Annotated in this window: 38 protein-coding genes; 32 read left to right on the top strand and 6 right to left on the bottom strand. The window is 31.1% G+C overall.

Annotated elements, in window-relative coordinates; genetic code table 11:
- The 29 genes from ITB9_RS14675 to ITB9_RS14540 form a co-directional block, all read left to right on the top strand.
- Window positions 1-2,920 (top strand): gliding motility-associated C-terminal domain-containing protein (locus tag ITB9_RS14675; protein ID WP_054852828.1); only part of this gene is annotated, 2,920 nt, incomplete at its 5' end.
- Window positions 2,921-2,977: 57 nt separating this feature from the next.
- The gene (locus tag ITB9_RS14670) at window positions 2,978-3,922 is read left to right on the top strand and encodes a type IX secretion system membrane protein PorP/SprF (protein ID WP_054852827.1); all 945 of its coding nucleotides are present in this window, start codon (window positions 2,978-2,980) and stop codon (window positions 3,920-3,922) included.
- Window positions 3,923-3,939: 17 nt separating this feature from the next.
- A complete protein-coding gene (locus tag ITB9_RS14665; protein WP_054852826.1) occupies window positions 3,940-5,889 on the top strand; it encodes an OmpA family protein in 1,950 nt (649 codons plus the stop codon).
- A gap of 795 nt (window positions 5,890-6,684) precedes the next feature.
- The gene (locus ITB9_RS14660) at window positions 6,685-7,956 is read left to right on the top strand and encodes an ABC transporter ATP-binding protein (protein ID WP_054852825.1); all 1,272 of its coding nucleotides are present in this window, start codon (window positions 6,685-6,687) and stop codon (window positions 7,954-7,956) included.
- Between the two features lie 32 nt (window positions 7,957-7,988).
- Window positions 7,989-8,894, top strand: a complete 906-nt coding sequence (locus ITB9_RS14655) for a hypothetical protein (RefSeq protein WP_082396281.1) — start codon at window positions 7,989-7,991, stop codon at window positions 8,892-8,894.
- A gap of 70 nt (window positions 8,895-8,964) precedes the next feature.
- Entirely contained in the window at window positions 8,965-9,861 is an 897-nt protein-coding gene (locus ITB9_RS14650) for a glycosyltransferase (RefSeq protein WP_054852824.1), read from the top strand.
- Between the two features lie 7 nt (window positions 9,862-9,868).
- Window positions 9,869-11,071 carry a hypothetical protein gene (locus ITB9_RS14645; protein WP_054852823.1) on the top strand — a complete coding sequence of 401 codons (1,203 nt, stop codon included), beginning with the start codon at window positions 9,869-9,871 and terminating at the stop codon, window positions 11,069-11,071.
- A gap of 10 nt (window positions 11,072-11,081) precedes the next feature.
- Window positions 11,082-11,804 (top strand): hypothetical protein, encoded by a 723-nt coding sequence (locus tag ITB9_RS14640; protein WP_054852822.1) that lies wholly within the window; start codon window positions 11,082-11,084, stop codon window positions 11,802-11,804.
- A 10-nt stretch (window positions 11,805-11,814) separates the two neighbouring features.
- Entirely contained in the window at window positions 11,815-12,798 is a 984-nt protein-coding gene (locus ITB9_RS14635) for a glycosyltransferase family A protein (RefSeq protein WP_054852821.1), read from the top strand.
- 14 nt (window positions 12,799-12,812) lie between these two features.
- Complete coding sequence (locus ITB9_RS14630) at window positions 12,813-13,721, top strand: glycosyltransferase family 2 protein (RefSeq protein WP_054852820.1); 909 nt, start codon at window positions 12,813-12,815, stop codon at window positions 13,719-13,721.
- Between the two features lie 6 nt (window positions 13,722-13,727).
- Window positions 13,728-14,378 carry a class I SAM-dependent methyltransferase gene (locus tag ITB9_RS14625; RefSeq protein ID WP_054852819.1) on the top strand — a complete coding sequence of 217 codons (651 nt, stop codon included), beginning with the start codon at window positions 13,728-13,730 and terminating at the stop codon, window positions 14,376-14,378.
- A 17-nt stretch (window positions 14,379-14,395) separates the two neighbouring features.
- Window positions 14,396-15,061 (top strand): cytidylyltransferase domain-containing protein, encoded by a 666-nt coding sequence (locus tag ITB9_RS14620; RefSeq protein ID WP_054852818.1) that lies wholly within the window; start codon window positions 14,396-14,398, stop codon window positions 15,059-15,061.
- The gene (locus tag ITB9_RS14615) at window positions 15,054-16,097 is read left to right on the top strand and encodes an N-acetylneuraminate synthase family protein (protein ID WP_054852817.1); all 1,044 of its coding nucleotides are present in this window, start codon (window positions 15,054-15,056) and stop codon (window positions 16,095-16,097) included. Before ITB9_RS14620 ends, ITB9_RS14615 begins: the two co-directional genes overlap by 8 nt.
- Window positions 16,090-17,217: a UDP-N-acetylglucosamine 2-epimerase gene (gene neuC, locus ITB9_RS14610; protein ID WP_054852816.1), complete on the top strand. Its 1,128-nt coding sequence runs from the start codon at window positions 16,090-16,092 to the stop codon at window positions 17,215-17,217. The genes ITB9_RS14615 and neuC overlap by 8 nt, the downstream gene beginning before the upstream one ends.
- A complete protein-coding gene (locus ITB9_RS14605) occupies window positions 17,217-18,602 on the top strand; it encodes a hypothetical protein (protein ID WP_054852815.1) in 1,386 nt (461 codons plus the stop codon). The genes neuC and ITB9_RS14605 overlap by 1 nt, the downstream gene beginning before the upstream one ends.
- On the top strand, window positions 18,593-19,675 hold the full coding sequence (locus ITB9_RS14600) for a glycosyltransferase family 4 protein (RefSeq protein ID WP_054852814.1): 1,083 nt from the start codon (window positions 18,593-18,595) through the stop codon (window positions 19,673-19,675). Before ITB9_RS14605 ends, ITB9_RS14600 begins: the two co-directional genes overlap by 10 nt.
- 33 nt (window positions 19,676-19,708) lie before the next feature.
- Entirely contained in the window at window positions 19,709-20,866 is a 1,158-nt protein-coding gene (locus ITB9_RS14595; RefSeq protein WP_054852813.1) for a hypothetical protein, read from the top strand.
- Window positions 20,867-20,876: 10 nt separating this feature from the next.
- On the top strand, window positions 20,877-21,857 hold the full coding sequence (locus ITB9_RS14590; protein ID WP_054852812.1) for a glycosyltransferase family 2 protein: 981 nt from the start codon (window positions 20,877-20,879) through the stop codon (window positions 21,855-21,857).
- A gap of 3 nt (window positions 21,858-21,860) precedes the next feature.
- Window positions 21,861-22,268 (top strand): GtrA family protein, encoded by a 408-nt coding sequence (locus ITB9_RS15900; protein ID WP_148638479.1) that lies wholly within the window; start codon window positions 21,861-21,863, stop codon window positions 22,266-22,268.
- 19 nt (window positions 22,269-22,287) lie between these two features.
- Window positions 22,288-22,773, top strand: coding sequence for a DapH/DapD/GlmU-related protein (locus ITB9_RS14585; RefSeq protein WP_082396275.1), 486 nt, complete (start codon window positions 22,288-22,290; stop codon window positions 22,771-22,773).
- 1 nt (window position 22,774) lies between these two features.
- Window positions 22,775-23,923, top strand: coding sequence for a glycosyltransferase family 4 protein (locus ITB9_RS14580; protein WP_054852810.1), 1,149 nt, complete (start codon window positions 22,775-22,777; stop codon window positions 23,921-23,923).
- A gap of 6 nt (window positions 23,924-23,929) precedes the next feature.
- Window positions 23,930-25,462 (top strand): glycosyltransferase family 2 protein, encoded by a 1,533-nt coding sequence (locus ITB9_RS14575; protein ID WP_054852809.1) that lies wholly within the window; start codon window positions 23,930-23,932, stop codon window positions 25,460-25,462.
- 3 nt (window positions 25,463-25,465) lie between these two features.
- Window positions 25,466-26,461 (top strand): glycosyltransferase family 2 protein, encoded by a 996-nt coding sequence (locus tag ITB9_RS14570; RefSeq protein WP_054852808.1) that lies wholly within the window; start codon window positions 25,466-25,468, stop codon window positions 26,459-26,461.
- Window positions 26,462-26,471: 10 nt separating this feature from the next.
- Complete coding sequence (locus tag ITB9_RS14565) at window positions 26,472-27,023, top strand: serine O-acetyltransferase (protein WP_054852807.1); 552 nt, start codon at window positions 26,472-26,474, stop codon at window positions 27,021-27,023.
- Window positions 27,023-28,135, top strand: a complete 1,113-nt coding sequence (locus ITB9_RS14560) for a glycosyltransferase family 4 protein (RefSeq protein ID WP_054852806.1) — start codon at window positions 27,023-27,025, stop codon at window positions 28,133-28,135. The genes ITB9_RS14565 and ITB9_RS14560 overlap by 1 nt, the downstream gene beginning before the upstream one ends.
- Window positions 28,136-29,209, top strand: coding sequence for a glycosyltransferase (locus ITB9_RS14555; protein ID WP_054852805.1), 1,074 nt, complete (start codon window positions 28,136-28,138; stop codon window positions 29,207-29,209).
- Between the two features lie 5 nt (window positions 29,210-29,214).
- Window positions 29,215-30,570: an O-antigen ligase gene (locus tag ITB9_RS14550; RefSeq protein WP_054852804.1), complete on the top strand. Its 1,356-nt coding sequence runs from the start codon at window positions 29,215-29,217 to the stop codon at window positions 30,568-30,570.
- Window positions 30,524-31,534: a glycosyltransferase family 4 protein gene (locus ITB9_RS14545; RefSeq protein ID WP_054852803.1), complete on the top strand. Its 1,011-nt coding sequence runs from the start codon at window positions 30,524-30,526 to the stop codon at window positions 31,532-31,534. The genes ITB9_RS14550 and ITB9_RS14545 overlap by 47 nt, the downstream gene beginning before the upstream one ends.
- A 72-nt stretch (window positions 31,535-31,606) precedes the next feature.
- On the top strand, window positions 31,607-33,001 hold the full coding sequence (locus ITB9_RS14540; RefSeq protein ID WP_054852802.1) for a sugar transferase: 1,395 nt from the start codon (window positions 31,607-31,609) through the stop codon (window positions 32,999-33,001).
- Window positions 33,002-33,008: 7 nt separating this feature from the next.
- On the opposite strand, the gene ITB9_RS14535 is transcribed toward ITB9_RS14540, so the two are convergent.
- Together ITB9_RS14535 and ITB9_RS14530 are read right to left on the bottom strand one after the other, a co-directional pair.
- Complete coding sequence (locus tag ITB9_RS14535) at window positions 33,009-34,187, bottom strand: DUF4105 domain-containing protein (protein ID WP_054852801.1); 1,179 nt, start codon at window positions 34,185-34,187, stop codon at window positions 33,009-33,011.
- 14 nt (window positions 34,188-34,201) lie between these two features.
- Complete coding sequence (locus ITB9_RS14530; RefSeq protein WP_148638481.1) at window positions 34,202-35,188, bottom strand: PorV/PorQ family protein; 987 nt, start codon at window positions 35,186-35,188, stop codon at window positions 34,202-34,204.
- A 211-nt stretch (window positions 35,189-35,399) separates the two neighbouring features.
- Between ITB9_RS14530 and ITB9_RS14525 the strand changes: the two genes are divergently transcribed.
- Complete coding sequence (locus tag ITB9_RS14525; RefSeq protein ID WP_371440204.1) at window positions 35,400-36,143, top strand: phosphatidylcholine/phosphatidylserine synthase; 744 nt, start codon at window positions 35,400-35,402, stop codon at window positions 36,141-36,143.
- An 8-nt stretch (window positions 36,144-36,151) separates the two neighbouring features.
- Window positions 36,152-36,982: a TerC family protein gene (locus tag ITB9_RS14520; RefSeq protein ID WP_054852798.1), complete on the top strand. Its 831-nt coding sequence runs from the start codon at window positions 36,152-36,154 to the stop codon at window positions 36,980-36,982.
- A gap of 76 nt (window positions 36,983-37,058) precedes the next feature.
- Here the strand turns inward: ITB9_RS14520 and lptB are convergent, their stop codons facing one another.
- The 4 genes from lptB to ITB9_RS14500 all read right to left on the bottom strand — a co-directional run bounded on the left by lptB (window position 37,059) and on the right by ITB9_RS14500 (window position 40,022).
- Complete coding sequence (gene lptB, locus ITB9_RS14515; protein WP_028289946.1) at window positions 37,059-37,799, bottom strand: LPS export ABC transporter ATP-binding protein; 741 nt, start codon at window positions 37,797-37,799, stop codon at window positions 37,059-37,061.
- Between the two features lie 87 nt (window positions 37,800-37,886).
- Window positions 37,887-38,240 (bottom strand): carboxymuconolactone decarboxylase family protein, encoded by a 354-nt coding sequence (locus ITB9_RS14510; RefSeq protein ID WP_028289945.1) that lies wholly within the window; start codon window positions 38,238-38,240, stop codon window positions 37,887-37,889.
- Window positions 38,224-39,057 (bottom strand): twin-arginine translocase subunit TatC, encoded by an 834-nt coding sequence (gene tatC / locus ITB9_RS14505; protein ID WP_028289944.1) that lies wholly within the window; start codon window positions 39,055-39,057, stop codon window positions 38,224-38,226. Before tatC ends, ITB9_RS14510 begins: the two co-directional genes overlap by 17 nt.
- Window positions 39,057-40,022: an SIS domain-containing protein gene (locus ITB9_RS14500; RefSeq protein ID WP_054852797.1), complete on the bottom strand. Its 966-nt coding sequence runs from the start codon at window positions 40,020-40,022 to the stop codon at window positions 39,057-39,059. The genes tatC and ITB9_RS14500 overlap by 1 nt, the downstream gene beginning before the upstream one ends.
- Before the next feature lie 199 nt (window positions 40,023-40,221).
- Here ITB9_RS14500 and ITB9_RS14495 point away from each other — a divergent pair, with 199 nt between their 5' ends.
- Entirely contained in the window at window positions 40,222-42,414 is a 2,193-nt protein-coding gene (locus ITB9_RS14495; protein ID WP_054852796.1) for an ATP-dependent DNA helicase RecQ, read from the top strand.
- Window positions 42,415-42,451 lie beyond the last annotated feature (37 nt).

Below are 42,451 nucleotides of genomic sequence, written 5' to 3'. Positions count from 1 at the left end.
GACCGTAGCAGTAACAAGTACAGTAGATTGTGATGGAGACGGAGTAACAGATGCAGATGAAACCGCATCAGGAACAGATCCAAACGATCCATGTGATTATAACGTATCAGACATAAGTGTAGCAGTAACAAGCACAGTAGATTGTGATGGTGACGGAGTCACTGATGCAGATGAGATCGCATCAGGAACCAATCCAAATGATGCTTGTGATTATAATATTGGTAATATAACAGTACCAGTAACAAGCACAGTAGATTGTGATGGTGATGGTGTTACAGATGCAGATGAGATAAACGGACCAGATGGTGATCCAACCACACCAGATGCAACTGATCCAAATGATCCATGTGATTATGATGTTTCTAGTATAACCGTTGCAGTTACTAGTACAGTAGACTGTGATGGAGATGGTGTAACAGATGCAGATGAAATAGCAGATGGAACAGATCCAAATGATCCTTGTGATTTTAATATAGGAAGTATTACAGTAACTCCATCTGGTGATTACATAAGATCTGATTGTGATGGAGATGGTGTGTCTAATGGAGATGAAATAGCAACAGGAACCGATCCACAAGATCCATGTGACTATGATAGTTCAATTCAAGATATAGCTATAGTAAGTACTTCATGGTTAGGAGCAGATTGTGATGGAGATGGTGTTTCAAATGGTACAGAACTTAATGATGGTACAGATTCATTAGATTCTTGCGATTATCTAGTTAATAGTCAGGATTTAAGTATTGTTACTTCTCAATGGAATGATTTAGATTGCGATGGTGATGGTGTTATTAATGGTGATGAAATATTAGATAATACCGATCCAAATGATGCTTGTGATTATGATGTAGCAAATGTAACTGTAGCAGTAACCAGTACAGTAGATTGTGACGGTGATGGTGTAACGGACGCAGATGAAATCGCAAACGGAACCAATCCAAACGACCCATGTGATTATAACGTATCAGATGTTACAGTAGCAGTAACAAGTACGGTAGATTGTGATGGTGACGGAGTAACAGATGCAGATGAAATAGCATCAGGTACCAATCCAAATGATGCCTGTGATTATAATATTGGTGACATAACAGTGCCAGTAACTAGTACAGTAGATTGTGATGGAGATGGAGTAATTGATGCAGATGAGATCAATGGACCAGATGGTGATCCAACGACACCAGATGCAACAGATCCAAATGATCCATGTGATTATGATGTTTCTAGTGTAACCGTAGCAATAACTAGTACAGTAGACTGTGATGGAGATGGTGTAACAGATGCAGATGAAATAGCAGATGGAACTGATCCAAATGATCCATGTGATTTTAATACAGGAAGTATTACAGTAACTCCTTCAGGAGACTACTTAAGTTCTGATTGTGATGGAGATGGCGTGTCTAATGGAGATGAAATAGCAACAGGAACCGATCCACAAGATCCATGTGATTATGATGCTTCTGTACAAGATTTAACTATTCTTACAGTGGAATGGTTAGGAGCGGATTGTGATGGAGATGGAGTATCGAATGGTACTGAAATAGGAGATGGAACAGATCCACAAGATCCATGTAATTATTTAGTGAGTAGTCAAGATTTAACAATAGTAACAACTGAATGGAATACATTAGATTGTGATGGTGATGGCGTTACTAATGGAGATGAGATACTAGATGGAACCGATCCAAATGATCCTTGTGATTTTGTAGTTGGAAGTCAAAGCTTAACAACGTCTGGAGACTTTATGGTAGCAGATTGTGATGGCGATGGAGTAACTAATGAAGATGAAATTACAGACGGAACCGATCCAAATGACCCATGTGATTTTTTAACAACTAGTATAAGTGTTTCTGCAAGTGATGAATGGGATGCTTTAGATTGTGATGGCGATGGAGTTATTAATAGTCAAGAGCTTTTAGACGGAACCGATCCACAAGATCCATGTGATTATGATCCATCTAGTCAAGATTTAACAATAGTTACATTTAGTTTTGATGACTTTGATTGTGATGGTGATGGAGTAACTAATGGTGATGAAATTTCAGATGGGACTGATCCTAATGATCCATGTGACTTTATTTTAACAAGTCAGACAACAATGCCTAATGATGCATGGAATACTGCAGATTGTGATGGTGATGGTGTAACTAATGAAGACGAAGTCTTGGATGGTACAGATCCACAAGATTTATGTAGTTTAATAGTTTCAAGTCAAACTATTCCAACTAGCTCAGCATTTGAGAATGCAGATTGTGATGGCGATGGTGTAACTAATGGAAATGAAATTCTTGATAATTCAGACCCTAATGATCCATGTGATTTTATATTAACTAGTCAAACAGTAACACCTTCTGAAGACTGGGATTCTATAGATTGTGATGGTGATGGTGTAGACAACGGAACAGAACTTATGGATAGTACAGATCCAACGGATGCTTGTGATTTTGATTTTGAAAGTCAAGATATATCAATTGTAAGTGAGGATTGGTTAAATTCTGATTGTGATTGTGATGGATTAGGTGATGGCTTTACCAATGGAGAAGAATTAGCTGATAACAATGACAATGGTACTCCAGATTATGCAGAATGTAATAATGGAGATCCAGAGGCTGAAGATGGATTAAACATCTTTGATATCATGACACCAAATGGAGATGGAAATAATGATGTATTTGTTATTAGTGGTATTGAAAATTATCCAAATAATACTTTACAGATTTATAACCGTTGGGGAGTTGAAGTCTATAACGTCGATGGTTATGGGACCAACAACAATTTCTTTAGAGGTGTATCAGAAGGACGAGTTACAGTTCAAAAAGATGAGAAATTACCAGTAGGGACTTATTATTATGTATTGACTTATGTTAACAATCAAGGTAATTCAGTACAAAAAGCAGGACCATTATACATTAATAGAAAATAAATAAAATAATTCCAGTAGTTCATAAATTAGGGCTACTGGTTTAAATTCAAATTACATATGAGAAATTATTTCATACTATTTTTAGGCTTATTTTCACTGGGATTTTATTCTAATGAAAGTCATGCACAACAAGATGCTCAGTATACACAATATATGTACAATACATTAAGTATAAATCCTGCCTACGCAGGCTCAAGAGATGTCTTAAGTTTTATTGGTTTATACAGAACTCAATGGGTTGGATTAGATGGCGCTCCAGACACGTTTACAGCCTCTGTACATTCACCAGTGGGTGAAAAAGTAGGGTTAGGACTTAATATTACCCAAGACGAGATTTTTATAACTAGCGAAACCTATATTGATTTGTCATTTAGTTACACTTTAGACATAGGTAATACCTCTAAATTAGCCTTAGGAGTAAAAGGAGGTGGACACTTTTTAAATATAGATACCAATAAATTAAATACAGGAGCCTTTAATCCAGGAGACTCAGATGCAGAGATTAATGTAGATAATAAATTTTCACCTCAATTTGGATTAGGCGTTTATTATTACTCAGATAAATTTTATTTAGGTTTGAGTGCCCCAAATATATTAGAGACTGAACACTTTGATGAAAATGCTGCAAATAACAATTCTTTTGCAACAGCCAAAGAAAAAGTCAATTTTTACATTATGGCAGGACGCACTTATGATTTAAATCCAGATTTAAAGTTCAAACCTTCAACATTAGTCAAGTTTGTTGATGGAGCACCATTACAGGTAGATTTATCGGCTAATTTTTTAATACAGGAGAAATTAACTTTAGGAGTAGCTTACCGTTGGAGTGCAGCATTAAGTGCTATGGCAGGTTTTCAGGTATCTGATCAGATAATGTTAGGGGTTGCTTATGATAGAGAAACTACTCAATTAAAACAGTTTAATGATGGTTCTTATGAAGTATTCTTAAGGTTTGAATTATTCAAACGAAGCAACCGAATGATTTCACCTAGATTCTTTTAATCAAAAAAAATAAATACATGAAACATATTATAAAGATATACTTAGCTTTTATTTTATTGGTTCCTACCATAACATTTGCTCAAGAACAAAAAGCTGTAAAGGAAGGAGATGAAGACTATGAGAAGTTAGCCTACATAGAGGCTAGAGAATCTTATCTTAAAGCGACTAATGAAGGATTTAAATCTAAAGATTTATTGAAAAAATTAGGAGATTCGTATTATTTTAATGCCGATTATACCAACGCAGCTAAATGGTACGGAGAGCTTTATGAGTCTTCAGATAATTTAGAGTCAGAATATATTTATAGATACGCTTTGTCTTTAAAAAGTGATCAAAAATATGATGCTTCAGATAGAATTATGGAAGCTTTTTATGATTCTAAAGGAGAAGATTATCGTGCTAATTTATTTATTAATGAAAGGAATTATTTAGAAGAGATAGAATTACAATCCGGACGATTTGAATTAATTAACGTAGATTTTAATTCAAAACTAAGTGATTTTGCTCCTTCTTTTTATCAAGGAAGTATTATTTATTCTTCTAACCGAAATAATAGGGGATTAGTAAAACGATTTCATGATTGGAATGAGCAACCCTTTTTAGATTTATATAAACTTAATGCCGGTTTTGAAGACGAAAAGACCACTAGTATTAAATTTAGTTCTAAAGTCAATTCTATTTATCATGAGTCTACTGCTATTTTTACTAAAGACGGTAAGACTATGTACTTTACAAGAAATAATTATACAAATGAAGATTATAAGCAAGATGCAGAAGGAACAAATAGGTTAAAACTATACAGAGCTATAAGAAATGATGAAGACAATACAACATGGCAAGTTGAAGAATTACCATTTAACAGTGATGAGTATTCTGTTGCACATCCAGCATTAAGTCCAGATGAAAAGACATTGTATTTTGCTAGTGATATGCCAGGAACAAATGGACAGTCTGATTTATATAAAGTATCCATAGAAGGTAACGTTTTTGGGAAAACAATAAATTTAGGAGACAAGATTAATACAGAAGGAAGAGAAACGTTTCCTTTTGTAAGCAAAGACAATAAGTTATATTTTGCATCAGATGGGCATGTTGGATTAGGAGGTTTAGATGTTTTTGTTTCAGAAATACAAAACGACACATTTGGAGATGTTTTTAATTTAGGAAAACCTATAAATGGAATAGAAGATGACTTTACTTTTATTATTAATAGTATTACAGGAATAGGCTATTTTGCTTCTAATAGAGACGGTGGAGTAGGAGATGATGATATATATAGTTTTAAAAGTATAAAACCTTTAATAACTAAATGCGAGCAATCTATTAATGGATTTGTATTAAATACAGTAACAGATCAACCAATAGCCAATGCAACAGTATTTTTATTAGATGAAGACAATGTTGTTATCGATGAGAAAACATCTAGAGTAAATGGTAGCTTTAATTTTGCTTTAGAATGTGGTCAAATATATTCTATTAGATCAACAAAGGACACTTTTACAATAGCTGAAAAAGTATTTAATACCCCAAACAGAACAGGAGTTGTTGAGCGTACCTTATTTATGAAACAACAAGATACTTTGCCTGCACCATTAGGAACAGATATAGCACCATTATTAGGAATAAATATTATTTACTTTGATTTAGATAAATCGTTTATACGAAAAGATGCAGAGGTTGAGTTACGTAAAGTTATAGATTTTATGAATGTGTATTCTAATGTTAATATAGACGTAAGATCACATACAGATAGTCGTAATACAAGCCAATATAATATTGATTTATCAGACAGACGTGCAAAGGCTACCGTTGATTACTTAGTTAATGTAGGAGGTATAAGTAGGTCAAGATTAACAAGTGAAGGCTACGGAGAGACTCAGTTACGAAACAGATGTAGTGATGGTGTAAAGTGTAGTGAGTCAGAACACCAATTAAACAGACGTAGTGAATTTATAATTGTCAAATAAATAAGGACAACTATACAAAACAACATAAACCTTTTAATAGTAAGGTAACACTATATAAAAAAAGTGTGTCAGTTTAAAATTTCAGGATTAAGTTATTTATAGCTTAATCCTGTTTTTTTTTGTCATAACTAAAATTAATTTAAAATAAGTTCCCCATTTTTAAACGCAATTTTACATGAAAGGAAAACTTTAAAAGAGAGAAGTCAAACGTTAGTGGTGAAACGTCTATTTTATTTATTTAGATAGTTTTTTGATTGTTGGATCATTTATTATTTGTGTAGGATTTCTTTAGTGTGTTTTTGATGTCTGTTTTTTTGTTTAGGTTGAATTCTTGTTTTGTTGTTGTGTGTTATTTTAGTCTTTTGAAGCACTTTTGTTAGTTTTTAACTAAAGTGGTTAACTCTGGTGCATTACCATGAACTATCTATGGCTTTACTATGGAGTATCTATGGAGTATCCATGAAGTATCTATGAAGTAACTATGGTTTAGGAAGATGAAAATTAGAATTGAGAGGTTGAAAGTAAAAAGAGGATAGTGAAATGGTGAGGATTTAGAAGTGAATGGTTAGAAATGACTGGTTATAGTTGACTCGTAGCGTGATAATTGGTGTTTATTATTTTGCTATCGGTTGTTTTTGGATTGCTATTTATTACTAAAAAAATGCAAACTACTAAGTATTAGAAAAACTTTTTTTTACAAAAGCATCTTAGTTTTGCTATCTGATTGGCTATAATTTTTGTTATTTTACCTCCTTAAAGTATATCGTTTACTATAAACATTGAATAATAAAAATAATGAGTGTTATTTTAAAAGCTGAAAATATCTCCAAACAATACCGTTTAGGTCTTGTTGGTACAGGTACGATTAGCCATGATTTAAATAGATGGTGGAATCGTATTAGAGGTAAAGACGATCCGTATTTAAAAGTCGGAGAGAGTAACGATCGTAGTACAAAGGGAGAGTCGCAATATGTTTGGGCTTTACAGGATATTAATTTTGAAGTCCAACGTGGTGAAGTTTTAGGTATTATTGGTAAAAATGGCGCAGGAAAATCTACACTACTAAAAATACTCTCTAAAGTGACTGGTCCTACCACTGGAGAAATTAAAACTAGAGGACGTATTGCTTCTTTATTAGAAGTAGGAACCGGGTTTCATGGAGAGATGACAGGTAGAGAAAATATCTATTTAAATGGAGCCATTCTTGGTATGACCAAAAAAGAAATAGCTTCTAAAATAGATGAAATTATAGAATTTTCAGGTTGCGAACGTTATATAGATACACCTGTTAAACGTTACAGTTCAGGTATGACGGTAAGATTAGCGTTTGCAGTAGCCGCTTTTTTAGAGCCTGAAATTTTGGTGATAGATGAAGTTTTAGCAGTTGGTGATGCCGAGTTTCAGAAAAAAGCTATTGGTAAAATGCAGGATATCTCAAAAGGAGAAGGACGTACAGTTTTGTTTGTAAGTCATAATATGGCTGCTGTAAAGAGTTTGTGTACTAGAGGTCTTGTTTTGGAGCATGGAAAGGTTGTTTTTGAAGGAGCTTCAGATAAAGCAGTGAGTTTTTATTTAAATAATGAGAGTAAGAAAGCAAATGAAGATTTATTAAAAAGAACAGATAGAAGAGGTACAGGTGAAGTTCATTTTTCAAATGTTGAATTACTTAGCAAAGAAAATACGCCTGTAACAGAAATACTTTCAGGTGATTATGCTAAGTTTAGACTTCATGTGGTTTTCAATCAAGAAGTTAACTGTGGAGAATTAATATTTGGTTTGGTTGTTTTTGACAAGAACGAAATAAAAATAGCAGACTTTTATTCGGATGAGATGGGAGTTTCATTTGATGAAATTGATTCTTATGTAGATTTAGAAATACCAAAATTGATGTTAAGAGGAGGGGATTATACTGTAACTATTGTAGTGCAAACAGCAAAAGTAGTAGTTAAACAAATAGATTTACTGCATAATGTTTTAAATTTTAAAGTTTTTCCGGGTGATTATTGGAATACTAAAACTATAAATAGAGCAACAAACGTAGCAATTATTGATGCTAAGTTTCAATAAATTTAAGTAAATAAAGCACAAAAGTATATTAAATGTCTATCACAAAGAAAGAAATAATTAATGATTATGTTGTTGTATTAGGTTCAGGAATATCGATTAATAATTTAACGCTTGAGACAAAAAAAATAATTGACAAATGCCCTGTTAAAATTGGGATAAATAAATACGCCGCATTTTATGAAAAAGCAGAGATAGCGCCAACACATGTATATTTTTTAGATGATTTCAGTACAAATGCAATTTTGATTTTAAAGTATATTATTAACTTTTTAAAAAACAAACCGTTAAAAGATATCGTATTCATTGTATCTAAAAACTACCAAGGATGCTTTAAAAAAACTAAGATTAAATATTATTTATTTAAAATAAAAGGTATTATCAATTTATCTATTTATAAGATTATAATATTTATTTTAAGAAAAGTTGTTAAAGTTTATAGCGTAGATAAGTTTAATAAACTTAGAGATCTTGTAAAAGTCATTTTAAAGCCAAAAGATATAATTAGATTTAATATCGTAGATAAGACTTTTGATTTTGAGTATATCAGTGTACAGAATTGGATTTCAAAAGGAAACAAATGGTCAACTTCACTTGCAGAACCTCTTTATCATTTTAGAGGAAGTTTAACAACAGTTTTAAATTATATTTCAATAAAGTTTCCTAATAAGAAAATTTTGTTTGTTGGAGTAGATTTGAATTCGCCTGAATATTTTTTTCAAGAAGAACTTAATAAACTCAATATTGATTCTAAAGATTGGACAACTAAATATATAGAAACTGAAAAAAAGCATTTTAGCATTATAAATTATAAAAACACTAAGATTGATGATGAATTTCCTTTCATGATTAAATCATTAAAAGAAACAGGTAATATGATTTATAGTATTTCAGAGAATACATATTTAGTTGAAAAAGGCTTTATTGAAGTAATACAATAAATAGATTGTTTTTTAATATAAAAAAGATGCTATTGGACATTAAAAATAGAATTATAAAACAAGAATATATTTGCTAGCCATCGTTATTCCATATTATAAAGTTAATTTTTTTGAAGCGACATTACAAAGTTTAGCTTCTCAAACTAATAAGCAATTTCATGTTTACATAGGTAATGATGCTAGTGATACTGATCCCTCAAATTTACTAGAGGCCTATAAAAACAGTTTTTTATTTACTTATAAGAAATTTGATAATAATCTAGGTGGTCAAAATTTAGTAAAGCAATGGGAACGTTGTATTGCAATGACAGCAAGTGAAGATTGGATAATGATTTTAGGCGATGATGATATTTTGGGACCTAATTGTGTTGAGGGATTTTACAATAATTTAGAAATTATAAAAAAACATAACGTAAATGTTGTGCGATTTGCAACAATCGTTATTGACGGTAAGGGTTTTAAAATATCTAAAAAGCATGAGCATCCAAAATTTGAGAAGTCAACAGCTTTTTTTGAGCGTAAACATCAAGGAGGAACAAGAAGCTCTTTGAGCGAGTATATATTTAAGAAGACAAACTTTAAGATTAAGTCTTTCCCTTTAGCATGGCATACAGATGATTTGGCTGTTTTAGAATGTTCAAATTATGGTTTAGTTTATACTATAAATACTTCATGTGTTAAATTTAGACATAGTTCAGAAAACATTACTTCAAATACAGACAATTTGAAACAAAAAAACGAAAGTTCTTTTCAATATTACTTTTATTTGTATTCTGATAAAATTAATTTTTTTACTAAAAAGCAGCAAAGAATTGTTGTTTATAAGTTAAACAAAACAGTAGCGACCAATAAAAAAAATGTTTTCAGAATACTACAAGTAAGTTTTTATTATTTAAAGCATTTAAAGTTTAAAAATTTGATAAGTCTTAAAATTATGATAGTTAAGTCTTTATTTAGAAAATTATAGTAATAAAATGAAATTTTTAATTATAGCCCAAGATTTAAGGTATTCAGGTACAAGCGAAGGTATAGTGTCACGTTCTTTTATTGCAAATTTAAGAGCCATTTATCCAAAGGCGATCATTGATGTTTTTTATATAAAAAGTCATGATACGCATGATTGTAATGACCTTTTGGGGATAGATTCTATTACCGAGTATACTATACCACGTAAAATTCCTTTTTTAACAAAATGGATAAATAAAATATATTGGCGACTGTTTAATGAGTCACTTCGGGAACGTTATATACAAAATTTATACAAAAGGAAAATTAAAACTATAGATTATAAGTCTTATAATCATGTGTTTATAAGAAGTTCTGGTTTAGAGTACGAAACTTTATTAGCTTGTAAAGACTTACCAATTTTAAAGCAAGCTATAATAAATTTTCATGATCCTTATCCTACTTTTTGGGATACAGGTTCAAATAAAAACCTTTCTAATTTAGAATTATTTAGGTTAAAGCGCATGAAACAAGTGGTTGATAATGCAAAAGTATGTGTTAGTCCATCAACTTATCTGTCTAGAGATTTAACTGTTCTTTATGGTTCAAATAAGGTTTTTAAAACGCTGCCACATCAATTTAATAAATCAGTTTTTAATTTTGGGAGAGCAAAACAGGTAAGAGAAAAACAAAAACAATGTAGCATAACGTATCATGGCACATTGCAATTAGGTCGCGATATGGATATTGTTTTGGATGCTTATATAGATTGTTTAAATAAAGATGCAAGCATAAAAGCAAATACAGAATTTGTATTAAGATTAAAAAGTAATCAATACGGTAGATTAAAAACGAAATATAAAACTATTTCTAATATAGTTATTCTTGAAGCTAATGATTTTTCAAGTTCTTATGTTGAACAAAATAAGGAATCTGATATTTTAATAATCCTTGAAAATAATAGTAATTATAGTAATATTTTACCTGGTAAAATTCCAGTTGCAGATGCTGCAGGATGCCAAATATTAAATATTTGTCCAAAAGAAAGCGAAACACGACATATAACAATTAATGAAACCTGTATCGCTACTAGTACAAATAAAAGTGAAATTGCTACCCAATTAGAAGCATTAATAAAACTTCAATTAGATCATGCTCCGGCGATTTTGGCATATGGTGATTATTTTAGTGTAGACCAATTTAAATCTAGTATTCAAGATATTTTAAACTAAATTTTAAAAGATGATATTAAAACGATTCATTAATTTAATTAAAGATAATAGAGAAAGGCATAAACGAACCGAAAAACTAACCAATGAAGTTATTTGGGCAAATGTTTTTCATGATAGTATTAGAGGTGTAGATTGCTTAAATAATTTATCTATTAATGTAGGACGATGGGCTGGAAACTATTCTTTTTTTTATATTTTAAAACGTATTTTGTTTGATGTAAAACCACAATCTATATTAGAATTGGGCTTGGGAGAAAGTTCTAAATTTATTTCTACATTAATTAAAAATGATATTATAAATGCATCGCATGTTATTATAGAGCATGATCGTGAATGGATTAATCGTTTTAATACTAACTTTTCTTTATCAAATCAATCTAAGATAATAAACCTTCAAACAGCAAATAAATCAATATTTAACAAAGAATATTTAGGTTATGTTGATATTGAAAATATAACCAATGATTTTAGTTTATATATCATAGATGGACCATTTGGAAGTAAAAACTATTCTCGATTTGATATTGTTAATCTGGCTAAACAATTTAATGAAAAAAAAGAGTTTATAATTATAATTGATGATTATAATAGAAATGGAGAAAAAGAAACAGCCCAAGAGTTGTTAAAAGTTTTAGAAGAAAACAATATTGCAGTAAAATCTAAAAATTACGATGGGATAAAAAGCCAATTAGTAATTGCTACAAAAGCCTTTGAAATGGCTTTAACCTTATAAAGTATTAATTATGAGAAAAGGTGTGAACCCACAAAAAAAACAAGATGTTATTGAAGTAGATTCAATACATAGAATTATTCTTGTTGTATACATACCAAATAATATTTCGTTTTATAAAAATAGTTTTGAAGTTTTTAAATTGTGTTTAGAATCGTTGATAAAAACAATTAACTCTCAAGCGAAAATAACAGTAGTAAACAATGGTTCAAACGAACAAGTAACACAGTATATTTATAAAAAACACCAAGAAAAATATATAGATACACTTATACACCATAATACAAATATTGGTAAAATAGATGCTTTACTTGGAGCAGCAAGAGGCGCGCGAGAAAAATATATAACATTATCAGATGCTGACGTATTATTTAAAACAGGATGGATGGAAGAGGTGACCTCTGTTTTTAATAATTTCAAAAATGTTGGTTCTGTATCTCCCATTTCAGTAAGAAATGCAGAAACTTATGCTACTAGTAGCGGAATGTTAAAAGTATTAACCAAGCAATTAAAATTTGAATATAAAGCAATACCAGAAAATTTTGAAGATTTTAATAGGTATATGAGTAGTATAAATTGGGATTTAGAAACAAAGCCAAATTTGAAATGGCCAGTAGTAGAATCTAATTCAATTAAAGCTAATCTTGGTAGTGGTCATCAAGTTTTAACAATTGATAGGGATTTGTTATTTTCTTACATACCAACAAGTCCATCATATATTTTAATTGGAAGAAATTCTGTAAATGATTTTATAGATGATCCAATTAATAAATCTGGTAAGTTAAGATTGTCTACTTATAATAATTTTGCATATCATATGGGGAATACTGTAGAAAAATGGATGGTACAAGTCCAAGAAGAAAACATGAACAATATAAATAACATAGAAATAAAAGATTACAAGTTAACGTATCCTTTTAAATTAACAAGTCATAAAATTTATACTTTAAAACGATTATTTATAAAAAAACTATTTCTTCTCTTTTTTAAGAGGTAGTTAAATTTACTTAAATGCATCATCAACAATTCGCCATATTAATCACCACAAGAAATAGACTTGAAGATTTAAAGATAACTTTAGGTGAAATTTCCTATTTATTAAATAATGAAAACGTAGCATGTATTATTTGTGATGATGGTTCTACCGATGGCACATTCCAGTATTTAAAAGATAATTATAAGCAAATACAGGTTATACAAAACAAAACAAGTAAAGGTTTAATTTTTAGTAGAAACCGTTTATTGAATTTAACCACAGCAGCTTATGCTATCACTTTAGATGATGATGCCCATATTGTTACTAATAACCCCTTAGAAATTATTGATGATTTTTTTATAAATAATAGTCAATGTGCAGTAATAGCAGGTAGGATTTTTTGGGGGAAAGACTTACCTTGTAATCTTGCAGATGCCTCGAGTAGTACACGCGTAAAAAGTTTTGTAGGTTGCGGTCATGTTTGGCGTATGGATGCGTGGCGAAGTATACCAAATTATCCTGATTGGTTTGTGTTTTATGGTGAGGAGGAGTTTGCAAGCTATCAATTGTTTAAAAATGAATGGGAAGTATGGTATGTTCCAGCTCTATTTATACAGCATCGCGTTGATGTGAAATCCAGAAAAAAGAAAAAAGATTATACTACAAGGTTAAGACGCTCCTTAAGGTCTGGTTGGTATTTGTATTTTATGTTTTATCCCTTACATTTAATACCTAAAAAGTTTTTATATACCTTGTGGATGCAATTAAGATTAAAAGTATTTAAAGGTGATTTTAAAGCTTTGAAAGCAATCCTATTAGCTATTATAGATTTGTTAATACATATACCCAAATATTTTATTGGAAGTAGATTAACTTTAGAAGATATTAATAGGTATAAGAAATTAGAAGAAACCAAAATATATTGGAAATCAATAAAAACCTAAATATAAATGAAAAATAAAATTGAAAGATTTGAAAATAGATCTGTCTTTGGTATTACTAAGTTAAATCAATATTTTTCAAAAGCACCGAATACTGTAATTAGTGATATTGGAGCAGGTTATGGACACATGGAAGAAACTGTAAATTCAATTTCAGGAATATGGCAGCCCTTTGACTATGTGAAAAAAATAGATAAATCAATACATTGGGATCTAAATTTTACTGCACCAAAAGATGTAAAGAAACCCGGTATAGTTATACTTTTAGAAGTTTTAGAACATTTACCAAATCCACTACAATCTTTACAAAATATTAGTGATCACATGGAAAAAGATGGCTACATGATATTATCAACTCCAAATCCACAGAGTAGTAAAAATATAATAAATTTGATTTTAAAAGGAACTCTTTATGCGTTTCAAGAAAAACATATTAAAGAATATCACGTATTTACTCCTTGGGAACATATTGTTAGGGAGTTTTTAAAAACAGCAGGTTTTGAAATTTTAGAGTATGCAATTGTAGATACTAGTTATCAAAACCGGAAAGCAGAAAATTATAAAGATTATTTTAAATTAATTTTGGAAAGAATATTAGAAAAAAGAAATAAAAAAGCAACTGGCATGAGCTATGGTATTGTTGCTAAAAAAATTGTGTAATTTAAAAAGAATAACCTATCAAAACCATCGCCATCATACCAGCACGAGGCAACTCCAAACGCCTACCTGAAAAAAACATAAAACTTTTGGATGGTATACCATTATTGGTGCATAGTATTAAGTATGCTAAACAATTTGATTTTATAGACGCTGTATATGTGTCTACAGATTGTGACACTATAAAGGCAATAGCATTAGCGCATGGAGTTAAGGTTATAGACAGACCAGAACATTTAGCTGGACATTATGAGCCTACAGTAAGCGCATTAAAACATGTTTTAGGTGCTGTAAATACTAAAGTAGATATAGTGGTGTTGTTACAAGCCACTAATCCGTTACGACCAAAATTATTATTACAAGATGCATTTACTGTTTTTAATCAAGTAAAAACAGACAGTTTGTTTACAGTGTCTCAAAATCACCTTAAATTTGGAACTATAAAAAACGAACAGTTTAAACCATATAATTATAAACCAGGACAGCGCAGTCAAGATTTAGAACCTTTATTTTATGAAAACGGGTTACTATATATCACCAAGGCTAGCTGTATTTTAAATGATGAGATTATAACTAAGGATGCTTATCCTTTAGTCATTGATCATCCTTTTGCAAAAGTTGATATCGATACACAAGACGATTTTGATTATGCTGCGTTTATGCTAAACCATTATAATAATGAGTAATCCATATATAGAGATAGCAGGTAGAAAAGTAGGGCAAGATTTTCCGCCTTTAGTCATTGCCGAAATAGGTATTAACCATGAAGGTTCTTTACAAGTAGCAAAAGACATGGTAGATGCTGCGCATCGTGCAGGCGTTGAGGTAGTAAAACACCAAACCCATATTGTAGCCGATGAAATGAGTGGTGCTGCAAAACAAGTTATTCCTGGTAATGCCGACGTGTCAATATATGATATTATGGAGCGTTGCTCATTACATGAAGCAGATGAATTAGCGCTTAAGGATTATGTAGAATCAAAAGGGATGATTTTTATTTCTACACCATTTTCTAGAGTAGCAGCAGAGCGTTTAAAACGTTTTGATATTCCTGCTTATAAAATAGGCTCTGGTGAATGTAATAATTATCCATTACTAGAACACATTGCGCAATTTGGTAAACCTGTTATTTTAAGTACTGGTATGAATACAATTGCCAGTGTAAAAAAAGCAGTCGCTATTTTTGATAAATATGAAGTACCAGTCGCCTTATTACATACCACCAATTTATATCCCACACCAACACATTTAGTACGTTTTGGAGCGATGCTGGAATTACACGAGGCTTTTCCTGATAAGGTCTTTGGCTTGAGTGATCATACTTTAAATAACAATGCGTGTTTAGGTGCAGTAGCATTAGGAGGTTCTATTTTAGAACGTCATTTTACAGATCACATGCAACGTACAGGACCAGATATTGTATGTAGTATGGATGAACAAGCTTGTAAAGCTCTTATTACAAATAGTGCTGAAATGGCTTTGATGCGAGGCGGTACTAAAGCACCTGCAAAAGAAGAGCAGGTGACTATAGATTTTGCTTTTGCAACGGTATGTACTATAAAGCCTATTGCAGAAGGGGAACTCTATACTAAAGATAATATTTGGGTAAAACGACCAGGAACAGGCGCGATTTTAGCCGATAAGTTTGATAGTATTTTAGGTAAAAAAGCAACCAGATCCATAGCAAATGATGAACAATTAACTTGGGCAGATATTGAGTAATATTAAAAAAATAGCATTTTTAACAGGTACACGAGCAGATTTTGGTAAAATAAAACCTTTAATACAAAGCGTAGAGTCTGAAACAGGATTTGAGGCTCATGTGTTTGTAACAGGTATGCATTTGCTTGAAGCTTATGGTTATACGTTAATAGAAGTAGAACGCTGTGGTTTTAAGCATATTTCTACTTTTAATAATCATACGCATGAAGCTACCATGGATTTAACGTTAGCAAAAACAATAACAGGTTTTTCTAATTTTATAGCAGAAACACAACCCGACTTAATAGTTATACATGGTGATAGGGTAGAAGCTTTAGCAGGTGCAATTGTAGGTAGTTTAAATAATGTTTTAGTGGCACATATTGAAGGCGGAGAACTTTCTGGTACCATAGATGAGCTTATACGACATGCTACAAGTAAAATGAGTCATATTCATTTTGTGGCAAATGCACAAGCCAAGCAGTTACTGGAGCAAATGGGAGAATTACCAGATTCTATTTATACTATAGGGTCACCAGATATAGATGTTATGTTTTCAAGTATGCTACCTAATTTAAGTATCGTTAAGGATTACTATAATATCCCTTTTAAAGATTATGCAGTTGCTATGTTTCATCCTGTCACGACAGAACATGAAGATATGGAAGACTATGCTCAACAATATGTAGATGCTTTATTGCAAAGTGATAAAGAATATGTGGTGATATATCCTAATAACGACTTAGGTAGTCAAACCATATTAAAAGCTTATAAACGTTTAGAAAATAATCCGAAGTTTAGAATATTTCCTTCTATAAGATTTGAGTATTTTTTAACCTTGTTAAAGTATGCTGATTTTATAATAGGTAATAGTAGTGCAGGTGTAAGAGAAGCGCCATATTATGGTATTCCAACAATAAATATAGGCACACGTCAAGATAATAGAGCGGTTTTAAATTCAATAATCAATACCAATTACACAAAAGATGCTATTGTTAAGGCTATTTTAAAAGATAAAATAAAACAACCTAAAGCACTTGATGTTTTTGGAAACGGAAAGAGTGCCGACGCTTTTATTCACTCATTAAAATTAGACCGCTTTTGGGAGGTTAACCATCAAAAACAATTTAGAGCTATATAATGAAAACATTAGGATTGGTAATTACAGATGGTGTTGGCTTTAGAAATTTTATATTAAGTGATTTTTTGAAGGAAGCTGAGCAACAATTTGATAACGTTATTATTTTATCATGTTTACCCAAATCTGTATATAAAACGCATACTGACTGTCAAGTTATAGAGTTGGATGTATTTACTGAAGGTTATACAACCTGGTTTTTTAGAAAAGCTAAAGAGATTGCCCATTTAAAATTACATGCTAAGGGTAATTTAGGGATTCAGGATAATTTAAAAACTAACAGGTCAACTTTAAAAACTACTCGTGGTTATGGTACACGCTTTATTTATAAATTAACCACGTTGTTTCATTCAGAGAAAGCGATACAAAAGTTTCAATATTTTCAAAATAAAACTTTTGCAAATCATACTATTACAGCGCAATACAAAACTATTTTAGAGGAAAAAGCCATAGATTTATTGTTTTTTACTCACCAACGACCTCCATACATAGCGCCTTTAGTCTATGCAGCACAGCAATTAAAAATTAAAACAGCAGCTTTTATTTTTAGTTGGGATAATTTGGCGTCTAAAGGCAGGATGGCCTCTAGTTTTGATTATTATTTAGTGTGGAGCACACTCATGAAAAAGGATTTGTTACAATTTTATAGTACAATACAAGACCAGCATGTAAAAGTTGTAGGTACGCCACAATTTGAGCCTTATGTGTTGCCAAGGTACAAAACCAGTAAAGCCGACTTTATAAAAGCCTTTCGTTTGGATGCTTCATTACAAACCATTTGTTTTAGTTGTGGCGATAGTTCTACCAGTAAAAATGACGAATTATATATCACAACTATAGCCGAAGCTATAAAAAACCAACAGATACCAGCAGTTAATTTTATAGTAAGAACCTCTCCAGCAGAAGACCCAAAACGCTTTGATACTTTGGTAAAAGGGTTTCCTTTTATAAAATGGAATTTTCCTAAATGGGAACAAGTTAGAGCTAACCATCAAGAGTCTTGGTCGCAACGTATACCATCTACTGAAGATGTAAAACAACTTAGAGCCTTGTTGGAATATTGCGATTTAAATATTAATATGCTGTCTACTATGAGTTTGGATTTTATGTTATTTGATAAACCCGTAATCAATACTATATTTGGTAATGCTACTAATGGTTTGTATGATGATCAGCGCTTTTTAGGTTATGAGCATATTATGCATGTTGTAGATAGTAAAGCGACAAATATCGTCACTACTACAGCAGAATTAATTCAAGCAGTTAATCAAGGTTTAACTAAAGATAGCAACACTAAAAATCGTAAACAACTTATTGCTCAGCAAATTGGTGTGGACTTAATAAGCACCAGCCAATTGACTGCAAAAACACTAATGCAATGGAGTTAGGCACAAATCATATTGCCATAATCTGTAACTACAAATTACTTGACAGTCGAGTAGGTGGTATGGATTATTTTTTCTGGGCCTTTAATAGATCCTGTCAAGATAATAATATTCGTGTCGATTGGTTTTTTCCAAATACAGCAACACATGGTCAGTATAATGAGTTTCATATTATAGAAAGCAACAGCAGCTCTTTACAAGCTCATTTTATTAAGCATGTTAAAACAACTCAAACTACTTATACTCATGTTATCACACATTTTGTAGAGTTATGCACTTCATTTCATGCTGAGGTCAAGCAATTATTACGTACAAAAGTTATAGCAGTAGACCATAATCCAAGACCTTTAGGAGGTTATACACTTGTAAAACAGCTCAAAAAGCGAATTAAAGGCTATTTATATGCTAAACATATTGATCAATTTATTGGTGTTTCGGATTACACAAGCGATGCTATTATAAAGGATTTTGGTAGTTTTTTAAAACCAAAGATTAAAACCGTTTATAATGGATTAAAAGAAGGTAATTATGAAAAAAAATGCGATTATAATTTTAGATTCAAGTTCTTGACAACTTCTCATCTAAGAGAGGAAAAGGGTATACAAGATATTTTAGTTGCTATTTCTAATATGCCAGAATTTTTATCAGGTAAAATTAAATTAGATATTTATGGAAGCGGACCTTATGAAAAAACTTTAAAGGAAATGGTGAAACTACATTCCCTAGAAAAAAACGTTTTTTTTAAAGGAAGTGTAGAGAATTTAAATGAAATATATAAAAATTACGACTATTTAATTCATCCTTCAAGGGGAGAAACATTTTGTTTTTCAGTTTTAGAAGCAGTTATTTGTAATTTACCAGTTATAACAACTACAAAGAATGGAAATATTTTAGGTTTAATAACAAATGAATACAATGGTTTTATTTATAAAGAAAAGATAGTGAGTGAATTATCGAAAATTTTAACAGAGGTATTACAAGGGGAAAAAGAAATCAAAGATATAAACAACTATGAAATATCTAAAAAATATTCTTTAGATCAAATGGTTTCTAGTTACATCAAGCTTATGGAATAATTGTTTTTTTGATAAAAAAAATAAAGGAGTAGAATGATACATTATAAAAAAATAAAAAAGTTTGTTTTTGAATATAAATGGGTTTTTTTTGTAGTTTTCATAAGTGTACTATCTTCTCTAAGATCTTTATTTTTACCTCTTTTTGCTGATGAAATAACATACAATAAACTTGGAGAGCACCTTTTAGAAGGTAAATACTTTTTAATTGATTACCCTTCGACAGTAACTCCAATTATTCCGTTACTTTTCGCATTCTTTAAGATTAAAAGTTTTCCTGCTTTAGGGTTTGTTATACATAAAATTTTTAATGTTACTTTAGTTTTATATACCTTAAAATATATATATCTATTTTTAAGAAAACAAAATATCAATACAGAAATAGCATTAACAATCACTGCCTTGACTATTGTTAATCCAATAGCTGTTAATAATTTTTCTAGTTTATATCCAGAAGCTGTATTGTTTTTTTGTTTTTGGGGATTTATATATTATTCTAATTTGGAATTTAGTAGTAAAAACTTATTTAAAATGTTATTGTTTTTTATGGTTTTGATACTGACAAGGTATGTTTATGCAGTGTTAGGTATTTTAGTCTTAATTACTTTTTTTAGATATTTAAAAGATAATAGAAAAAAATATTTCAATAAAATATTAAAATATTCTATAATTGTTTTAATTCCAATAGTACTTTGGGTAAAGTATGTTTATAATATAGAACAAAGTGACCTTTCAGAAATAAGTTATTTTGATAGGTTTAAAGTAGAAAACCCATTACTATATAATATTAAATGTGGTTTAGGATTAATAAAGCACCATGAGGTTACTAAAATTAATGGCTTACCTGCATTTGTTTCATTATTTGTACCTATAACTGGCTTGAGAAGTTATGTTATGAGTTTGATTTTAATTTCAGCATTTGTTTTAGGTTATATTTTTAAGAGTAAAACATATGGAATACAAATGTTGTTTGCGGCTATAGTTTTAGTCATGTTAGGATTTATTGTTGCAGGAACAGGCTTTAGTCGATATTGGTTAGTTTTACTTCCAGGTTTCTTTTTAGGGTTCTATTTATTATGGCATAAAATCAACTTAAAAGATAGTTGGTACATTTATGGGGCTCAAATTATATCTGTCCTATATATAATTAATGAAATCAGGTTGGATTTTTTTGTGATAAATAATAATTTGTAAATAGTATGTTATGAAAGAAAAATTATTGATATATATGCCTGCTTTAAATGAGGCAGAGACTATTTACAAAGTAATCAAGTCGATACCAAGGACTTTTAAAGGTATTGAAACTGTAGAGGTGTTGGTTGTAAATGATGGTAGTACAGATAATACAAAAGAAGAAGCATTAAGAGCGGGTGGAACTGTAATTTCTCACCCTTACAATAAGGGTGTTGGAAGAGCCTTTCAAACAGCCATTGATTATTCTCTAAAAAAAAATGTAGATATACTAGTTAGTATTGATGCAGATGGACAATTTAATGTTGAAGAAATTAAGCATATAATAGAACCTATTTTATTAAATAAAGCAGATTTTACGCTTGGTAATAGGTTTACTTTTGGTAAACCTGAAAGAATGCCCAAAATAAAATTTTGGGGAAATAAAAAAATCAGTCAAATAGTTAGTTATGTAGGTCGTTCAAAAATACAAGATGTATCCTGTGGCTTTAGGGCTTATTCATACGAGAGCCTTATGAGTCTTAATTTACAAGGCGAATTTACATATACCCATGAAACTATTTTAGACTTATTGAATAAAGGAAAAAGTGTTGCTCAAATTCCAATTACTGTTAAATATTTTGATGGTAGAGTATCGAGAATAGCAAATAGCATAACTATTTATGCTTTTAAAACATCTGTAATAATTTTTAAATGTTTAAAAGACTATAAGCCTTTCAGGTTTTTTATTACAATAGCAATAGCAATACTTATATTAGCGATGCTTTTAGGTGGTTTTGTTTTATGGCATTGGTTAACGGTTGGTCAAATAACACCATATAAGAGTTTAGGTTTTATAGCTTTATCTCTTTGTGGCATGTCTTTAATGGTTGTTACTTTAGCCTTTGTTGCTGACATGTTAAATAGAATTCGTCAAAATCAAGAAAAAATATTATATCTCACTAAAAAGAATTATTTTGAAAACAAAATAAAAGACACAATAAGTGGACAATAATTTATGAAGTTATTCAGTTATGAAAATTTAATCAGCCCCAAAAATAAAAAACTTGTTTTTAGGTATATTTTAATAAGTATTTTTGGCTATGTTTTTATTTTCGGAGGTTTGTTTGTATTGGTAGATTATTTCCAAATTGATAAAACAATTTCATTTGTTATAATTTATGGTTTAAATTATATTTTTTTGTATTCAATACAACTAAAGTTACTTTTTAAAACCAAGCATAATTCAAAAAAACTAATTAGGTATATTAGTTCTATTTTATTATTCTATTTGTGCGCTAATCTTTTATATAATTTTGGCTTAAAATTAAATTTAAAATACATGTTGTCCTCAATTTTGACAGTGGTTTTGTTAATGCCTCTTCGGTTTTTAGTTTCAAAGCTCATCGTTTTTAGAGATTATTAATAATACATAAGTTTATATTATGACTTTTAAACCCACATGGAATAACATGTTTTCTTTAAGGTTTTTTAGAAAAGCTTTAAGTTTTTTGCTATTGCATATATCCATGCAGTTTTTTATTCCTCCAGCATTTAGACCTTTTTTGTTAAAGCGTTGCGGAGTTAAGTTTAAGAAATCTAAAACCGTTTTTATTGGTACAAATGTTTTATTTGATATTATGAAAAAATCAAATACTCATATAGGTGATAATGTTTACATAACTACTGGAGTTAAAATTATTAATCACTATCCTATTATATCTCAAGATGGTGTTTCAGAGTTTAAGACTGGAGACATCATTATAGGGGATAATGTTTTTATAGGTATGAATAGCTTGATAGTTAAGCCAGTAACAATAGGAGATAATGCTGTAATTGGAGCAGGATCTGTTGTGACTAGAGATATTCCTGAAAATACAATTGTAGCTGGTAATCCAGCTAAAATTATCAATCATGTAGATAAAGTGTAATATGAAAATAGCATTCTTAACACCAGAGTATCCACACGAGCGTATCGGTCATTCAGGAGGTATTGGTACCAGTATCCAACATCTTGCGCAAGCATTGCATACTTTAGGTCATGAAGTAATATTGCTTATTTATGGTCAAAATGAAGATGCTCAGTTTAAAGACCAAGGCCTTCAGTTTTATAAAATTAAAAACCCGAAACTAAAAGGTTTGTCTTGGTTTTTAACTCGAAAAAAAATACAAAAACTAATCAATAGTCTACATAAAGCGGGTAAATTAGATATTGTTGAAGCTCCTGATTGGACAGGAATAGCTTCGTTTATTAATGTTAATTGTCCGATTGTTATTAGAGAAAATGGAAGTGATACTTATTTTTGTCATTTAGACCAAAGACCTGTTAAGGCAATTAATCGTTTTCATGAAAAACAAGCCTTAAAGCAGGTTGATGGTATTATTGCGGTTAGCCAATTTACTGGAGATTTAACTAATACACTATTTAATTTAAACAGACCTTTTACAGTCATACCCAACGCAATAACCTTAGACGCCTTTAAACCGTCTAATTTAAATTTAGATACTACTACTAAAACCATACTGTATTTTGGAACGCTAATAAGAAAAAAGGGATTGTTAGAATTGCCTTATGTTTTTAATATCGTCAATCAAATACATCCAGATGTTACTTTATTATTGGTTGGAAAAGATAGTCCTGATATTAAAACGGAATCTCAATCAACATGGGCATTAATGCAACCTTTGTTTTCAGAAACAGCTTTACGAAAAGTAAATTATATTGGAGCTGTCCCTTATGCAAAAATGAGAGAACAGATTGAGGCAGCTAGTGTATGTGTGTTTCCTACCTTTGCAGAAGCCTTACCAGTATCTTGGCTAGAAGCTATGGCTTTGGAAAAACCTATTGTGGCCTCTAGTGTTGGCTGGGCAAAAGAAGTTATTGATGATGGGGAAAATGGGTTTTTAGTCCATCCAACAGCACATCAAGAGTATGCTGATAATATTATAAAACTTTTTGAAGACCAAAGGTTGAGTGAAACTTTTTCTAAAGCCGCAAGACAGAAAGTAGTACAAAGATTTAGTTCAGAGATTGTAGCACAACAGAGTGTAGCTTTTTACACGCAATTTATAAAGCCCTAATTGTAAATGAATTTTAAAACATTTAAAGCCTCAAACGGAAGTGTTATTTTATATGTTGGTACTCCTGATTTAAATTTGCTAGATACTTTAGCCAAAGGGGAAGGCGATATTTGGCACAGTAGTTTAGATCAAGGTTTTAAAAACTGTTTGCCAGATATAATATACCAGACTGTAGTCTATTTTTGGTATGGTAATGATTTTGATAATTTAGACCATTGTGTGAGTTGGCGATTAAACCCAAACCAATTTGCTATTAGAGAAAGTGTTTGGGGAACTTTAGGTGCTTTTGATGCCGATTATTTAAATCCGATAACAGCAGCCTTGGATTTTGCCTTTAATGGTATGCGTTATCAAGGCGCCATACCTTTACATGTTAAAGGATTGTTTCCTGTAAAAATAGAAGCTGTCAGTCTTACTAAAGAAGATATTTATACTTTCTATTTTAAAAGTTTTAAACGCTCGCAAGCTTTGTACATGTTACTCAGAAAAGGGGTTTGGAAGTTTAGAGAACTTAAAGCTTATAATTATGCAAGACAATTTAAATTAAAACCAAAAACAAAAGTTGTCGCACCAAGACCTTTAGAAGCTATTGAAGGTCAACCCTCAGTAAGTTATATTATACCGACTATGTTGCGCCAAGACTTTACCTTAAATCTATTAAATGATTTAGAGCATCAAACCTATAAACCAACAGAAGTAGTTGTTGTAGACGCAACACCAGAAGATAAAAGAGTGCTTTCGTTATATAAACCAGAGAACTATTCATTTAAAGTTACCTTTAAATGGCAAACATCTAAAGGCAGTTGCCGAGCACGAAATGAAGCTATAGATTTATGTACAGGAGATTATATAGTATTTGGAGATGACGATATACGTATCCCACCAGAATTTATAGAAAATCATATAAAACTATTACAGACTTATAATGCGGAAGCTTGTAACGGGTTAGATATAAGAGCAGACCATCAACAACAGACTTTAGAGGATTTAGATGTTAAATTAAAAGCCTTTGATAATGAACGTTGGAAAGTAGGTGCTGCACAATCGTTTAGTAATGCTAATTCCTGTGTTTCAAAACGCATAGTAGATAAACTTGTAGGTAATGATATAAATTATGATGGTGGCTATGGAGAAGATAGTGATTTTGGAATGGCTATAACCAAACTAGGAGTTACCGTTTTACATAATCCGTTTTCTGCCAATTTACATTTAAAACCACCTATTGGAGGATATCGTTTTTGGGGTACACAAGCTAAAATAAAAGGAAAAACTAGAAAACAACAACCCTGGGAATTAGATACGCCTGTAAAACATATTGTACCTAAACCTAGTCCAACCATAATGTATCAATTGCATAAACATTTTACAGCAAGGCAACGTAAAGAATATAAAATTAAGTACTTTGTGTTTTATTTTACTAAAGCCAAATTAATAGAATGGCCCATTAAAATTATAAAATTACCAAAACGTTTACTACAGTATAAAAAGTCTGTTTTTTATGCTAAGGCATTAATGTCTTTGGGTAAACGTACAAAATAGAATATGCAGTTTTCTCTAATAGTTTGTACCTACATGCGCCCTAAACCGCTTTTGCAATTGCTTGAGTCGGTCAACAAGCAAACCTTATATCCTAATGAAATTATTATTGTTGATGGGTCTGTAAATGATGACACTAAACATGTTTTACAAGACCATATGTTTGATAATTTAAATTATTATAAAGTTAATGAAACAAACCGTGGTTTAACTAAACAGCGTAATTTTGGAGTTAATAAGGTTAGTGAAACATCAGACATTATATGTTTTTTAGATGATGATATTATATTGGAAAAGCACTATTTTGAAATGTTAATTGGTACTTATAAAATACATCCAGAAGCTTTGGCAGTTGGTGGTTATATAACCAATGAAATACGTTGGGATACAGAATCTGCAAGAAATAGTACTTCTTATTTTTATTATGATGGATGGCAACGCTTAGAGCCTTTAAGATTTAAAATACGACAACGATTTGGTTTATTACCAGATGCAAAACCGGGTTGGATGCCTAGCTTTTCTCATGGAAGATCTGTTAGTTTTTTACCTCCATCAGGAAGCATTTATCAAGTCGAACAAATCATGGGAGGTGTGTCGTCTTATAAAAAGGGGGTTTTTAATACCTTGTCTTTTTCAACGTATTTTGAAGGTTATGGTTTGTATGAGGATGCCGATTTTTCGTTACGTATAGCAAAATTTGGGAAGCTTTATATTAATACTAATGCTAAGTTAGCGCATTATCATGCTGCTGCAGGACGACCAAACCAATTTAAGTACGGAAAAATGGTAGTACGCAATGGTTGGTATGTTTGGCGCGTAAAATATAACACGCCTAAATTAGAGGCTACGCTTAAATTTTATGCCACCTCAGTATTATTAATTTTAATACGTGCCACTAATGTCATTACAAGTTCTAATAAAAAAGAAGCATTCACAGAGACTTTAGGTCGTGTTGTTGGTTTGTTTTCGCTTATATTTAACAAACCAAACATTCCATCTTAACAAGAAATATATGTCTTTATTACCATTAATAGTTTCTGATTATAAAAAATACAAGTCGTATGGAGGACACTTCTTGTCAATAATTTTCTTTACACAAGGGTTTTGGGCTATATTTCAATACAGGATTGCACACCGTTGTTATCAATTAAATATTCCAGGAGTAAAACATGTATTGTTAGGTTTTTGTTTGTTGTGGCAAAAAGTAATTGAAGTCTTTACGGGCATTTCTATTCCCGCTTCCGTAACTATTGGGTCATCATTTTATATTGGACATTTTGGAGGTATTATTATAAATGCTAAAGCAACTATTGGTAATAATTGCAATATTTCTCAAGGGGTTACTATTGGTGTCAGTGGACGTGGAGATAACAGAGGTGTCCCAACTATTGGCAATACGGTATATATTGGTGCCAACGCAGTTATTGCAGGCTCAATACAAATAGGAGATGATAGTGTTATAGCAGCAAACTCATTAGTTACTCAAAGTATTCCAAATCATGTTACAGTTATGGGTGTGCCAGCAGTAGTGGTTAATCAAAATTCATCTAACGCTTATATTTAATGAAGTTTTTAGTCATTACAAATGCACCTACTTTAAAAAAAGATTCTGTTTATCAGGCTTATAGTCCGTATGTTCGTGAAATGGATATTTGGTTTAATTCAGTAGATACTGTTAAAATTGTATCACCTACAAAGTATAATAGACCATTATTGACTTCCGCTTTTAAAAAGCAACCCTTAGTCGTTTCTATTCCAACGTTAAATTTTACTACATCGCTAGAGGCATTAAAAAGTTTCTTTTTTTTACCTATTATATTTATAAAATTATTTATCGGAATGTTGTGGGCTGATCACATCCATTTGCGTTGTCCAGGTAATATTGGATTATTAGGCTGTATGCTGCAAGTTTTTTTTCCGAAGAAAATAAAAACAGCTAAATACGCAGGTAATTGGGATCCAAAAGCTAATCAGCCTTTAAGTTATCGTATTCAAAAACGTATTTTATCCAATACCTTTTGGACAAAAAACATGACTGTTTTAGTGTATGGTGCATGGAGCAATCAGACCAAAAATATTAAACCATTTTTTACAGCAAGTTATAGAAATGATGAGCGATGTAAAATAGAAACAAAAGATTACTCAAAAACATTACGGTTTGTATTTGTAGGAAGTTTGGTTAGTGGTAAGCGTCCTTTACTGGCTATTCAAATTATAGAAGCACTACAGCATAAAGGCTATTCTGTGACACTAGATTTATATGGCGATGGTGTATTAAAATCAGAATTACAAGATTATATTGATGCAAATAAATTACAAAATATTATAGTTTTACACGGAAATCAAAGCAGTACTATAGTCAAACAACAATTAAAAGCTGCTCATTTTACGCTATTAGCTTCTCAGTCCGAAGGTTGGCCCAAAGCTATAGCAGAAGCTATGTTTTTTGGAGTCATACCCATTGCTACAGCAATATCTTGTGTCCCTAATATGTTAGATAATGGTAATAGAGGTATTTTAATAACGCCCAACGTAAATGAAGCAGTAGTTGCAATTGAAGCAGCACTATCTAACACTAAAACATTAGAGCAAATGTCTGTAAGTGCTCTAGCTTGGTCACAGTATTATACCTTAGATTTGTTTGAAGATGAAATAAAAACGCTAATACAGAATTAAATGCGAGTTCTTCAATTAATTGATAGTTTAGAAGCAGGAGGCGCAGAGCGTGTTGCAGTTAATTATGCTAATGGTTTATTAGGTAGCGTAGATGGTAGTTACCTGTGTGCTACCAGAGCAGAAGGTTTATTAAAATCTAATGTAAACAAAAGGGTAGGTTATTTGTTTTTAAGAAAGACAAAAACTTTAGATTTTAAAGCAATATGGACTTTACATCGTTTTGTTAAAAAAGAAAAAATTACTTTAATTCATGCGCATTCAACGTCTTATTTTTTAGCCACTTTAATAACTATTTTAAATTCTAAAGTTAAACTAGTATGGCATGATCATTATGGTAAAAGCGAATTTTTAAAACAACGTCCTCAAAGGGTTTTAAAATATTGTTCCAACTATTTTAATCACATATTTAGTGTTAATTTAAAATTAGAACAGTGGGCAAAAACTTGCTTAAACACCAAGTCGGTTAGCTATTTACCTAATTATGCAGTTTTAACAGCTACAAATTTAAAAACGGATTTAAAAGGTGTAGATGGTAAACGTGTCGTCTGCTTAGCTAACCTAAGACCTCAAAAAGATCATTTTAATTTATTACAAGCGTTTCAAATACTTGTAGCTAAATATCCAGATTGGACTTTGCATTTGGTAGGCAAAGATTTTAAGGATGAGTATTCAAAACACATTTCAAAATTTATATTGACAGCAAATTTAGAACAACATATTTTTGTATACGGAAGTTGTAATGACACTTCAGCAATACTTAAATCAAGTACTATAGGTGTTTTATCATCTCAATCAGAAGGTTTACCTTTGGCTTTATTGGAGTATGGATTAGCAGGACTAGCAGTTGTAGCTACTAATGTTGGAGATTGTAGTCAGGTTATTCAATCAGATAAAACAGGATTATTAGTTAATCCAAAAGATGAATTAAGCTTATTTAAAGCTGTAGAGCGGTATATCCAATCTGAAGCGTTAAGAGATGAACATTCTAAACATTTACAGCGATTAATCGCTCATTCATTTTCAGAAAGAAATACTATACAAAAACTAACAAATACCTATTTAGGCCTGTACTAATTTAAATGCAAAATAATTACTTAAAACTTTTAGGCTTACATGTTATCATAGGTGTCTTGGTGTACTTGTTTAGACCATTAGGACAGGTTTATTTTTATGGTGTAGTCAGTTATTTTATTTTAAAAATTATATCAACTAAACCTCAATTAAAAGGTTTTCAAATTGTAAGTGCTTGCGCATATATTGTAGGTGCTGAGGTTGTATTTAGGGTAACAAATAGTGGTCCTTTTTATGAGGCTAGTAAGTATTTAATAATTTTATTTTGTGTTATTGGCTTATTTTATCAAGGGTTTAGTAAAAAAGCGACTTCCTATTTGTTATATCTATTGTTGTTAATACCTAGTATATATGTCTCTTTATACGTATTGGATATTGGTCAAAACATAAGAAAAGCTATCGCTTTTAATTTAAGTGGACCGGTTTGTTTAGGCGTTGCTGCTTTGTTTTGTTACAATCTTAAATTAACCAAAACACAATTAGGTAGTATGCTTAATTATGCTGTTTACCCTTTAGCTAGTACTTTAGTTTATGTTATTGCTTATAATCCTAATGTAGCAGCTGTATCCAATAGTACAGGGTCTAATTTTGCAGCATCAGGAGGTTTCGGACCTAACCAAATGTCGACTGTTTTAGGATTAGGTTTTTTTATAATGACCATTAGGTTTTTTTATTTTAGTAAAACAAAGTTGATTCGTTATTTAGATCTACTGTTTATTCTTCTTTTTGCTTTTAGGGCTATAGTTACTTTTAGTCGTGGTGGTGTATTAACAGCTATAATAATGATTCTAGCTTTTGTTGTAATTTTATATAACCATACAAGTAAGACGCAAAAAAGAAATCTATTGTTTTCTCTAATAGGTTTTTTAGTTATAGGACTAGTAACTTGGTTAATTTCAGCTAGTCAAACCAATGGGTTAATAGAAAAGCGTTATGCTAATCAAAACGCTATGGGTATTGAAAAAAGTGATGTTACTACAGGACGAGGAGAATTGTTTTTAGCAGAATTTGATGAGTTTCTAGAGCATCCATTTTTAGGAGTAGGAGTAGGACGAGTCAAAGATCTTCGATTTCAAAAAACAGGGATTCATGCAGCATCACACAATGAAATGAGTCGTATTATTGCAGAGCATGGATTGTTAGGCATGATTGCTTTTACTATTTTACTATTAGTACCTTTGTTTTTTAGATTACAAAACCGAAGCAATGTCCTCTTTTTTTCCTTTTATTTATTTTGGTTACTCACTATCAATCACTCAGCGATGCGTATTGCAGCACCAGCTTTTATTTATGCATTAAGTTTATTATACATCATAGATGACACACCTAGTTTACATAGGAAACAAATTAACAAAGCACAATAAAACCATAACAACCATTGAGACTTTGGGCAAAGGTCTAGAGGCTTCAGGTTTTAATGTGACTTATGCTTCTAGTTATAAAAACATAGTTTTTAGATTTGTAGATATGTTGTGGACTGTTTTTAATCATCGTAAAACAGCAGACTATGTGCTAATAGACACTTATAGTACTTTAAATTTTTATTACGCATACGCTGTAGGTTTATTATGTCAATTTTTAAATTTAAAATACATTCCAATACTACATGGAGGACATTTACCTAATCGTTTAAAAAGCAGTCCTAAGCTGTGTAAGCAGTTATTTGATAAGGCCTATATAAATATTTCGCCTTCAGAATATCTTAAATCTTCATTTCAATCTTTTGGTTATAAAAATGTAAAGGTTATTCCTAATAGTATTACTCTTGATAATTATCCATTTACCAAGAGACCAATGGATACTATCCGATTACTTTGGGTACGTTCGTTTTCAAAACTATACAATCCTAAATTAGCTGTAGATATTCTGAGCGAATTAAAAAAACAAGGTTATCCTGTTAGTTTGTGTATGGTTGGTCCAGATAACGATGGTAGTTTGTTAACAACCCAAGCCTATGCTAAAACTTTAAATCTTGATGTCACCTTTACAGGGAAATTAAGTAAGGGTGAATGGATTGCATTATCTAAAAATTATAATCTATTTATAAACACCACTAATTTTGATAATACTCCAGTAAGTATCATTGAAGCAATGGCTTTAGGTTTGCCAATTGTGAGTACCAATGTTGGAGGTCTTCCGTTTTTAATTTCTGACCAATTTACTGGTTTATTAGTGCCACCAAATAGTACTGAAGCCTTTGTTGGAGCTATTTTAAAGTTGTATAATAACAAAGCCTTAGCATCAAGCATTGTAAATAACGCAAGACAACAAACAGAGGCTTTTGATTGGAATGCTGTAAAATTACAATGGATTTCTACTTTGCAATAAAAAACTTGTTAAAGCCAATTTACTTACTATATTTGAAGTTATACGACTACAACCTTAAACCAAACTACTAGAATGTCCACTAGGCAAGGCATACATTTTGAAATTTCAGAACGTAAATTACTTTTACGGTTATTTGATTTACTTTTTATAGGTGTGTCTTTGTATGGTGTTAGTACTTTTTTTGACTTTGATTATTTTAATGTCAATGCACAACATTGGGCTTGGTTTGTTGTTTTAGCAATTTATATTAGTGTTTTTGGTACTGTTTTAGAATTGTATGATTTACAAAAATCAAGTCGTTTAGATACCGTTTTAGGGACCATTTTATTGACAACTTCGGTAACTGTTTTATTTTATTTACTAACTCCTTTTTATACGCCTTCATTGCCAGAAAACAGATTACAAATCCTGTATTTTTATCTAGCTATTTTAATTGGCTTATATGTTTGGCGTTGGATGTACATCACTTTTATTTCGTCTCCACGATTTTTTAAAAAAGTATTATTGGTAGGTGAAACCTCTAATATCAAGGCCATTATTAATGCTTTTGCAAATGCAGATCCAAATTATAAAATCATAGGTTTTATTAACTGTGAAATAGCAAAAAAAGAAACTATTACATTTAATGGGTTAACAGAATATCAACCTTCAGAACTGCAAACAATAATTGAAAAAGAAGGGATTTCAGAAGTTGTCATAGCAAGTTATAACTCTGAAAATATTACACCTTCTATTTATACTGATTTAATTTCTTTGCTTGAAAAAGGATTTCCAATAAAGGAATACACACAGGTTTATGAAGATATTACTTATCGTGTACCAGTGCAGTTTGTAGGTAAAGATTTTTATAAATATTTTCCTTTTAGTAGAAACAATAAAAACAAGCTGTACCTTGCTTATAGACGTCTTTTTGATTTAGTAATATCTATTATTGGTTTGGTGTTAGGGACCTGTATATTACCTTTAATTTTACTTGGGAATATTTTAGGTAATCGTGGGTGTTTATTCTATAAACAAGAGCGAATAGGTAAAAATGGGATGCCATTTACGATTTTTAAATTTAGAACAATGGTTAAAGATGCTGAGGCTGCAGGAGCAGTTTGGGCTACCAAAAATGATAGTCGCATTACTGCTTTTGGTAAATTTTTAAGAGTGACACGTTTGGATGAATTTCCTCAGTTTATCAATATTCTTAAAGGCGATATGAGTTTAATTGGTCCACGTCCAGAGCGTCCATATTTTGTTAACGAATTGTCTCAAGTGATTCCGTTTTACGAAACCAGACATATTGTTAAGCCAGGTCTTACTGGTTGGGCTCAAGTTAATGCACGTTATGGGTCTAGTGTGGATGATAGTTTACTTAAACTTCAGTTTGATTTATATTACATCAAACACCGAAGCTTTTTATTGGACACCAATATTATTATTAAAACCCTAAGTACAATGATCTTTTTTAGAGGTCAATAAAAAAATCTTAAACGGATTGGTTTATTTTGTAATACCTTAATAAATATATGTATCTTATTGCTAAAGCTATTATTAAAGGTACCAAAGCAGGCGCAAAGCGTTGCACACCAATGGTCCAATGCATAACCATTAAACATAGCATTAATATCATGAATTTGATGTAAGCGATGTACCATTTTTTTGGAGTAGCTTTTAATATTTGCAGTATGCAAAATAAGCTTATTGGAAATGCCCATAAGACGTTATAGTTATAAGCTGTTGCTGTATGGTCTGTTGCAAACCATAATAAAAATAACAGTACGCCAACACTACCAGTTATTATAAAAATAGTCATGTCCAAGCCTTTAGTTCTTGTATTGTTTTTATAATCTTTATACGTTATAAATAGTATTACACTAGCTACTATTACTAGTATAAACAAAGGACTGATTAAAAAGGCGCTAACTTTATTACCGTTTATACCTTGTTTGGTATAAATAGCGTTGCTATTAATTACAAGTTTTTGACTGTTGTTTTTTAATGTCGCATTATTAAAAAAAACATTAACTTTTTCTGGTAAAAATAATTGTTCTCTAGCAGTTGCTTTACGATCAATAATAGATCCTAATGCAATGTCAATACCAAAGCTTCCCCAAGTATTCCAATGTAAATTATGATCTATTAATTGTCTAAAAGTCTGTTCTTGATAGTCTTTTGGTACATTGTAAACTAGTTGACCATCCAAAGTGGTTTCAACTATATCTCTAATTTTTGTAGCACAATTATCATAAAAAAAGTCATAGAGATAAGCGCCTTGATTTTTTTTGTAATTGGCTTCTAAGGTATTATAAAGGTCTTGTTTTTGTGTTGTTGTTAAGTTTAAATTTTGCTCTGTTATTGACCTGTCTTCATTTTTGTATAATGAAATTAAGTTTTTGTAGTTATTTTTTCCTTGTAAATAGTTTAATTTTCCTCTGGCAAAATTTAAATAGAAATTAGGTGCATCAAAATCGTATCTACCAAAATCATAAGCTATATCAAAAAAGCGTGATTTAACACGAATGGCATTATGGCCAAAAGCATCGTTTAGGTTGTTTCCTGGTCCAAAAGTGATTACACTAACCGTAGTGTCTTTTGATAATTGAAGATTTTGAGACCAACCTAAAGTCGCCCAACATAAAAAGAGAATTTGTAATACTAATTTCATGTTACAAAGATAACTTATCTAAAAACACTAAAGTCTAATTTTAACGAAAACACATTAGAATATAAAGCAACACTTTGGTCACCAATATCTGTAAAAGCATAATCTACATGAATGCCTTTATATTTAAAACCTACGCCAAAACTTGGTTGAAAGGTTAAGTCTTCAGAGTTGTCTATTTGTAATTCGTTTTGAAAATTACCAACTCCAGTTCTTAAATAAATCATGTCTATGTAACCAAATTGAAATCCTAAAGCAGGATTTATACTTGCAAAAGACGTTGAGATCACATCATTATTTTCTTCAAAACGAACGTTTAAATCCAGTTCGGCATCCAAAGTATAGTCATAATGAAAACGATATGATTTTGCGATACCTATTTGTAGTTTAGGTATTGTAATTTCTGTAGTTTCAGGTAATTCTTGATTTTGTCCTTCTACAGCATTTTGTACTTTAGCAAATTCATCTTCGTTTATAGTCCAAGCATTAAAAGTAGTTGTAATATCACGAGCCATAACACCAAATCTCCAATTGTTTTCAGTTTCAAACTGAATAGCAGCATCCAAACCAAAGCCCCAACTTTTAGCAAAATCTCCTATAATACGTCTAATAATTTTGGCATTAACACCATAACTCAATCCTTGTATTGGTAAATCTCTGGCGTATGAAAATGTAACACCATAATCAGCAGTAGAGAATAAGCTGATTCTATCATAGTTTATATTACCTTGTTCGTCAATTAATTGTGTAGTATCTAAAATGTCATCTACAGCAAAACGAATAAGAGATACTCCAAAAGCACTTTGGTCGTCCAGAGGCATTGCAAATGCAGCGTAATCGTAATTGGCAATATTAGCAAAATAACTAGAGTGCATTAATGCTAGTTGGTTATCTTCAAGATGAATTAAACCAGCAGGATTCCAATATCCAGCATTCACATCGTTTGTTCTAGCAACTGTTGCATTACTTAAACCTAAAGCAGCAGCATCTACACCAATATTCATAAATTCGTTGGAGTATTTACGTGTCGTTTGAGCTATAGTAAGCGATGCAGTTAATAATAGAAAAGATAGTAAACGTGCTTTCAAGTTTAATTTTTTTACAAAGATGGTATAATTTTTCTATATATTAAACTTCAATTTTAATAGTATATTGCTTAGGGTTTGGAATAGACCCAAATACTTTGTTATTTTTACCAAAAACTAATCGATGAACATTAAAGCATTTATACCAAATTTTATCACGCTTCTTAATTTATTATGCGGAAGTATAGCAGTGATTTTTGCAGTTAATAGCCATTTTATTTTTGCTGCATTTTTTGTTTTTCTAGGTATATTTTTTGATTTTTTTGATGGGCTTTTAGCTAGAAAATTAAAGGTCCAAAGCGAGCTTGGTTTACAATTAGATAGTTTAGCAGATATGGTTACCAGTGGTTTAGTACCAGGTATTGTTTTGTTTAAGCTATTAGAGTTGGCTACAAATAGCAAAGCGGTTACACCTATTAATGAGTGGTCAGAAACTATGCAATGGACAGGTTATAAATTAAATTTGTTACCTTTTATAGGGTTGTTTGTTACCTTAGCTTCTGCTTATCGTTTAGCACGTTTTAATATAGACCAAGAGCAACAAAATTACTTTAAGGGGTTGCCAACACCAGCCAATGCCTTATTAATCTTATCATTGCCTTTAATTTTAGAATTTCAGAATAACGATGTTATTAATGCTATTATTTTAAATCCTTGGTTTTTAGTTATACTAACTATTGTTAGTTGTTACATATTAAATGCTTCAATAAAACTATTTGCTTTAAAGTTTAAAAACTGGAGTTTTAAGCCCAATGCAGTACGATACATCTTTATTATTTTAACACTAGTACTTATTGTGGTGTTGCATTTTGCAGCCATACCTGTAATAATACTCTTATATATATTTCTATCATTATTTAACAATATCAATTAATACATACTATGCTACAAATTATTTTTACATTATTAATGCTTGTTTTATTACAAGCTGTTTTAGGTTTTGACAACTTATTATACATCTCATTAGAGTCTAAAAAAGCACCTCAAGACGATCAACAACGTGTTAGAAAAGTAGGTATTATAATTGCAATTGTTTTACGTATTGTATTGTTATTTGTTTTGGTTAAAATTATTGGTTTTTTTCAAGAACCATTTTCTTTTTTAACAGGACATATAGGTGAGGTTGCCTCATTTGAGTTTAATGGTCATAGCATCATTGTGTTAGCAGGAGGTGGTTTTATTTTATACACTGCTATTAAAGAAATTTGGCATATGATTGGTGCTCAAGATTTAGATCATGACATTGAAGGTGAGGGTAAAAGTCGTAAATCTTCAAACGCAGTTATTACAAGTATTGTAATTATGAATTTAGTGTTTTCATTTGATTCTATTTTAGCAGCCATAGGATTAACTAGCGATATAGAAAATAGTGTTACTGCTTTTATTGTAATGGCTATTGCTATTGTAATTAGTGGTTTGTTAATGCTGGTTTTAGCAGATCGTATTTCGGCATTTTTAGCAAAAAACAGAATGTACGAAGTATTAGGACTATTTATCTTATTTATAGTAGGAATAATGCTTATTACAGAAGGTGGTCATTTAGCGCATTTAAAGTTGTTTGGAAACCCAATTGAGTCTATGAGTAAAACAACCTTCTATTTTGTAATTGCTATTTTGGTTATTACAGATATTGTACAAGGTCGTTATCAAAAGAAAATTATAGCAGAAAATGCAAAGGTAAAAGTTGATGCTACAGACAAAGAGCAAGTTTAATACCTTACACTTTTAAAATTAAAAAAGCCAATTGAAATTTCAATTGGGCTTTTTTATTTATAATTATATTGAGACTTTAATCCCTAATCTTCTTCTTACGTAACTCAAAGTTTTGACCTAAGTAGACTTTACGTACCATTTCATCATTAGCTAGTTCTTCAGGTTCACCTGCTTTAAGGATGCTTCCTTCAAACATTAAATAGGTTCTATCTGTAATTGCTAAAGTTTCCTGTACGTTATGGTCTGTAATTAATATTCCAATGTTCTTTTTTGTTAATTGGGCTACAATACGTTGGATGTCTTCAACAGCTACTGGATCTACTCCAGCAAAAGGTTCGTCTAGTAAAATAAAGCTTGGATCTGTTGCTAATGCACGAGCAATTTCGGTACGACGTCGCTCACCACCAGATAATAAATCTCCTCTGTTTTTACGGATATGACCTAAACTAAACTCGTCAATTAAAGCTTCCATCCTGTGTAATTGTTCTTTTTTACTTAGTTTGGTTAATTGTAAGACGCTAAGAATGTTGTCTTCGATGCTTAATTTTCTAAACACTGAAGCCTCTTGTGCTAAATACCCAATACCATTTTGGGCACGCTTATACATAGGATATTTAGTAATATTAGTATTGTCTAAAAATATATTGCCAGCGTTAGGTTTTACTAATCCTACTGTCATATAAAACGAGGTGGTTTTACCAGCACCATTGGGACCTAAAAGTCCAACAATTTCGCCTTGACTAACCTCTAAAGAGACATCTTTTACTACTTTACGTCCATTGTAGGACTTCATTAAATGTTCGGCTCTAAGCTTCATTTTGTGTGTTTAATTGCTTTAAAAGTAAGCATTTCAGTATAACTTCTAAAAAAGGCACTTTAATTTATATAAAGTTTAACCTATTATTTATTGTTGGTCTTGAGCTTCTAAAGCTTCCCAATACTCATACGCACGTCTTAGGTGAGGTATTACAATAGTACCACCAATTAAAGTGGCAATACTTAGTGTTTCCATGACTTGCTCTTTAGTAAGTCCTTCTCTGTAACTAGACTCTAAATGGTATTTAACACAGTCATCACAACGTAAAACTGTACTAGCTACTAAACCTAATAATTCTTTGGTTTTAACATCCAAAGCTCCTTCAGTAAACGCATTAGTATCTAGATTAAAAATACGTTTGATTATTTTGTTATTATCGCCTAGAATCTTCTGATTCATTTTTTCGCGATAGTCGTTAAACTCTTTAACTTGTTCTGACATTTGTTTTGTTTTTATTTTCTTTCTTTATAACAATTCTAGAGATATGTATACTTATCTCATATAGTATTAAAACTGGAATGGCTACTATAATTTGACTAGCCACATCAGGAGGTGTAATTACAGCTGACACAATAAGTACTATTACCAAAGCAAATTTGCGGTATTTGCGCAAAAACTGAGGTGTTACTAAGCCTACTTTAGTTAAAAAGTAGATTAGTATAGGTAATTCAAATATGATACCAGAAGCCAATACAGAGGCTCTGATTAAACCAACATATGAGGCAATATCAATTTCGTTTGATACTTCGCTACTTACAGAGTAAGTTCCTAAAAAGTTTATGGATAAAGGTGTGATGATGAAATAACCAAACAGGACACCCATAAAAAATAATAAAGAGGAAATGATTATAAATCCTGTAGAAGTTCTTTTTTCTTTTGAAGTTAAACCAGGACTAATAAATCGCCATAACTGATAAATTACATACGGAAATGCTACTATAAATCCAGCGTAAATGGAGGTCCATATATGTATGGAGAATTGTCCAGCCATTTCACGGTTTTGGATAATAAACGGAAACTCGTCTGCGCAAAAACTAATGTCTTCAATACCAAAAAATTGAGACATTTGACACAACCATTGGTAGGTTGGAAAACTCATTTTTTGTGGTGCAAATAATACGTTGTCAAACATGATGCTTGGAAAACAAAACGCTACCAAACCACAAATAACAACAGCAGCAACAATCCTAATTAAATGCCATCTTAAATCTTCAAGATGATCCAGAAAGGACATCTCGTTTACATCTTTTTTTGCCATTATAATATACCTTCTCTAATTAAATCATGGATATGAACAACACCTGCATATTTACCATTGTTTTCTACTAAAATCTGAGAAATACCATAGGTTTCTAAAAGTTCCATAGCATCAATAGCCATAGCGTCTTCTTCAATACGTTTAGGATTAGCACTCATGATATCTTTAGCAGTTAAATTGTTAAAGTTATCTACCTTACTTAGCATACGTCTTAAATCTCCATCTGTAATGATACCTACAATTTTATTGTTTTCTGTAACAGCAGTAACGCCTAACATTTTTTCAGAAATTTCAATAATAATTTCTTTAATGTTAGTGTCTAATGTTACTTCTGGTTTTTGATTAACAGATGCAATATCATGCACACGTAAATATAATTTTTTACCCAAAGCACCACCAGGATGGTATTTAGCAAAGTCTTTGCTAGAAAAACCACGTAATTCTAATAGGCTTACCGCTAAAGCATCACCTAAAACTAATTGGGCAGTTGTACTTGTTGTAGGCGCTAAATTGTTTGGACAAGCTTCTTTTTGTACAAAAGCATTTAAAATATAGTCAGCTTGTTGGCCTAAAAACGATTCTTTATTACCAGTAATGGCAATCATCTTATTTTTAGCGTTTTTTATTAGAGGCACTAAAACTTTAATTTCAGGAGTGTTTCCGCTTTTAGAAATACAAATTACAACATCATCTTCTAGTATAAGACCTAAGTCTCCATGTATGGCATCTGCAGCATGCATAAACACCGCTGGAGTCCCAGTTGAGTTTAATGTTGCTACAATTTTTGTAGCTATAATGGCACTTTTACCAATACCAGTAATAATTACACGACCTTTACTGTTGTATATTAATTGGACTGCTTCAGCAAAGTCATTATCTACTAAATTGGATAAATTTAATATGGACTGACCTTCTAATTTAATAGTTTCTTTGGCACTTTCAATAATAGAAGCTTTTGTTTTCAATGTATTTATTTTTTTGGTTTATAAAGATTTTACTATCTTTAGTCTTATTCATTAAAACTTTAATTGTTTTAGCGAATTAGATTGACAGCAAATTTAACGAAAAATTGAAAGAGGAATTCAATTCTTTACAACTATTTATTTGTGAGTCAATAGTGAGTAAGTGTAAAAAAAAATTAATTTAATACGTAAGTTTAACATAGTGAAAAGCGATTTGCATTCTGCACTAAAAAAGTACTTTGGTTTTGACGAGTTTAAGGGACTCCAAGAACAAGTCATACAAAGTATTACCAAACAAGACAATACATTTGTTATTATGCCGACTGGTGGAGGTAAAAGTTTATGCTACCAGTTACCAGCTTTGATGCAAGAAGGAACAGCTATTGTAGTTTCTCCTTTAATTGCATTAATGAAAAATCAGGTGGATGCCATTCGTGGTATTTCTAATGAAAACGGGATAGCACATGTATTAAATTCATCTTTAAATAAAACCGAAATAAAACAGGTTAAAGAGGATATTACTAATGGAGTAACCAAGTTATTATATGTTGCACCAGAATCCTTAACTAAAGAAGAAAATGTCGAGTTTTTAAGAACGGTCAAAATCTCGTTTATGGCAGTAGACGAAGCCCATTGCATTAGTGAATGGGGACATGATTTTAGACCAGAATACCGAAATTTGAGATCCATAATAAGACGTATTGGTGACAATATACCCATTATTGGTTTGACAGCAACAGCAACACCTAAAGTGCAAGAAGATATCTTGAAAAACTTAGGTATGAATGATGCTAACACCTTTAAAGCGTCCTTTAATAGACCTAATTTATACTACGAGATACGTCCCAAAACTAAAAATGTAGATGCAGATATTATCCGTTTTGTAAAACAAAACGAGGGTAAGTCTGGTATTATTTATTGTTTAAGTCGTAAACGTGTAGAGGAGTTAGCCCAAGTTTTACAAGTTAACGGTATTAAAGCAGTCCCTTATCACGCAGGTTTAGATGCCAAAAAACGCTCAAGCCATCAGGATATGTTTTTGATGGAAGATATTGACGTTGTAGTTGCAACCATAGCCTTTGGTATGGGAATAGATAAGCCTGATGTGCGTTTTGTAATTCATCATGATATACCTAAAAGCATAGAAAGCTACTACCAAGAGACTGGTCGTGCAGGTCGTGATGGAGGTGAAGGACACTGTTTAGCCTATTATGCTTACAAGGATATAGAAAAATTAGAAAAATTTATGTCTGGTAAACCTGTTGCAGAGCAAGAGATTGGTCAAGCTTTGTTACAAGAAGTTGTCGCTTTCGCGGAAACTTCAATATCACGACGAAAATTTATACTTCATTACTTTGGTGAATCTTTTGATAACGAAACAGGTGAAGGTGGAGATATGGATGACAATATGAGACATCCAAAAGAAAAACAGGAATCTAAAGATGATGTAAAGCTGGCTTTAGAAATTGTAAAAGCTACAAACCAAAAATATAAAGCAAAAGAACTTGTTAATGTTATCACAGGTAAATCTAATGCTTTAATTGCCTCTCATAAAACGGATGGTCAACCCTTTTTTGGTAAAGGAAAAGATAAAGACAAGTCCTACTGGATGGCATTAACGCGTCAAATGTTAGTTGCTGGATTATTAAAAAAAGATATTGAAACCTATGGTGTTATTAAATTAAAACCAAAGGGTGAAGACTTTATCGCACAACCAGAATCTTTCATGATGACTAAAGATCATGAGTTTAGTGAAACAGCAGACAACTCTATAATTACCGCACAAAGTGGAGGAGGAGCAGTTGTTGATGAGGCTTTAATGACTATGTTAAAAGACTTGCGTAAGTCTAATGCTAAAAAATTAGGCGTACCACCTTTTGTGATTTTTCAAGATCCTTCATTAGAAGATATGGCTTTAAAATATCCAATATCTTTAGCCGAACTGTCTAATGTTCATGGAGTAGGAGAAGGTAAAGCTAAAAAATATGGTAAAGATTTTGTCAAATTAATCGAGAAATATGTTGAAGACAATGATATTATTCGACCAGATGATTTAGTTGTAAAATCAACAGGAAGTAATTCAGGTTTAAAATTATATATCATTCAAAATGTAGACCGTAAACTACCTTTAACAGACATAGCATCTGCAAAGGGAATGGAAATGTCTGCTTTTATAAAAGAAATGGAAGCAATCGTATTTTCTGGGACTAAACTAAATATTGATTATTGGATTAATGATATTTTAGATGAAGACCAGCAAGAAGAGATCCATGATTATTTTATGGAGTCTGAAACCGATAAAATAGATGTTGCTATTGACGAGTTTGATGGTGATTATGATGATGAAGAATTACGATTATATCGTATAAAGTTTATCAGTGAAGTTGCTAACTAATTAATAGTAATTATTACACTTATAAAAAAAAATCTAA

It is taken from the genome of Olleya sp. ITB9, from assembly GCF_001315805.1.
Classification (GTDB): Bacteria; Bacteroidota; Bacteroidia; order Flavobacteriales; family Flavobacteriaceae; genus Olleya; species Olleya sediminilitoris.
Note: the sequence above shows the minus strand (reverse complement) of the source record. Positions and strands in the feature narration are given on the sequence as shown.

What these genes read in the sequence shown, in the direction of transcription:
- ITB9_RS14615 (WP_054852817.1), top strand. Translation starts at nt 15,054, where the DNA reads ATGAGTAATCCATATATAGAGATAGCAGGTAGAAAAGTAGGGCAAGAT.
- ITB9_RS14560 (WP_054852806.1), top strand. Translation starts at nt 27,023, where the DNA reads ATGAAGTTTTTAGTCATTACAAATGCACCTACTTTAAAAAAAGATTCT.
- ITB9_RS14660 (WP_054852825.1), top strand. Translation starts at nt 6,685, where the DNA reads ATGAGTGTTATTTTAAAAGCTGAAAATATCTCCAAACAATACCGTTTA.
- ITB9_RS14665 (WP_054852826.1), top strand. Translation starts at nt 3,940, where the DNA reads ATGAAACATATTATAAAGATATACTTAGCTTTTATTTTATTGGTTCCT.
- ITB9_RS14580 (WP_054852810.1), top strand. Translation starts at nt 22,775, where the DNA reads ATGAAAATAGCATTCTTAACACCAGAGTATCCACACGAGCGTATCGGT.
- ITB9_RS14530 (WP_148638481.1), bottom strand. Translation starts at nt 35,188, where the DNA reads ATGAATATTGGTGTAGATGCTGCTGCTTTAGGTTTAAGTAATGCAACA.
- ITB9_RS14535 (WP_054852801.1), bottom strand. Translation starts at nt 34,187, where the DNA reads ATGAAATTAGTATTACAAATTCTCTTTTTATGTTGGGCGACTTTAGGT.
- ITB9_RS14565 (WP_054852807.1), top strand. Translation starts at nt 26,472, where the DNA reads ATGTCTTTATTACCATTAATAGTTTCTGATTATAAAAAATACAAGTCG.
- ITB9_RS14630 (WP_054852820.1), top strand. Translation starts at nt 12,813, where the DNA reads ATGCATCATCAACAATTCGCCATATTAATCACCACAAGAAATAGACTT.
- ITB9_RS15900 (WP_148638479.1), top strand. Translation starts at nt 21,861, where the DNA reads ATGAAGTTATTCAGTTATGAAAATTTAATCAGCCCCAAAAATAAAAAA.
- ITB9_RS14585 (WP_082396275.1), top strand. Translation starts at nt 22,288, where the DNA reads ATGACTTTTAAACCCACATGGAATAACATGTTTTCTTTAAGGTTTTTT.
- ITB9_RS14550 (WP_054852804.1), top strand. Translation starts at nt 29,215, where the DNA reads ATGCAAAATAATTACTTAAAACTTTTAGGCTTACATGTTATCATAGGT.
- ITB9_RS14670 (WP_054852827.1), top strand. Translation starts at nt 2,978, where the DNA reads ATGAGAAATTATTTCATACTATTTTTAGGCTTATTTTCACTGGGATTT.
- ITB9_RS14545 (WP_054852803.1), top strand. Translation starts at nt 30,524, where the DNA reads ATGACACACCTAGTTTACATAGGAAACAAATTAACAAAGCACAATAAA.
- ITB9_RS14645 (WP_054852823.1), top strand. Translation starts at nt 9,869, where the DNA reads ATGAAATTTTTAATTATAGCCCAAGATTTAAGGTATTCAGGTACAAGC.
- ITB9_RS14520 (WP_054852798.1), top strand. Translation starts at nt 36,152, where the DNA reads ATGCTACAAATTATTTTTACATTATTAATGCTTGTTTTATTACAAGCT.
- ITB9_RS14510 (WP_028289945.1), bottom strand. Translation starts at nt 38,240, where the DNA reads ATGTCAGAACAAGTTAAAGAGTTTAACGACTATCGCGAAAAAATGAAT.
- ITB9_RS14600 (WP_054852814.1), top strand. Translation starts at nt 18,593, where the DNA reads ATGGAGTTAGGCACAAATCATATTGCCATAATCTGTAACTACAAATTA.
- lptB (WP_028289946.1), bottom strand. Translation starts at nt 37,799, where the DNA reads ATGAAGCTTAGAGCCGAACATTTAATGAAGTCCTACAATGGACGTAAA.
- ITB9_RS14625 (WP_054852819.1), top strand. Translation starts at nt 13,728, where the DNA reads ATGAAAAATAAAATTGAAAGATTTGAAAATAGATCTGTCTTTGGTATT.
- ITB9_RS14605 (WP_054852815.1), top strand. Translation starts at nt 17,217, where the DNA reads ATGAAAACATTAGGATTGGTAATTACAGATGGTGTTGGCTTTAGAAAT.
- ITB9_RS14590 (WP_054852812.1), top strand. Translation starts at nt 20,877, where the DNA reads ATGAAAGAAAAATTATTGATATATATGCCTGCTTTAAATGAGGCAGAG.
- tatC (WP_028289944.1), bottom strand. Translation starts at nt 39,057, where the DNA reads ATGGCAAAAAAAGATGTAAACGAGATGTCCTTTCTGGATCATCTTGAA.
- ITB9_RS14655 (WP_082396281.1), top strand. Translation starts at nt 7,989, where the DNA reads ATGTCTATCACAAAGAAAGAAATAATTAATGATTATGTTGTTGTATTA.
- ITB9_RS14575 (WP_054852809.1), top strand. Translation starts at nt 23,930, where the DNA reads ATGAATTTTAAAACATTTAAAGCCTCAAACGGAAGTGTTATTTTATAT.
- ITB9_RS14555 (WP_054852805.1), top strand. Translation starts at nt 28,136, where the DNA reads ATGCGAGTTCTTCAATTAATTGATAGTTTAGAAGCAGGAGGCGCAGAG.
- ITB9_RS14635 (WP_054852821.1), top strand. Translation starts at nt 11,815, where the DNA reads ATGAGAAAAGGTGTGAACCCACAAAAAAAACAAGATGTTATTGAAGTA.
- ITB9_RS14595 (WP_054852813.1), top strand. Translation starts at nt 19,709, where the DNA reads ATGATACATTATAAAAAAATAAAAAAGTTTGTTTTTGAATATAAATGG.
- ITB9_RS14540 (WP_054852802.1), top strand. Translation starts at nt 31,607, where the DNA reads ATGTCCACTAGGCAAGGCATACATTTTGAAATTTCAGAACGTAAATTA.
- ITB9_RS14570 (WP_054852808.1), top strand. Translation starts at nt 25,466, where the DNA reads ATGCAGTTTTCTCTAATAGTTTGTACCTACATGCGCCCTAAACCGCTT.
- ITB9_RS14640 (WP_054852822.1), top strand. Translation starts at nt 11,082, where the DNA reads ATGATATTAAAACGATTCATTAATTTAATTAAAGATAATAGAGAAAGG.